The sequence below is a fragment of the Brachybacterium sp. SYSU DS0246 genome, from assembly GCF_059391765.1.
In genome coordinates, this window is record NZ_JBZXYT010000011.1 from 1 (window position 1) to 57241 (window position 57241).

The following is a 57241-nucleotide window of genomic DNA, read 5'->3' on the forward strand; positions in this document are numbered from 1 at the left end:
AGATGATCATCGGAGACCCGAACGTCCACACGTGCAGCAGGATGATCGTGCCCAGCGCCGTATCGGGATTGGACACCCAGCCGGGCAGGTTCTCGAATCCCAGCATCTCCCCGATCTGATTGACCAGACCGCTGGCGCCGAACATCTGGCGCCACAGGATCGCGATCGCGACCGAGCCGCCCAGCAGGGACGGCAGATAGAACACCGAGCGATAGAACGCCAGCGCCTTCATGCCCTGGTTCAGCACCACCGCCAGCAGCAGCGCCGCCAGCAGCTGCAAAGGCGTACCCACGAACACGTAGATGAACGTGACCACCAGCGAGTTGTGCAGCCGCGAATCACCGATCATCTCCTTGATGTTCGCCAGCCCCACGAACTCCGGCGGAGCCAGCAAGCTGTAATCGGTGAATGCCAGGGCGAACGAGGCGATCATCGGGATCAGCGTGATCCCGAGGAACCCCAGCAACCACGGCAGCATGAACACCATCGCCGGCTTGTTGTCGGGGTGCTTCTCCTTGACACCACCCTTCTGGCGGCGCCGCGACGCCAGCTGCGTCAGCTCTCCCACAGCGCTCATGAACTACTTCCCTTCTCGGATTCTTCGGTGCCGCCGGCCCGGCGGGGAGTTCTCCCCACCGGGACCGGCGACGTGCGGCCGGGCTCAGGTCGAACCACGATGAGCCGGATCAGCCGATGGCCGCGTCGAGCTCGTCGAGCAGGCGCTGCCCGCCCTCCTCGGCGGTGATCGTGCCGAACAGCACGTCCTCCCCGACCCGCTTGAGGATCGCCTCGAACTCGCCGCCGCCCTGCGGGGTGAGCTCGGGAGACGGTCCGAGCTCGCTCTCGATGGACTCCAGGAAGTCCACGGCCTTGAGGTTCGCCTCGTCGAGGTCGGGCACGATGGCCTCGCGCACCGTGAGGTTGCCGGGGACCCCGCGCTCGACGGAGAGGATCTTCCCGGCCTCGGGCGAGTTCACGAGGAAGTCCACGAAGGCGACGGCCGCCTCGGGGTTCTGGGACGCCTGGGAGACCGCCCAGTACATCGAGGCCTTGTACCACAGCTGCGCATCGGCGGCGGAGCCCGTCACCGATGGCGGTCGCAGCACCTGGACGCCGCCGGGGATGACAGCATCGTGGGCGACGACCTGATTGGACCAGGCCACCGTCATGGCGACGCGCCCGGTGGAGAACAGGGTCTGGTCCAGGGTCTGGTTGGCGTCCTCGACCGACGTGCTCGCGTCGGGCCCGGCCCCGGAGTCCTGGATCCGCAGTGCGTACTCGAGCAGCGAGGTCGCCACCGAGGCGTCGAAGCCGGGCCCGCCGTCCTTGTACTGGTCCTGGCCCTGCTGGCGCGCCCAGACCTGGAACATGCCCTGGACGGGGCCCAGCTGGGAGACGCCCCAGGTGCCGTCGGGCGTGGCCTCGGAGATCTGGACGGCGGTGTCGATGAGGTCGTCCCAGGTCCAGGTGGTGTCGTCGGGGATCTCGACCCCGGCCTCCTCGAACATGGCGGGGCTGATGAGGAACGTGAACGAGTTCAGCCCGGCGTTGATCGCGACCAGGCCCTTGCCCTCGACCTCACCGACCTCGACCGATCCCTCGGCGAACTCGTCGGTGGCCAGGCCCGCCTCGGCGAGGTCCAGCAGCTGGTCGCGGCCGCCGTACTCGCTGAGGTACTTCTCGTCCATCTGGACGATGTCGGGGAAGTCGCCGCCGGCGGCCTGGGTGGCCAGCTTGTCCCAGTAGCCGCCCCACTCCCCCGGCTCCGGCGTGATCGTCACGGAGTCGTCGACCTCCTTGTAGGCCTCGACCACGTTGGCGGTGTTCTCGTCGCGGGTGGGGTTCCCCCACCAGGCCAGGCGGAGTGCGGCGGCGCCGTCGGAGCCGCTGGACCCGCCGGAGGCGTTGGGGCCGCAGGCGGCGAGCCCGGCCAGACCGGGAGCGGCGAGGCCGAGCGCGAGGGCTGAGCGTCGGGTGTACATGAGATCTCCTTTGATCGTCGAGAGCGCCGCCGGGGCGGCTGGGTACGGAATTCTGGAGCCGCCCCGAGCGAGAGGCGGCGGGTCGGGACGACCGCCGTGGTCGCCGTCGACCGGAACGGCCTCCGGGTCCCGGGTCCTGGCTCCCGGTGCTGGGTCCTGACTCCTGTGTCGTGGGTCCTGGTTCCCGGGTGCTGGGCGCTGCGTGGCTCGCGGCGCCGGGATCCCGGTGATGGAGCTCTTTCATGATGAGACGTGGCGTGAACGGTGCCGGCTCCGTGGCCGGTGCCTGCACCGGATCGTGTGGTGGCCGTCACGGAGAACGACCACCTAAGGAAAGCGCTTGACCGTCGGCTTGTCAACCCGACTCCCGAGGGGCCCCGACGCAGGATTTCCCACCGTTGCCCAACCGTTGCCTTGCGCGACTCGGCGGGCTCTTGTGTGTCCCGCACCACATGATTAGTCTGAGCCCACAACTAACCCTGAAACGACTCAGTCCGTCTCCCGCCCATTATGCCCTGCCCCCACCCCGCAGGCGGGCCGGGATCGCCCGCTCCTCAGCTCCGTCAGCCCCGTGCTGACGGGCCCGCCCCTTGTCGAAGGATCAATGATGATCTCCCGCCGAAGCACGCTCGGACTGCTCGCCGCAGCCGGCACCTTTCCTGCTCTGTCCACGCTCGCCGCCTGCGGCCCGAACGCCGCCGACGAGGGCGACGAGAACTCCGTGCGGATCTACTGGTGGGGCGGTGAGCTCCGGGACGGCATGACCCGGGAGGCCCTCGACCTCTTCTCCGAGTCCCACCCGGACATCAGCGTCTCCCCCGAGTACAGCGAATGGACCGGCTATTGGGACAAGCTCGCCACGCAGACCGCCGGCGGCGACTCGCCCGATGTCATGCAGATGGACGAGGCCTACATCGACTCCTACGGCACCCGCGGGTCCCTCCTCGACCTCGAGAGCGTCTCGGACGTGCTGGATCTCAGCGCCATGGACGAGGACATGCTCGAGACCGGGCGCCTGGCCGACGGCACCCTCGTCGGTGCACCGCTGGGCATAGGGATCTTCGCCGTCGGGGTGAACCCCACGATCCTCGAGCAGGCCGGGGTCGAGATGCCGGACGACACCACCTGGACCTGGGACGAGTTCGCGCAGATCGCCACGTCGGTCACCGACTGGGCGCAGGGCGCCGGCGAGGACGTCGTCGGCTTCGACTTCTTCGGGACCTCCGCCGCGGAGCTCGCCGCCTGGGCCCGCCAGAGCGGTGAGCAGCTGTTCCCGCGCGAGGACGAGATACTGATCAGCAAGGACACGATCGTCGCCTACCTCGAATACGCGCTGGGCCTGGTCGAGAGCGGCGCCGTCCTCGCCCCCGGCGAGCAGCTGGAGGATTTCAACGCCGGCGTGGAGCAGGGCCGGTTCGGCAACAACCGCTCGGCCTTCCACCTCCAGTTCCATACCCAGGTCCAGACGTTCCAGGCCTCCTCGGGCTCCCCGCTGCAGCTGCTGCGGCTGCCCGCCCGCAGCAGCGGTGACCACCAGATGGTCAACAAGGCCTCGATGTACTGGTCGATCTCCGCCGACACCGCCAACCCGGACGGCTCGGCGACGCTCGTGGACTTCCTGCTGCGCGATCCCGAGGCGGCCAAGATCCTCAAGATCGAGCGCGGGGTGACGGCCTTCCCCGACCTGCAGGAGGAGATCGAGCCCGCCCTCGATGAGAACGAGATGGTCTCGCTCGACTTCGCCCGCGACATGCAGGCCGAGGTAGTACGGCCACCACTGGTGACACCCGCCTCGGGAGTCGGCTTCGGCGACGAGTTCAGCAGGCTCAGCGAGGAGTCGCTGTTCGGCAGCCGCCCGCCGGAGGACGTCGCCGACGAGATCCTCACCCAGCTCGAGAGCATGCAGCCCGAGACCTGAGGCAGCCCGGGCTCTGAGGCAGCCCGCATGCAGGAGGAACCATGACGTTGACCAGACGCACCGCGATGACCACGGTGCCCCTCGGCGCCCTCGCCCTGAGCGGTCTGGCCGCCTGCGGCCCCAACAGCGGCGGTGGAGGCTCGGGCGAGGACGGCGGCGACTCGCTGCGCTTCTCCTGGTGGGGGAATCCGGAGCGCGCCGAGACCACCCAAGCCGTGATCGACCTGTTCATCGAGCGCAACCCCGACGTCACCATCAGCGGTGAGCCCGCGGACCTCGCCAGCTACTTCGACCGGCTCGCGACGTCGGTCGCCGCCGGGGACGAGCCCGACGTGATCACGATGGGCGGCGCCTACCCCGCCGAGTACGTCGCCCGCGACGTCCTGCTGGACCTCAGCACCGTCGAAGACACCCTCGACCTCTCCGAGATGGACGACGTGGCTCTGACCAACGGTCAGGTCGACGGCACCCAGTACGCCGTGACCACGGGCATCAACGCCCCCGGGATGATCGTCAATCCTGCCGTGCTGGAGGCCGCCGGCGTCGAGATGCCCGATACGGAGACCTGGACCTGGGAGGACTACCGCGAGATCGCCACGGCCGTGAGCGAGGGCAGCCCCGAGGGCACCTTCGGATCCGGCACGGTGTTCACGCACGACTCGGTGGACCTATGGGCGCGTCAGCACGGGGAGATCCTCTACACCGAGGACGGGCAGATCGGTGTGAGTGCCGAGACCGTGGAGGCGTTCTTCGAGTACTCGACATCGCTGATCGATTCCGGGGCGAGCCCGAGCGCCGAGCAGATCGTGGAGCTCACCGACGTCGGGCCCGAGCAGACCCTCATGGGCCGCGGGCTCGCCGGCTTCGCCCTCGACTGGTCCAGCTCTCTGACCGCCCTGGCCACGGCCTCCGGCGCCGCTCTGGAGATCGTCAAGATCCCCGGCGAGTCGCAGGAGCCGGGCGCCTGGCTGCAGTCCTCCCAGTTCTACACGATCTCCGCTCGCACGGCGTCCCCTGACCTCGCCGCGAAGTTCGTCAGTTTCCTGGTCAGCGACCTGGACGCCGCGAAGCTCATCCTCACCGATCGCGGGGTCCCGGCCATCGAATCGGTGCGCCAGGCGATCCTCGAGGAGCTCTCCGAGACCGCACAGCGCGAGGTCGAGTACATCTCCGCACTCGGCGAGATGGACCTGAAACAGACCTGGATCGGTCCCGCGGGGTCCACCGCGGTCGAGGAGATCACCCCGCGCCACCAGAACGCCGTGCTGTTCGGCGACGCGACGCCCGCCGACGCCGCGGAAGCGTGGCACCAGGAGGCCGTGGCCGCCGTGGAAGCATGACCCCGCCCTCTGCCAGCATCCCGTCCGCTACCAACACCCCACCCGCCGCCAGCACCCCGCCCGCCGCGAGCACCCCCTCCGAGAGGCCGTTATGGGGAGGTCCAAGTGGCCCTGCAGAGGGGGTGCTCGCCCGACGCCCCGGGCCGCCACGGCGACGGGGTGCGCCCGGCCCCGGGTCGCCGCCACGGCGACGGGGTGCGCCCGGCCCCGGGTCGCCGCCGGCCACGCGCCGTTAAACTCCGCGACACACCGGAGCGCTAACGTGCCCTGACACGACAGGCCGGGCGGACGGAGACGGGCATGAACTTCACCGAGTGGTCCCTCCGCCTCATGGATTTCCTCGGCGGGCCGGGGCTGGCCCTGGTCATCGCCGCCGAAGCACTGTTCCCCCCGGTCCCCGGCGAGATCCTGCTGCCGTTCTCCGGCGTCAGCGCCGCGGCGAACGGGCAGAGCTTCCTGGTGCCGCTGTTCTGGACCACGCTGGGCTCCGTCCTCGGCGGGCTGGGGGTGTACACCGTCGGTCGGGCACTGGGCCTGGCCCGCACCCAGGCCCTCGTCCGCCGGATCCCGCTGATGGAGACCAAGGACGTCGACGTCGCGATGCGGTTCTTCGAGCGATGGGGATTCCCGGCGGTGGCGATCGCCCGCTTCGTGCCGATGGTGCGCACCTTCATCTCCATCCCGGCGGGGATCGAGAAGATGCCGGTCTCCCTGTTCGCCCTGGCCACCGGCCTCGGCTCGGGCATCTGGAACGCCGCGTTCGTGATCGCCGGGTACTTCTTCGGCCAGGCCGGCGGGGAGGCGCTCGAAGCGTTCGTGCGGATCTACTCCTCGATCCTCGCGGGCATCGGGATCCTGGCGCTGATCGGTTTCATCATCCAGCGGGTGAGGGGCTCGCGCGAAGTCACCGACGGCGAGGAGAAGGCCTTCGGCGAGGGCGGGGACCGGGCCGAAAAGACAGCCCTCGACGAGGGTGAGGTCCGAGCCGAGGAGCCGGCTGGCGACGAGGGCGACGGCCGGCGCCGGACACAGAGCGAGGACGCGCCTGTCGCCGGGGCCGACGGCACGGGCGGCGCCAGGGTCGACGGTACGGGCGACACCGGCCCCGACGGCACGGGCGGTGCCGGGCCCGACTCAGCGGCCCGGCCCGGCTCAGCGGCCGGGCCCGGCTCGGGTGCCGGTCGCCACAGCGGTGCCGACCCTGAGCGCGCGCGGCCTACATTGGAGAGATGAGCACCTCGCACGACCCCGTCGAGGACGGTCGCACCGGGGCCGGCGCCCCCGTCGGCCGGGCCGGACCCGCAGGGGACGTCGGCCGCTGGTTCTCCACCGCCGCCGCTCCCGTCGGCCGCTCCCCCGCCCCGGCCCCTTCCCGGCGCCACGGACGTCGGGCCGCCTGGGGACCGATGGCCAGCGCGCAGTACGGGCTCGAGAGTCCGACGGCGGACATCGAGGCGGGTCTCGACCTGCTGCGCGGAGCGCCGGTGGCGGTGCTGACCGGTGCGGGGATGTCCACCGGTTCGGGACTGCCGGACTACCGCGGCCGCGACGCCGTACCCCGCTCACCGATGACGTATCAGGAGTTCATGGGCCATGACCTGGCCCGCCGCCGCTACTGGGCGCGCTCCACCGTCGGCTGGGAGCAGTTCGCCCGTGCCCGGCCCGGCCCCGCGCATCACCTGCTGGCCGCCCTCGCCGGCCCCGCGTTCCCCACCACCGGGGTAATCACCCAGAACGTCGATGGGCTCCACCAGGCGGCCGGCTCCCATCCGGTGATCGACCTGCACGGTCGCCTGGACCGGGTGCGCTGCCAGCAGTGCGACACCCTCACCTCCCGCGCGACGCTGCACTCACGGATGCTGGTGATGAATCCGGAGCTGGCGGCGCGGCTGCCGGAGCTGGCGGCCGACGCCGCCCAGGCGCCCGACGGGGACGCCGAGGTGGACCGCACCAGCAGGTTCCGCTATCCGGGCTGCCCGTTGTGCGGCGGGATCCTCAAGCCCGACGTGGTGTTCTTCGGCGAGTCCGCGCGGCCCGAGGTGGTCGCGGCGGCGTTCGCAGCGCTCGAGGCGGCCGACGCGCTGCTGGTGCTCGGCTCGAGCCTCTCGGTGCAGTCGGGACTGCGTTTCGTGCGCGCCGCCGGCCGACAGGGAAAGCCGGTGGTCATCCTCAACGACGGCCCCACCCGAGCGGACCCCGACGCCACGGTGCGCCTGCACGGGCGGATCGAGGAGGTGCTCGCCGTGTGGGCGCGAGCGACCGGGGCCGGGTCCGGTTCCTGACAGGTCGGCCCGGGGTCAGCGGCCCTGCCCGGCGTCAGCCGCCCTGCGCAGGGTCAGCGGCCCCGCGGGCTCCAGGCCGAATAGCCGCCCTCGAGGTGCCGCAGGCGCCCTTCGCGCCCGTGCCAGGATCCGCGCAGCCGTTCCAGGGCCCGGGCTGAGCGTGACCCGGCCTGGCAGTACAGGACGGTCTCGGTACCCAGCGTGCCGTCGGGAAGCGCGTCCGCGCCATGCTCGAGGATCTCCCCGACCGGCACGTGCACGGCCCCCTCGATGGTGCCGGCGGCGACCTCCCAGTCCTCGCGCACATCGATCAGCGTGATCCCCGCGCTCCGGGCGAGCAGCTCCCGCAGAGCGGAGGCATCGAGGGTCTCCTCCGGCCCCGGACCGCCGCTGTGGCACGCGGGGTCCGCGGCGGCCGGGACCTGCACCCGGGTGGCCGGGGTGCGATCCGGGTCCGGCTCCAGGCGCAGCGTGCGCGAGCTGCTGGTGGCCTCGTCCCACAGCAGCAGTCGCCCCACCAGGGGGTCGCCGGTGCCGGTGACCAGCTGGATCACCTGGGCGGCCATGATCGTCCCCAGCAGTCCGGGCAGGGAGCCCAGCACGCCCGCCTCGGCGCAGGAGGGTGCGTCCCCGGGGGCCGGGGGTTCGGGGAACAGGTCGCGGTAGTGGGCGCCGCGGCCGGGCCAGAACACGCTGGCCTGTCCCTGGCCGCGCAGCACGGCCGCCCACACCATCGGCACCCCGGTGATCTCGCTGGCATCGGCGACCACGTAGCGGGTGGCGAAGTTGTCCGAGCCGTCCACGACCACGTCGTAGCGCCCGACGAGGTCGACAGCACCCTCCGGGCTGAGCCGCTGGTGGTGCGCCTCGACGGCGACCTCGGGGTTCAGCCGCTGGGCGGCGCGGGCGGCCGATGCGACCTTCGGGGTGCCGACGTCCTCAGTGCCGTGGATGACCTGGCGATGGAGGTTGGAGACGTCGACGTCGTCGTCATCGACGATGCCGATCGTGCCGATCCCGGCTCCGGCGAGATAGCTCAGCGCCGGGCTGCCCAGGCCGCCGGCCCCGATCAGCAGCACCCGCGCCGCGCGCAGGCGGCGCTGGCCCAGGGTGCCGATCTGGTCGAGGGTGATCTGGCGCCGGTAGCGCTCGATCTGCTCCGCCGTCAGCTCGGGGCCGGGTTCGGCGAGCGGTGGGAGCCTCTGGCCGTGGGATACGGCGGCCGACGGGCTGCGGTCGGGGACGGCCCTCACCATGACTCGGCCATCCGTCCGGTCGCGGCGGGCGCCCCGGCCGCGCCGACCGCCTCGCCGTTCCCGGCATCGCCGGCGTCGGTCTCGATGAGCCCCTCGAAGCTGGAGGAGGCCAGCGCCAGGCGGCGCTGCGGGATCCGTCCGGCCCCGGCGGCGGCGCGACCCGCGCGCACGGCCCAGTCCATCGCCCGGGCCATGGCCTCGGGGTCCTGGGCGCGGGTGACGGCGCTGGCCACGAGCACGGCGTCGCATCCCAGCTCCATGGCCAGCGCCGCGTCCGAGGCGGTGCCGATCCCGGCGTCGAGCACGATCGGAACGCTGGCCTGGGCGGTGATCAGCTCGATGTTGTGCGGGTTCAGGATGCCCAGTCCCGTCCCGATCGGTGAGCCGAGCGGCATCACCGCGGCGGCGCCGGCGTCGGCGAGGTGACGGGCCAGCACGGGATCGTCGGTGGTGTAGGGCAGCACGGTGAAGCCGCGCCGGACCAGCTCGGCGGTCGCCTCGACCAGTTCGATGCCGTCGGGCAGCAGGGTGTCCTCGTCGGCGATGACCTCGAGCTTGATCCAGTTCGTCTCCAGCGCTTCACGGGCGAGCTCCGCGGTGAGGATGGCGTCGCGGGCGCTGAAGCAGCCGGCGGTGTTGGGCAGCACCTTGATCCCGAGCCGCTCGAGCAGCGTGAACACCGAGTTGCCGGTGGCCGCGGAGAAGCGGCGCATCGCGACGGTGGTCAGCGCGGTGCCGGAGGCGACCAGGGCGCGTTCGAGCGCGGCGAGGTCGGTGGCCCCGCCGGTGCCCATGATCAGGCGCGATGTCAGGGGCGTGCCGGCGATGGTGAAGGAGTCGTCGGCGAGGTCGGGACGTGCGGAGGGGCGGGTCATGGGTCAGCCTCCCTGCACGGCGGTGACGAACTCGCAGCGCGCGCCATCGGGCACGGGCGTCGTGGCCCAGCGGGTGCGGGGCACGACGGTGTCGTCCAGGGCGACGGCGACGCCGAGCGGACTGCCGTCGCTCGCGCGGCCGTCCTCGCCGATCTCCTGGCCGAGGCGGGAGCTGACCAGGTCGCGGACGGTGCTTCCCGGCGGGAGTGCGACCTCGTCGCCGTTGACGGTCAGGGACAGATTCATGGGTTCTCCTGGGCGGATGAGGCGGTGGCGCTGGGTACGGGGGATGGCGGGAGGGACGCCGTCGGCGGTGGGATGGTGAAGCGTTCGGGCCGGACCGCGTCGAGCAGCTGCGAGCGGGGCGCGGCGGGGTCCTCGAGCAGCTCGGCGGTGCGCTGGGCGGCCCAGGCGGACAGCAGGATCCCGTGGCGGTGGTAGCCGGTCGAGACGATCACGCGGTCATCGCCGGGCACGGGGCCCAGCAGCGGGAGGTCATCGGGGGTGCCGGGGCGTGCCCGGGTGGTGACCTCGACCAGTTCGGTCTCCCGCACGGACGGGGCGATCTCGATCGCGTCCTGGAGCAGCTGGTGGACGCCGCCGGTGGAGGTGCCGGCGAGGTCGTCCTCGCGGCTGGTGGCACCGATGACCAGGTGGCGATCGGCGCGCGGGACCAGGTAGACGGATCGTCCCCGCACGGTGGCGCGCACGGTGCGGGCCACCAGGTTGTCCTCGCCCGGGGCCAGCAGCGAGGTCGGCACGCGCACGCGCAGGATGTCGCCGTGGACGGGGCGCAGGGCGAGGTCGAGGCGGCGGTGCGGGCCCGCGATCTCTCCCGCACCGAGCCCTGCGGCCAGCACGATCCTCTCGGCGTCGATCTCCTCGAGCGAGGTGAGGCGGCGACGGTGGATGGGAACGGCGGGGCCGTCCCCGGGTCCGCCCGCTCCGGCCAGGATGTCCTGGACGGCGGCGGCCAGGCGCCGCGGGTCGACCTGGTGGTCGTGCTCGATCAGCTGCGCGCCGGCGATGCCGCGGGCCAGGGCGGGCTCGAGACGGCGCAGCTCCCGGGGCGGGAGCTCGCGGACGGCCGCTCCGGTGGAGCGCTGGATCTCGGCCAGGTCGCGCAGCGCGGCGGCGTCGGCGTGGTCCCGCCCGATGACCACGGTCGAATCGTCCCGGTAGCCGGGGTCCACGCTGGTGCGCGCGGCGAGGCGGCTCGCGAGATCGCGGTGCGCCTGGGAGGCCTCGCGCATTATGGCCCACAGCGGGCCCTGCCCGACCTGGATCTCCGCGGCGGGGGCGAGCATCCCGGCGGCCGCGAACGTGGCCCCGTCGGCGACCCCCTCGGCGTGGATCTCCACGCGGTGACCACGCGCTCGCAGCTCGGCGGCGGTGAGCAGGCCGACGATGCCCGCGCCGATGACGGCGACATGCATGGCACGCATCCTGAGATTCCTCCTGACGGCGGCATGATCCGCATCCAGTGCTGGTGGTCGGCGCGCTGCGCCCTCTCAGCCCGGCGTCTCGGGCTCCCACGGAACCCCTCGAGTCTACGCGCCGGCGCAGACGCCGACGAGCCGGCGGGCCAGTGCCTGCGGCACGGTGCCGGCGGCACGGCGCCGGCAGGCCGGAGATTCCGGGTCCCGGTCACGCTCTGTGCCAGGCTGTGCCCATGAACGCTCACTCGTCGGCGACCAGCGAGGCCGGTGCCCGGCGCCGCGAAGCCCTGCGCGCCTCCCGCCTGTACGTCTGCGTCGATCTCTCGCGCGGGCTCGAGGGCCTGCTGGCTTTCGCCGAGGCCGCCTTCCGCGGCGGGGTGGACATCCTGCAGGTGCGGGACAAGGCGGCCGAGGCCCGCGCCGAGGTCGAGGCCCTGCGGGCGCTGCGGCCGATCGCCGACGCGCACGGCACGCTGCTGGCGGCCAATGACCGGGCCGACGTCGCCGCGCTGGCCGGCGCGGACATCCTCCACCTCGGCCAGGGCGACCTGAGCACGCTGGATGCCCGTGCGCTGCTGGGCCGGGACGTCCTGATCGGCCGCTCGACCCGCACCACGGAGCAGATGGAGGCGGCCGACGCCGATGCGGGCCTGGACTACTTCTGCACCGGTCCGGTGTGGGCGACGCCGACGAAGCCGGACCGCGCCCCCGTCGGCCTCGACCTGCCGCGCGCCGCCGCCCGGCGGACGGGGGAGGCGAAGCCGTTCTTCGCCATCGGCGGAGTCGACGCGGAGCGTGTCCCCGAGCTGCTCGCCGTCGGCGCCGAGCGGATCGTGGTGGTCCGCGCCGTGACCGAGGCCGACGATCCCGAGGCAGCGGCCCGGACGCTGCGGGACGCCCTCACGAGCTGACCGGCGCTGAGACGTCCTCACGAGCTGAGGGGTCCCGCGGAAGCCTCTGACCAGCGGGATGGGCCGCGCGCGGGGGCCGGCGAATCCTGCGGGAGGCGCTCAGGAGACGACGGCCGCGGCGAGTGCGACCAGGTCGCCCGCGTCGACGGGCCGGAACTCCAGCGGCGGGTCCTCGGCGGCCGGGTCCAGCGCCTCCATCGTGAGCACCTCGCTGCCGGTGACATACACGCTGACCTGCTGCACGCTGTCGTCGTCGGTGTGCACGGTGGTCAGCACGCTCTGGGCACGGGTGTCGGCGAGCCGGGCGGCGAGCGGGTGTCCCGAGGCGAGCTCGGTGCGGCGCACGGTGACCGGGGCGCCGCCCTGGCCGGCGACGGAGCTCGGGTCGATCAGCGTGGCGATCCGGGCGGGGACCTGCTCGACCCGCAACGGCGTGAAGTGGTGGATGCCCGACGGGGTCACTTCCTCCTCGAGCACACCAGTTTCATGGACGTAGTAGTACGCGCGGCTGACCAGCGGGCCGCTCTCGGACTGCACCGTGCGCTCCGCGGTGGCGAATCGCGCGGCGGTGCGGCGCAGCAGCTGGCAGCCGCGGAGCTCGGTGCCGGCCACCCATCGCAGCCGCCCGGTCGCCCCGTCCCGGGCAGCATTCACCCGCCCGTCGGCGATCAGCGAGCGCAGTCCGACGTCGGCCGCGACGGCGGCCTGGTCGGGGCGCTGGTCGAGCCAGGGCATGGCGGTGAACTGGGGCTGCTGGTGCCCGTCGAGACCGGCCAGCTGCTCATCGCTCAGCGACAGCAGCCGGCGGGGCTCGCCGCCGTCGGCCTGGTCCAGGACGTGGTGCGCGGCGGAGCTGTCCGGCGCCGAGGAGCCCGCGCGCGGCGACGGATCGGTCTGGTCGGTCGGGCGCTCGCTCATGGCCGCGACACTACCGCCCGTCACCCCTGGCCGCGCCGGCGCCGTGCGCGGACAATGAGCGGTGACCCCGTCGTCGTGGCGGACAGAGCGAAGGAGAGCAGCCGCATGAGCGCCGACCATCCCGTGTGCGACCTCAACGCCGATCTCGGTGAGGGCTTCGGCGCGTGGTCGATGGGTGATGACGCGGCCATGCTCGAGGTGGTGACCACGGCGAACATCGCCTGCGGAGGGCACGCCGGGGATCCGGGGACGATGCGCGCCGCCTGCCGGGCCGCCGCCGAGCACGGGGTCGCGATCACCGCGCACGTCGCCTACCCGGACCTGGCCGGTTTCGGCCGGAGATTCCTGGACATCGCCCCGGCCGACCTCACCGATCTGCTGATCGTCCAGGTCGGCGCGCTGGAGGCGATGGCCCGCGCCGAGGGCACCGCGGTGCGGGGCGTGAAGCCCCACGGCGCTCTGTACAACACCCTGGCTCGCCACGAGGGCCAGGCCGGCGCCGTGATCCAGGCGCTGCGCGACCTCGGGGACCTCCCGCTGGTCGCCGCGCCCGGCGCCGTGGTGGTGGAGAGGGCACGGGAGGCCGGGATCGAGGTGGTGCTTGAGGGCTTCACCGACCGCGCCTACCTGGGCGATGGCACCCTGATGCCGCGCAGTCGCCCGGGCGCTGTGCTCACCGACCCGGAGGCGGTCGCCGAGCAGGCACTGTCGATCGCCTCCGAGGGACGGGTGCGCACGGCCGACGGCAGCGGGCTCGACCTGCCGTGCCGCTCCCTGTGCCTGCACGGGGACACTCCCGGGGCGGTCGCGCTGGCCCGCACCGTCCGGGACCGGCTCGAGGCGGCGGGCGTGCACCTGGAGGCGGCGCTGTGACCGGCGCCGCCGCACCCGAGGCGGGATGGCTGCTGGCCCCACCGCTGCGCGTGCACCGGGCCGGGGAGACCGCGATCCTGGCCGAGTACCCCGACACCCGTGCCGTGCTGGCCGCCGCGGCCGCGGTGCGCGAGCTGGCTCCCCCTGCCCTGATCGAGCTGGTCCCGGCGGAGCGGACCCTGCTGCTTGGAGGCTCCGTCGCACGGGACCTGCGGGAGCTGACGGAGCTGCTTCAGCACCTGCGCGCGGCTCCGGGCGAATCGGCCGGGGACACGGAGCACCGGATCGGCGTCGTCTACGACGGGGAGGATCTCGTCGAGACCGCCGAACTGCTGGGCATGAGCACCGAGACGCTGATCCATACCCACACCGCGACCACCTGGACCGCGGCCTTCGGCGGCTTCGCCCCCGGTTTCGCCTATCTCGTGGCCGACGAGGCGGGGGATCCCGACGGAGCAGGACGCACTGCCGGGGCAGGACGCACCGCCGGGCCTCCGTGGGAGGTGCCGCGCCGCACCGAACCGCGGGCCACCGTGCCGGCCGGCGCCGTCGGCCTCGCCTCCCGCTACTGCGGGATCTACCCGCGCCCCTCCCCCGGCGGCTGGCAGCTCATCGGCCGCACCGACGTCGACCTCTTCGATCCCAGCCGTGAGCCGCCCGCCCTGCTGACGCCCGGCACCCGGGTGCGGTTCACCGCGCAGCGGCCGACGGCGCGGACCGCCCGGCCGGCCACGACCCTCGCACGCGCCGGGCGCGAGGCCGCGGCCGCACCCGCCCGGCTCACCCGACGGCGAGGCGCGACCGGGACGCCGAACACCGAGGGCACCCCGGCGCTGGAGGTCCTCTCCCCCGGTCCGCTCACCCTCCTCCAGGACGACGGCCGGCCCGGTCGCGGCGCGATCGGCGTGAGCCCGTCGGGAGCGTTCGACCGCGGCGCCCTGGTCCAGGCGAACCTCGCGGTGGGCAACCCCGCCCACGCCACCGTGCTCGAGACGCTGATGGGACCGCTGCGGCTGCGGGCGTCGGCCGCCACGGTGATCGCGGTGGCCGGGGCCCCGGCCCGCCTCACGGTGCGGCGGGACGACCCCGAGGCCGCCCCGCTCGACCTCACCGCCGGAGAGGGACGCGGCGCCCCGATCGCCCTGGACCGCGGCGACGAGGTCGAGCTCGGGCCGGCGGCGGCCGGACTGCGCCTGGTCATGGCCGTCCGGGGCGGGATCCGCGCGGTGCGACGGTCCGAGCGCTCCGGCGAGACCGGCGCCTCGGCGGAGCAGCCCGACGGGACCGTCGGCCGGGCCGGCGACGCGAGCAGGGCCGCGGCGGCGACCCCGACCGGCGGGGCGGTGCTCGGGTCGCGCTCGCGCGACACCCTCTCCGGTCTCGGCCCCGAGCCGCTGGCCGCCGGGGGCCTCCTGCTGGCCGGTCCCGTGCGCGGGCTCGATGCAGTCCCCGGCCAGATCGCGCTGCTGGTGATCGATGCTCCCGCCGGCGGGGACGCCCTGCCCGCCCCCTCACCGCTCGAGATCCCGATCCATCCCGGCCCGCGCGATGACCTGCTCGGCCCATCGGCCCTGGAGGCGCTGCTCGCCACGGAGTGGACGGTGCGCCCGGACTCGGATCGCATCGGCGTGCGCCTGGACGGCACTCCCCTGCCCGTGCCCGACGGCGCGGCGAGTCTGCCCAGCGAGGCGATGGTCCTCGGGGCGATCCAGGTGCCGCCCTCGGGGCTGCCGGTCGTGTTCGGCCCGGATCACCCCACCACCGGCGGCTACCCCGTGATCGCGGTGGCCACCCGCACCGGGCTCGATCTCCTGGCGCAGGCCGCGCCCGGCGTGACCGTGCGCTTCGTACGCGCAGAGTGACGCCGACAGTGACACGCCGACAGTGACACGATGGGGCCATGCCGCGTCTGCTGCCCGATCCCGCCTACTTCGCCTCCCTGCCCAAGGTCATCAGTTCGGGGGCGGTGATCCTGCGTGACGAGGACGACCGGTTCGTGGTCGAGAAGCCCAACTATCGCGATCACTGGCTGCTGCCCGGCGGCGGCGTGGACCCCGGCGAGGATGCCCGCCAGTGCGCGCAGCGGGAGGTGCTCGAGGAGCTCGGGCTCGACCTCGAGGTGGGCCGGCTGCTCGCGGCGAACTGGTCCCCGGCGAACCCGGCGCGCAGCGCCCCGATGGCGGTCCACTTCGTCTTCGACGCCGGGGTGGTCCCCCGCGCCGAGCTGGAGGCGAACATCGTGCCGCAGGCCTCCGAGCTCGACGACTGGGCACTGATCGACGAGGCCGACGCCGACATCCTCTCCCCCTGGGGAGGGGCCCGCGCGCGCCGCGCCCTGGCTGTCCTGCGCGGCGAGGCCCAGCCCGACCTGTTCTGACGGACCGGTCTGGTCCGAGGCGCTGACCTGATCCAGTGCCGAGCCGGACGCGCCGTGGCAGGCCTGACCGGCCTGCCCGGGCGCGCTCAGCTGCCGGTGACCGCCCGGCGGATCTCCGAGATCGGCATCTTCGGGGTGCGGTCCGCATTCAGCAGCCCGTTGGTCTCCTGCATGGTGTCGGTCAGCTGCGTGTAGCAGGAGCCGGACAGGAAGCTGCTGGCCCGGATCCCGTCGTACAGCGCGGTGATCCGTTCGATCCAGTCCTCGCCGTCGGTGGCGCGGGTGTAGCCCCATCCGTCGGCCCGCCGGGTCCCGTCCTGATAGTTCACGCCGCCGAACTCGGTGAGCATGACCGGCTGCCCGTGGTCCTCGGCGCCGCCGACGAGCTGGAACCGGCCGGACGGCGCGATCCCCTCGACGGCGCGCGTGCGGGCGGCCTCGTCGGCATAGGTGCGGGCCAGGGCGGCGCCGTCGCCCTCGTAGTCGTGGATCGTGAGGATGTCGGTGTTCTGCTGCTGCCAGCCGTCGTTGCAGACCACGGGGCGGCTGGGGTCCAGTGCACGCGTGAGATCGGTCAGCGCCCGGGCGTAGGCCTGCTGGGCCGGGTCGTCGGTGACGTGCTGGATGCCCCAGGACTCGTTCAGCGGCACCCAGGTCACGATCGAGGGATGGGAGACGTCCCGCTCGACGGCCGCCATCCACTCGGAGGTCAGCCGCTGGACGGCGAGGGCAGAGAACTCGTACGCCCCCGGCGCCTCGCCCCAGACCAGCAGACCGAGCCGGTCGGCCCAGTACAGGAAGCGCGGGTCCTCGATCTTCTGATGCATGCGGGCCGCGTTGAACCCGAGCGCCTTGATCAGCTCCACCTCGCGGCGGTGAGCCAGCGGCTCGGGCGCCGCCAGGTGGGACTCCGGCCAGAAGGCCTGGTCCAGCACGCTTCGGACGTCGTAGGGCTGGCCGTTCAGCAGGAACGCCCCACCGCCCACGGCGGTCGAACGCATCCCGAAGTAGCTGGTGACCAGGTCCAGCGGGCGGGAGCGGCCATCCAGCAGGGTGACCTCGGCGTCGACCAGACGGGGCTTCTCGGGCGACCACGTCAGCTCGTCCTGCGCCTGGCCGTTGCGCTGGCGGGCGACGGGGACCGTGAGCTCGAGCGTGGGGCGGGCATTCGTGGCCTCGACCTCGATCGTGCCGAGGTCCTCCTCGCGCTCGAGAAAGCGCAGCGTCACCCGCAGGCGGGACCCGGCCGGCGGGGCGCCGCGGAACCGGACCGTCAGGGACTGGGTCGTGGGGGTCGCCGGGCTCCAGCGCAGGTCGCGCACGGAGACGTCGGGGACAGCCTCGAGCCACACCGTCTGCCAGATGCCGGTGGTGCGGCGATACCAGATGGCGTGCGCCTCCTCGTGCCAGTCCTGCTTGCCGCGCGGCTGGGTCACATCCAGCGGATCGTCGGCGGCGCGGACGACCAGCAGGTGCTCGCCCTCCGGCGCGAGCAGCTCTGTGACGTCGAAGCTGAACGGCGTGTGGCCGCCTTCGTGCTCGCCGACGAACTGCCCGTCGATCCAGACCGAGGCGCGGTAGTCGACAGCGCCGAAGTGCAGCAGCAGACGGGGCGCGTCGTCACCGGAGCCGGCCTCGGCCAGCTGCGTGGCTCCGATGGTCCGTGAGTACCACACGACCGGATGGAAGCCGGGCTCGGCGATCCCCGAGGCCTCGGACTCCGGCGGGAAGGGGACCTGGATCTCGCGCGGCCGGTCGAAGCCGCGGCTCCAGCCCTCGGCGAGGCCGACGTCCGCGTCGTCATGGCGGAAGGACCAGGTCCCGGTGAGGTCGGCCCACTGTTCCCGCAGCAGCTGCGGCCTCGGGTAGGAGCCGTCCTGGCGGCTGGCCGGCGTCGGCGCGGGGCGGGCGGCTCCGTCGGCGGGGCCGGCAGTGGTTGCGGTGCCCGCAGGGTCGACGGGGCCGGCGGGGTCTGCGGAGGCGTCAGCGGTGCTCATGCCCGCCGAATTTACAGCGCTGGAAACTCCCGGTCAATCGGGATCCGGGAACGTCGCGGTCCGGGTACCGTTGGACGGATGAGCCGGGTCACGCTGCAGGACGTCGCCGACCACGCGGGCGTCTCGATGAAGACGGTCTCCAATGTGGTGCGCGGGTATCAGCACGTCAGCGACCCCATGCGCACTCGGGTGCAGGCCTCGATCGATGCGCTGGGTTACCGCCCGAACGTCTCCGGGCGCAGCCTGGCCACGGGCCGGTCGAACATGCTGGCCTTCGCCTTCGCCGACCTGCGCCGGCCCTACTTCGCCGAGCTCGCCCACGTCATCTCCCGGGTCTGCGCGGCTCGTGGCTACCACCTGCTGTTCGAGGAGACCGGCGGCACGGCCGACGGCGAGCGCTCCGCAGTGCGCGGGCGTGAGGCCGGGGTGGTCGACGGCGTGATCATCCACCCCCAGGACCTCACCCCGGCCGAGCTCGACGAGCTGCGCGGGGACACTGCGGTCGTCTTCCTCGGCGAGGCCGAGCGCCCGCGTCATTCCGACCAGGTCGCCATCGACAACGTCCGCGCAGCGGCCGAGGCGGTTGCGCACCTGGTCGCCCTCGGCCGCCGCCGCATCGGCTTCCTCGGGCACGAGCCCGCTGCGCTGTCGCAGACCTCGCTGCTGCGCCTGCAGGGCTACCGCGACGGGCTGGAAGCGGCCGGCCTGGCCGCCGAGGACTCACTCCTGGTCCCCCGCGGGGTCGGGGACGCCCAGGGGGCTGAGGCGGCCTTCGGACGAGCGCTGGATACGGGCCTGGAGATCGATGCACTGCTGTGCCGCGACGATCTCGCCGCTCTCGGTGCCCTGCGGGCCATGCGCCTGCGCGGGCTCGAGGCCCCGAACGACATCGCCGTGATCGGGTGGGATGCGATCGGTCTGGCGGCGAGCCTGGCCCCCAGTCTCACGTCCGTGGCGCCGGACACCGTGGCCCTCGCCGAGAGCACGCTGGAGCTGCTGCTCGAGCGGATCGAAGGGCACGACGGGTCCGGCCGGCACCGCACGGTCGGCCACCGGCTGCTGGTCGGAGAGAGCGCCCCCTACCCGGACGGGTCGGTCGACGAGCCGAGCACGGACGACTGACAGCGGGCGAGCCTCAGGCCTCGCCGGGCTGGATGCTGCCGAGCAGCTCGATGATCACGGCGCGCAGCGAGGCGGGCAGGCCGACGGTCTCCAGCTCGGCGATCCGCTCCGCCACCGGCGCGTCCCGGGAGACGATCTCCCAGGCGCGCAGCTTCTCGGGGTTGCCGGCCTGGGCCTGCTCGAGCACCTCGCGCACCACGCGGCGGGCATCGAGGCCGATGCGCGGGGGCCCGGCCAGCTCCAGCACCGCACCGTCTGCTGCCTGCACCGGGAGATCGACGCTGAAGCGGCCCGGCGAGCGCTCTGCGACGTCCTGCCCGGTTACCGGTTCGCCCAGCACGGTGATCCGCCAGGTGCGCTGCTGCGGGACGACGCCCGCCTCGCCCTCGACCGGAGCGATCCGGAGGGTGGAGGTGGCGGCCTCCCAGCTCAGCCGGGTGCGGGCGACGTCGTGCTCGGCGCCTTCGCGGTCCTCGACGAGCTCGAAGGTCCCGTCGGCCGTGGGGTTCAGGAGCAGCTCGAGCGTGTCGGGGTTCTGGGTGACGTCGAGCTGGTCCTCGGCCGCGAGCGGGAGGATGCCGCCGGGGCGGAGCAGGGCGGGGATGGTCTCCAGTGGCCGGTGGAGGTCCGCGATCCGGTCCCCCGCGTAGGCGGCGGAGGTGAAGATGTCGATCCACTGGCCGGGCGGGAGCCAGGTGCGCGCGCTGCCGTGCAGGCTGGCCGGATCGCGGGGCGAGACGATCGGGGCGATGATCAGCTCCGAGCCGAAGGCGTAGGCGTTCGGGGCGCGGTAGGCCTCGTCGCGACGGGGGTGGAGGTGGTACAGCGGCCGCACCAGCGGGGTGCCGTCGGCCGCCCGGTGGTTCATGGAGTGCAGGTAGGGCACCAGGCGGTGCCGCAGTCGCAGGGCCTCGCCCATCGCGGCCCGGTGGCCGGCCGGGAAGGTCCACGGCTCCTTGCGGATGAAAGGGTTGTTGGCCGAGTGCAGGCGCATGATCGGCGAGAACACGCCGAACTGCACCCACCGCGTGGCCAGCTCGTCATCGCGGATGCCGCGGGTGTGGCCGCCGATGTCGTGGCTCCACCAGCCGTAGCCGATGTTCGCGGCGGTGGCGGTGAACTCGGGCTGGAAGGCCAGCGAGTCCCAGGAGACCACGGCGTCGCCCGAGAAGCCGACGGCGTAGCGATGGCTGCCGGGGCCGGCGTAGCGGGAGAAGGTCATCCCGGCGCCGCCGTCGCGGGCCGAGTCCAGCTGATGGAAGTGGTTCAGCAGCCACAGCGGGTCCACCCCGGGCAGGCGGCTGGTGCTGCCCTGCTGCCAGTCGATCCACCAGAAGTCCACGCCCTGCTCCTCGAGGGGGTGGTGGAGGTGTTCGAAGTAGGCGCGCAGGAAGTCGCGGTCGGTGGGATCGAAGGGGATGGTCTGCTCGGTCTCCGGATCGATCCCCAGCTCGCGGGCCATCTCGGGGTAGGCGTCCTCGAAGGCGCGCACGCCGTCGGCCGGATGCAGGTTCAGCGTGGTGCGCATGCCGCGCCGGTGCAGCTGCTCGAGGAAGCCCGCCGGGTCCGGGAACAGCGAGGGCTCCCAGGAGTAGCCGGTCCAGCCGCTGCCGAAGCGGGAGGGGACGGACTCGACCCGGTGCCAGTCCATGTCGATCACCGCGACCGAGAACGGGATCCGCTCCGTCTCGAAGCGGTCCATCAGCTCGAGGTAGCTCTCCGCGCTGTAGGGGTGGTAGCGGCTCCACCAGTTGCCCAGTGCCCAGCGCGGCAGCAGCGAGGGGCGCCCGGAGACGGCGTAGAACGCCGCCAGCGCGGCGTCGTAGTCGCGGCCGTAGGCGAAGATCGTGAGGTCACAGCGACCCGGGGCGCGGGTGCCGATCCATCCGTCGGCCTCGAACAGGAACGAGTCGCTGTCATCGAGCATGGTGATGCCGTCGCGGGCGAGGATGCCGGGCTCCAGCGGCATCCGCCCGTCGACGTCGTCGAGGGTTCGGCCGGTGCCGCCGAGGTCGCGCGGCTCCTGCCCGTAGGTCCACCGGTTCGCATCCGGGCCCAGGGTCTCCACGCTCAGCCCCGCCGCGGAGAAGCGCTGCCCGTCGTAGCGCAGCTGAGCACGGCCGGTGCTGATCTCGACCCCGGCGCCGCTGCGGACCACCGAGAACTCCGGCACCTCCAGGCGCCGGCGGATCGCGAACGTGGAGGCACGGTCCTCAAACCCGCCGTCCTCGCTCCACTCCACCCGGAACAGCCCGTCGGCCAGGACGCTGATCCGCCAGTTCTCCCCCGTGACCACGGCCTCGGGGTGGGCCACCGGGTCAGTGCCGGGAAAGGGACGGACGACGGGCAGGGACGCGGCATCGTGCCGGGAGGGGGTCATGCTGGCTCCTGGTAGGTCTGCGACGGGGAGGGCGGGCGACCGTGGCCGCGGCCCCGGGATATCGGGGGTCAGGACTTCACGGCGCCCTGGGTGATGCCGCTGATCACCCAGCGCTGGGCGATGAGGTACACGATGACCGTCGGCGCCATCGCCATCAAGTAGGACGCGAAGGCGACGTTGTAGTTGGTGCCGAAGTCGCTCTGGAAGATGTTCTGGACCACGGGCAGCGTCTGCAGGCGCGGGTTCGAGGTGATCAGCGAGGCCAGCATGAAGTCGTTCCAGGAGGCCAGGAAGGCGAAGATGCCGACGGTCGCGTTCATCGGGCCCAGCAGCGGCAGGATGATCCGCCAGAAGATCTGCCAGGTCGAGGCGCCGTCGATGCGGGCGCTCTCCTCGAGCTCGCCCGGGATCGAGCGCAGATAGGCCGAGTAGAGCAGCACGGAGAAGGAGAGCTGGAACATCGCGTGCAGGATCGCCACCCCGACGGGGTTGTCCAGACCCAGCTGAGCGGTGAGCTTGATCTGCGGCAGTGCCACCACCGGGAACGGCAGGAACATCGCGGCCAGCAGGTAGATGAACGACCAGCGGAAGAACCGCCGGTGCCAGTTGCGCACGATCGAGTAGGAGGCCAGCGAGCTCAGCAGCAGCGTCAGCGCCACCGTCAGCACGCACACGAGCACCGAGACGCCGAAGGCGACGGGGAAGTGCGTCAGCTTCCAGGCCTCGGCGAAGCTCCCCGGATTGACGGGGCTGGGCAGGGAGAGGGCGTTGCCGTCGGCCGACTGCGGGCTGGTCTTGAAGGCCATCGCCACCGTGACGTACAGCGGGATGATCACGGTCAGCGCGGCGAGCGCGAGCAGGATCGTCAGCGGCCAGTTCGCCCGGCCGCCCTGGTGGCGCAGGAGACCGGTGCGGCCGGGTCCGGAGGGCGTGCTGCCGGCCGGGGCGCCGGTCGGGGCGCCGGCGAGGGACGGAGCGGCCGGGCCGGTGCCGGTGGAGGCGGTGTCGAGAGTGCTCATGCGAGTCGGAGGTTCCTTCCTCGTACAACGACCAGCTGCACGACGGAGATGAGGACCGTGATCACGAAGAAGATCGTCGCGTTGGCCATCTGGTAGGCGTACTCACCGCCGGTGAAGCCGGAGAAGATGCTCATGGCCACGCTGCGGGTGGAGGTTCCCGGCCCGCCGCCGGTGAGGCCGACGATGACGTCGTAGGCGCCCAGGTAGCCCTTCACCCCGAGGATCGTGTTGATCAGCACGAAGCCGCTGATCAACGGCAGCGTGATCGCCCACAGCTGCTTCCAGGTGGAGGCGCCGTCCAGGGAGCTGGCCTCGTAGAGGTCATCCGGGATGGAGGTGAGCCCGGCGGTGTAGATCAGCAGGGCCCCGGGGACCGTCTGCCAGGCGGTGACGATCACGATCGAGAGCCACGCGAGGTCGGGGTTGCCCAGGATGCTCTCCTGGAGCGGCCCGATGCCGAGCGCGGTCGCCAGCGCCGGGACGGTGTTGGAGAACAGATAGTTGAACACGTAGGCCACGACGATGCCGGAGACCACCATCGGGATCACGAAGATCGTGCGCAGCCCGGCCGCGAACCGCACCCGCTTGGTCAGCGCGATCGCCAGCGCGAGGGCGATGGTCTGCGTGACCACCACGGTGACCAGCGCGAAGCCGAGCGTGAACGAGTAGGAGCTGAGGATGGAGGGATCGGAGAACAGGGCCTGGTAGTTCGCCAGCCCCAGCAGCTTCCACTCGCCGAAGCCGACGTAGTCGGTGAAGCTGTAGAAGATGCCCACGCTCGCCGGGACCACGACGAACCCGGTGAAGGCGAGCAGGGCGGGGACGAGGAACAGGTAGTGGATCAGATCGGTGCGCGGCCCGTGGCGGCGCGAGCCGCGGCCGGCACTGGTGCCGCGGGTGGCGCGGGTGGCGGACGTGGTGTCGGTGGTGGTCATGTTCGCTCCTGGATCGACGTGTGCCATGGCGCTCAGACCGTCGCGTCCCGGCCGGCCACGCGGCGCCAGTCGGCATCGAGCTGGCGCAGCATCGTGGTGAAGTCCCCACTGCGGATCGCCGCCTGGAGGTAGTTGCCCAGCGGGATCGAGGTGGGCACGAAGGTGCCGGCCCCCTGGTAGAACGCGGCCTCGTCGACGTAGGCCTGCAGGCCCTCCAGCCGCTCATCGGTCTGCGGCGGCGCGTCCTTCGTGGTCGAGTAGGCGAGGTTGTCGCGGTTGTAGGCGTCGATGATCTCGGGCTGCATGAGGAACTCGACGAGCTCGCGCGCGGTCTCGACGTCCTGCGCCTCCTCGGGGATCCACAGCCCCAGGTCGACATTCACGCGCGCCTGCCGGTCGGCCGGGTCGTTGGTCACCGGCAGCGCGAAGGTGCCGATGTCGAGCGTCTCGTCGATCAGCGCGATCTGGCCCAGTGCCCACGGCCCCTGGAGGTACATCGCCGCCTCGCCCTTGCCGAAGGCGAGGTTGCCGTCGGCGTAGGACCGGGTGGCGTGGTCGGGGTTGAAGAACGAGGAGATGGTCTTCGCGCGCTCCATGGGCACGGCGAAGTCCTTCTCGAAGGAGACCTCCGAGTCGGGGCCGACGTCCTCGCCGATCTCGGTCATCTTCGCGAAGAACTCCGCGGGATCGACGAGGCTGCCCACGGAGTAGTCGAACAGGCCCTGCCACAGGGTCCAGGTGTCGCGGTCGGTGGCGTAGATCGGGGTGATCTCGGCCTTCTGCAGCTCGGTGCACACGTCGACGAACTCGTCCCAGGTCTCCGGCACCGGCAGGTCGTGCTCGGCGAAGATCGTCTTGTTGTAGATGACACCGGCCGCGGCCAGGGAGTACGGCAGCACGCTGGTGCGGCCGGGGTAGTCGGCGTACTGGGTGGCGAGCACGCCGATGCTGTCGCGGATCCGAGCGGCCGACGGCAGATCCGAGAGGTCGCGCAGCACGCCGCGCTCGATGTACCGGGCGAGCTCGAGGTTGGTGTTGAAGCAGCCGACATCCGCCGGGTCCCCGCGCACGAACTGCGGGGCGATCGCCGTGGTGGAGTCGTGGACGACGGAGGTGCCCGGATGGGCGCTCTCGAACTGAGTCAGCAGGTCACCGAAGTACCCGATGACCTCCTGCTTCTGCATGAAGAAGCGCAGGCTGCCTCCGCTCGCGGCTCCACTGGAGCAGCCGGCCAGGGCGAGCGCGCCCACGCCGAGGCCTCCTGCGGCGCCGGCGAGGAATCCTCGCCGGGCCACCTGCTCTGGTCCACCACGTGTTCTCGTTCGCACTATCGAGCCTCCTCGGGCGCACCGTCACGCGTCGTCGTCGCGCGTGCTCGCGCCGACGTCGGGCAATCCTCCTCGGCCGCGGGCACCGGCCGGTCGAGGAGACCGGGCAGTGCGTCCGCGACCGCGGTTGCCACGCCCGGCCAAGTTTGCAGCGCTGTAAACCGGCTGTCAAACGTTCTTCCCACGTGAGCATGACGTGATGTGAGACACGCGACGCTGCCGACGGTGGCCGCCTCGCGCCCGGACACGCCGCGGGCGGACTTTCGCAACGGATCCGAGACCTTCGAGGCTTTTTATCACAGTGACCAGGAGTCTTGCGGGGCCGGCTGTGCGCGATCGGCCGCGCGGGGCCCCGAGAGGGGGTTGCGCCCGGTGGGGCGTGCGCCATCATGGCTCGGGAACCGCCCAGCCATCCCGGAGATGACGATGAGCCCCACGCCCGCCTCGCCCGACGCCTCCCCCGTCGGCGCCGCCCGCCCCCTGACCAGGTCGCAGCGCCTGGATCGCCTGCCCTTCACCCGCAAGCACGGGCGGATGCTGGGCGCCTCCGGCATCGGCTGGGCGCTGGATGCGATGGACGTCGGCCTCATCTCCTTCGTCATCGCCGCCCTCAGCGTCCACTGGGAGCTGAGCAAGGGGGACGGCTCGCTGATCGCCTCGGCGGGGTTCGCGGGCATGGCCATCGGGGCGAGCCTGGGCGGGCTGCTCGCCGACCGCCTCGGCCGGCGCAGCGTCTTCGCCCTCACCCTGCTCGTGTACGGGCTGGCCACGGGCGTCTCCGCCCTGGCGATGGGCGTCGGCGTGCTGATCCTGCTGCGCTTCGTGGTGGGTCTGGGACTGGGGGCCGAGCTGCCTGTCGCCTCGACCCTGATGAGCGAGTTCGCCCCGGCCCGCATCCGCGGACGCGTGGTCGTGTGGCTCGAGGCGTTCTGGGCCCTGGGGTGGATCCTGGCCGCGGTGATCGGGACGTTCGTGGCCGCCTCCGGGCCGACGGGCTGGCGCTGGGCGCTGGCCATCGGTCTGGTGCCGGCGCTGTACTCGGTGGTGGTGCGCCTGGGGATGCCGGAGTCGGTGCGCTTCCTGGAGAAGCAGGGCCGTCACGACGAGGCCGAGACCATCGTGCGCGGGTTCGAGGACTCGGCCGGACTCGCCGCCCCGGTGGCCGCCGAGCAGGAATCCTCCGGGTCCTCGCAGCAGGACTCTCCGGAGTCGCCCGCAGCGCCCGCCGCGCGGGTCACCACCGAACCGCCACCCGCCGACCCCCTCAGCTCCGAGACCGCCGGGGGGATCTGGTCGCCGCTGCTGCGCCGCCGTACCGCCGGGCTGTGGGCGGTGTGGTTCTGCATCAACCTCTCGTACTACGGGGCCTTCATCTGGATCCCCACGCTGCTGGTCGATCGCGGCTTCACCCTGACCCAGTCGTTCACCTTCACGCTGATCATCACCCTCGCCCAGCTGCCCGGCTACGCCGTCTCCGCGTGGCTGATCGAGGTGATCGGGCGCCGCTGGACACTGACGCTGTTCCTGGCCGGCTCCGCCCTCTCCGCCACCGCCTACGGCCTGGCGGACACCGAGGTGCTGATCATCGTGGCCGGCTGCTGCCTGAGCTTCTTCAACCTCGGAGCCTGGGGCGCGCTGTACGCGATCGGCCCGGAGCTCTACCCCACGGCCGTGCGGGGCACGGGCACCGGCGCGGCGGCCGGCTTCGGTCGCATCGCCTCGCTGCTGGCACCGTTCATGGTGCCGCTGCTGCTGGCCACCGGCGGGCAGGTGCTGGCCTTCGCCGTCTTCGCGGTGGCCTTCGCCCTGGCGGCGGGCGCCGCGTTCACCCTGCCCGAGCAGCGGGGGCGGGCGCTGGCGGAGTGACGGCCCGGCCTCGGGGCGCGTGACCTGGCGGACTGCGCCGAGGTTCGCGGGGCGGACTTCGTCGACCATGGCGACGGCCGACTACTGGCCTGACTTGATGCACGGTGATGTCGCTGGCGAGCTATCAACCCGTTGACCTGGAGGTTTGTGGGTCGAGGTGGGTGATTCGGGATACTAACGGGGTGGCGTTCGTGCGGAAGGTGAGGACCGGGTCCGGAGCGACTGCGGTGCAGGTCGTCCAGAAGCGGCACGGGAAGCTGGAGATCATCCAGCACCTCGGCTCCGGTCATAGTCCGGTCGAGGTCGCACTGCTGGTCCAGCGGGGCCGCGAGATCCTCCAGGGCGAGCAGGAAGCCCTCGAACTGGGCGTGGATTCCGGAGCGGATACCACGCTGGCCCGCCCCGCAGAGCAACAGCCCCAACTCATCCCGACTGCTGCACCACCAGCAGAGACGTCTGCTGCGGGAAGTCACGGTGGTGTTCGCGTCGTGGGAACCACCAGCGATGTGCTCTGGTCCACGTTGAGAGCTGCGTACTCGCGCCTGGGCTTCGGGGTCGTCGAGGACGAGGTGTTCGAGCAGGTCGTGCTGGCACGCTTGGTGGAGCCGACCTCGAAGCTCGATTCGATCCGTGTGCTCGAGGGGCTGGGTGTGGATCCACCGCATCACGCGACGATCTATCGCCACCTCCGCCAGGCCCAGGAACGCCGCTATCGCGACCAGATCGCCACGAAGTGCTTCGAACACACCGCCACCAGCGGCGACATCTCTCTGGTCCTCTACGACGTCACCACGCTCTACTTCGAGGCAGAGTACGAAGATCAGTTGCGCAAGGTCGGCTACTCCAAGGAGCGCCGGGTGGATCCGCAGATCGTGGTCGGGCTGCTGGTGGACCGCAACGGATTCCCGTTGGAGATCGGCTGCTTCGAGGGCAACCATGCGGAGACCCGCACGATCGTGCCGATCATCAAGCAGTTCCAGGCCCGTCACAACCTCGCCGACATGGTCGTTGTCGCTGATGCGGGGATGCTCTCCACCGCCAACCTGACCGCGCTGGACGAAGCGGGTCTGAGATTCATCGTCGGCTCGAGACAGGTCAAAGCCCCCGGTGACCTCGCCAATCACTTCCACTGGAACGGGGACGCCTTCGAGGATGGACAGCTGATCGACACCATCACGCCCCGCCACGGCAACGCCAAAACGGAGCAGAAGCGGCGCCGGCGGGAACCGGTCTGGAATGCCGAGGAGCATCCCGGGCATTGGCGCGCGGTCTGGGCCTTCTCGAAGAAGCGCGCTACCCGGGATGGGCACACGCTGACCGCGCAGGAGAACCGTGCCCGCGCGGTCATCGACGGGGACGCGGCGGTGAAGTCGACCCGGTTCGTCAAGACCACCGCCGCGGGCCGGGCCCTCGACGAGGGGTCCCTCGAACGAGCTCGTGGCCTGGTCGGGCTGAAGGGCTACGTCACCAACACCCCCGCCGATGTCATGCCGCCGGCTGAGGTGCTCTCGAGCTATCACGACCTCTGGCAGGTCGAGCAATCGTTCCGGATGAGCAAGAGCGACCTGCAGGCCAGGCCCATGTTCCATCGGCAACGCGACTCGATCGAAGCGCACCTGACCATTGTGTTCACTGCCCTGGCGATCGCGCGATTCATGCAGAACGCGACCGGGCTGAGCCTGAAACGGATCATCACCACGCTGCGCCCGATCCAGTCCGCGCTGCTGCAAGCCGGCGATCACACCCAACTGATCCCGCCCCAGATCCCCGAGGACGCCGCCACGATCATCGAGCAGATCACCGGGCAACCGGGACACTAAGCAAATGCATCAACTCAGGGGAGTGACGGCCCGGCCTCGGGGCGCGTGACCTGGCGGACTGCGCCGAGGTTCGCGGGGCGGACTTCGTCGACCATGGCGACGGCCGACTACTGGCGACATAGCGGGTGCCGTGGCGTATATGGCCACGGCACCCGCTCACACGCCAGTACCCGAGGACGCCGTCGCTCCGGTGATGGCGGCACGCTCCCGCCGCGGTGCCATCGCGACCGCGGACGCATCGGCCTTCCGGCACACGGGTACGACGGGCCTCACCCCGTAGCCTCGTGCCATGGCAAAAGTCTTCGACTCCATCGACGAGGGTCTCCGGGGCTGGATCGCCGAGCAGCCGATGTGGTTCGTCGCCACCGCCCCTCTCGGCGCCGAAGGGCACGTGAACGTCTCGCCCCGCGGCCATGATTCTTTCTCCGTGCTGGGCCCGCACCGCGTCGCCTGGGTCGACTACACCGGCAGCGGCGTCGAGACCATCGCGCACCTCCGCGAGAACGGGCGCGTGTGCCTGATGTTCCTCTCCTTCGAGGCACGGCCACGCATCGTGCGCCTGCACGGCAACGGCCGTGTCTTCGTCCCGGGAGACACGGAGTTCGACGAGGTCGTGGCACTCCACCCCGCGCATCCCAGCACGCGGGCCGTCATCACGGTCGACGTCACGCGGATCAGCGACTCATGCGGCTGGGGCGTGCCGGTCATGGAGATGAGCGGCGAGCGCGACCTGCTCCGGCTGCAGGCCGAGAAGAAGGGTGAGGACGGCATGGAGCGCTACCGCGCCGAGAAGAACATCCACAGTATCGACGGCCTACCCGGCCTGCCCGGCCCGCCCGGCCTGCCTCAGTGACGCCTCGACCTCGGCGCGCGTGACCTGGCGGACTGCGCCGAGGTTCGCGGGGCGGACGTCGTCGACCATGGGGCCGCCCGACTACTGGCGACATAGCGGGTGTCGTGGCGTATATGGCCACGGCACCCGCTCACACGCCAGTACCCGGTTGTCGGGTCAGGACTTGTCGAGCGACCCGTCGTAGGCGCAGATCGCGTCGACCTTCGCCGCCGAGGAGGAGTTGGGGTCGAACTCGAGGTCCAGCCACACCTTGACCAGTTCCTTGGCGAGCTCGAGGCCCACCACGCGCTCGCCCATGCACAGCACCTGCGCATCGTTGGAGAGCACGGAGCGCTGGACGGAGTAGAGGTCGTCCGCGGTCACGGCACGGATGCCGGGGACCTTGTTCGCGGAGATCGCCACGCCCAGGCCCGTGCCGCAGATCAGCAGCGCCCGGTCGGCCTCGCCGGCGGCGATCTTCTCCGCGGCCTCGATGGCGACGTTGGGGTAGTAGGTGCCGTCCTCCCGGCCGGTGACGCCGACGTCGATCACGGAGTCGACGCGGGAGTCGGATTCGAGCAGTTCCTTCAGTGCACTCTTGTGGCCGAATCCGGCGTTGTCGGATCCGGTGATGATCTTCCAGCCCATGGCTGCTCCTTCGGGTGATGGATGAGGATGGCTGACGGAGATGGTGTCGGTCTATGCAGTTGTCGGCGGGCCGGCGGGGCTGCGGCCCGGGACCAGCCCTGCCGGACCGTCGCCGGGCGACCGGACGGTCAGGCCGAGAGCAGTTCGCTGAGGCGGGTCACGATCCGTGCGAAGGAGATCGCGCCCGGGTCGGGCGTGCCCTTGGACTTCTCGCCGTGGGTGCGTGCTCGGCCCAGGTGGGCGACGAGATCCGCGGTGGATTCGGCGGCCGCTGTGGCGTTCTCGGCGGCGGCGGTGACCGCCTCGGCGGCGGGTCCGTCGGCCGACTCCAGGGTCTCACGGAACGGCACCGCCGCGTCGACCATGGTCTTGTCCCCGGGCTTGGCCCCGCCCAGGCGCTCGACCGCCTCGACGGCCTGGGCCAGGGCAGAGGGGATCTGCTCGTCGCTGACGGCCTCGTCGTCGCGGAAACCGCCGCCGACGCTGGTCAGCACCGCGCCCCAGAGGGCACCGGAGGTCCCGCCGGCCTCGGCGGACCAGGCGGCTCCGGCCTGGACCAGCACGGTGCGGGCGCCGGCACCGCGCTCGAGCGCGCGGGAGGCGGCGGCGTGGGCACCGCGCGCGCCGAGGACCATTCCCTGGCCGTGGTCACCGTCGCCGGCGATCGAGTCCAGCTGGCCCAGCTCCGGCTCCAGCTCCTCGAGCAGGCTCTGGAGGTCGGCGAGGATCTCGGTGATGCGGCGGGCGCTGTCACGCGAGGCGTCGGTGGCCTCGGGGATCGGGTCCTCGCCGGGGGTGTAGAGCTCGCCGCGCTCCTGGCCGGCCGGCCCTTCGACCGTGCCGCCGCGACGGAACGCCGGGGTGTCGGCGGGGGCGAGCCAGTGCTGCTCGAGCTCGTCGTCCAGCCGCATCACCGTGAGCGAGAGGCCCGCCATGTCGAGGCTGGTGACGTGCTCGCCGACCTCGGGACGCACGAGCGTGAGGCCCTTGTCCTGCAGCAGCGCCGAGACGTGCTTCCACACCACGAACATCTCTTCGTACTTCACGGTGCCCAGTCCGTTCAGGACCACGGCGGCCCGCTGCGAGTCGAGCTCGGGCGTCTCCTTCAGCACGCCCTCGACCAGCACCTCGGCGAGCTCGGCGGCGCTGGGCATCGGCTTCTCGTCGATCCCGGGCTCCCCGTGGATGCCCAGGCCGATGGCCATCTTGCCCTCGGGCACGTGGAAGAGGGCATCCTCGGCCCCGGGCAGCGTGCAGCCGTCGAAGGCCACACCCAGGGAGCGGGTGGCGTCGTTGGCCTTCCAGGCCAGGCGCTCGGCCTCGTCGAGGTCGGCCCCGGCCTGGATGGCGGCGCCGGCCACCTTGAACACGACCAGGTCACCGGCGATGCCGCGGCGGTCGCGGTGGTTGTCCTCGGAGTTGGAGGCGATGTCATCACTGACCTTGACGATGCGCACGTCGATGCCTTCGGCGCGCAGCTTCTCGGCGGCGACCCCGAAGTGGAGCACGTCGCCGGCGTAGTTGCCGAAGCCGAGGATCACGCCGCCGCCGTTGTCGGAGTTGCGGGCGACGGAGTAGACCTGGTCGGCCGACGGGGAGGAGAAGATGTTGCCGCACGGGGCGCCGTGGGCGAAGCCGGGACCCACCCAGCCGGCGAAGGCCGGGTAGTGACCGGATCCGCCGCCGACGACCAGCGCCGGGGCGCCCTCCGGAGTGGCCAGTGCGCGCACCACCCCGCCGTGCACCTGCAGCAGTTCGTCGGGGTGGGCGGCCACGAGGCCTTCCACGGCGTCGGCGGGGAACGACTTCGGGTCATCGAAGAGGTAAGTCATCGTCGAACTCTCTCTGCAGGGATATGAGGGGCGGGTACAGGGCCAGCCTGCCTGATGGGCGGTGCGCCGACCAGATGGGCCCGGGTCGTCGGCCGACCGCGGCCGACACGGCGCCCGTGCCGGGCGATCAGCCCGGGGGGACGGGCGGACCGTCGACGTCGGCCACTGCGTCGGTGCCGCCGAGCGGGACAGGACGGAACGCCTCGCACGCAAGATCCTATAGGAAAGTGTGTGCCGGGAGGCAACCAGGCTCCGTTCGACCCTTCAGACATCGGTGGGCCGGCTCTCAGCGGGCCGCCGCCGGCGTGGCGGCCTCGTCGGAGGACCGGTCCTCACCATGAAGGCTCGGCTGATGGACCTTGAGGAAGTAGGTCATCACGAAGGCGCAGGCGTACAGCAGCACGAACGCCCAGACCACGCCGACGTTCCCGCCCCACGGGCGGACCAGGGCGACCACGGCCGAGCCGAGGAACGTCGCCCCGCCGGCGGCCGTGGTGTACATGGCCATCGCCGCGCCGGTGTGCTTGGGGGCGATGGCGGGCATGATCGCCCCGAGCGGCACGAAGCCGGCCAGCAGGATGCCGAACACGGTGCCCGCGGCGACCGCGACGACGAAGCCCCAGTCGGAGCCGGCGGGGACCCAGTGCGGCACGTACCACCACAGCAGCAGGCCGATCGAGGAGCCGACGATGCCGAACCAGCGCACCGTCCTCGTCCAGCCCCAGCTGTCGCCGAGCGCACCGAAGGCTGCGTTGAACAGGATGTTGCCGGCGTAGACGACGCTGGTCATGACCAGCCACTGCGACATGCTCCAGCCCAGCCCGCCGTCGGCGATGGAGCCGGCGATGACGCTCGGCAGGATGATGAACATCCCGAACTCGGGGGCGGTGTTGATCAGGCGCGTCAGGAAGCCCATGGCGATGCGCTTGTTGGTGAAGGTCAGCCGCAGGCCGGAGAGGATCACGGAGCCTCTGCTCTCGCCCGCGGGGGCCAGGCGCATGCTGCCGTGGCGTTCGCGCACCCCGAACCAGGCGATGAGGAAGCCGATCGTGACGATCCCGGTGGAGGCGAGCATCGCCCAGTACTGCCCGAGGAACCCGCCGCCGAAGCCGTCGATCAGGAACACGGCGACCAGCGAGCCCAGGGTGGGCAGGCCGCCGGTGAACATGACGTAGAACCAGCCGACGGCCGCTCCGTTGCGCGCCTTGTTCACCACGGCGTTGATCCACACCAGGAACGCGAAGGCGAACAGCGGGAACCCGAACCCGCGCAGGAAGTAGGACAGCGCCACCAGCGGCACCGACTCCAGTTGCAGCGAGCCGAGGAAGGCCAGCTCGAACACGACCCACACCCCGAAGCCCAGCGCCATCACGCGGCGCGGGCCCCAGAGATCGGACAGGGCGCCGGCCAGGTAGGAGCCGACGAGCACGGCCAGGCTGTAGGCGGCGATGATCCGGGCGGCGAGGTCGATCTTCGCATCCCCGCCGCCGAAGGTCTCGGCGATGTGCGGGGAGACGATGTTGGACTCGACGCCGTTGCCGGTCATGAAGATCAGCACGCCGAGGAAGCCCCAGCGCAGTGGGTGCGGGATCCCGATCCGGTCCAGGAAGCCCTCGCGGACTCCCGCCTCGTCGTCGGCGCCGGCTGCGCCTGTCGCCATCGGTGCCGAACTCATACGGACACTCCTTCGTGTGCGGTGGTCGCTCTCGCGGCCGTCACTGCGGTGCCGGGCGTACCGCCCGGCGGTCGACGCGGCGACCCTAGGACGAGCACCGAACATCCGTCAAGCACAAATGTTCCGCCGCACCCTCCTCCTCACTCGGTGTAGGTGAACGGTGCAGTCATCTTGTCGACGTTCTCCTCGGTGATGAGGATGCAGTCCAGCGCCTGCTTCTCCTGCTCCGGCTCGGTGCCGTTGCGCAGCAGATCGTCGGCCATCTCGATGACCTGCTCGGCGAACTGCGCCACGGGCTGGAGCACGGTGTAGGCGAGCTCGCCGTTCTTGATCGCCTCCACGGCGTCCGGCGAGCCGTCGAAGCCGCCCACCACGATGTCCTCGAGGACTCCGGCCTCCTGGAAGGCCGCGATCGCGCCCAACGCCATCTCGTCGTTGCCGGAGATCAGGCCCTTGATATCGGGATTGGCCTGCAGCAGCGACTGCGCCTTGTCGTGCCCCAGGGTCCGGTCCCAGTCCGCGACCTCCTCGCCGACCTTCTCGAGGTCGGGATACTGGCTGATCGTGGTCGTGAAGCCGTTCGAGCGGGTCTGGGCGTTGTTGTCCGAGGGCAGGCCGAACAGCTCGACGTAAGTGCCCTCCCCCCCCATGCGGGTGACCCATTCCTGGGCGCCGAGCGCCGCACCCTGCGCGTTGTTCGAGACCAGCTGCGCCTTGGCGACGCCCTCCTCGTTGATCTCGGCGTTGATGAGGAAGACGGGGATGTCGGCCTGGACGACCTTCTTGATGGTGCCGATCGAGCCGTCCGCATCGGCCGGGTCCATGATCACCGCCACCGACTGGTTCGAGATGGCCGTGTCGACCAGCGTGTTCTCGGTGTTGGTGTCCCCCTTGTGGGCGCCGATGGTGCTGGTGTACCCGAGCTCCTCGGCCTTGGCCGCGGCGACGTCGCCCTCGGTCTTCCAGTACGGGTTGGAGGGGTCGTTGACGATGATCGTGATCAGGCCGCCGTCGGCCGATCCGCCGCCGCCGTCGCTGCCGCCGTCGGACGAACCGCCGCCGGATCCGGTCGAGCATGCCGCCAGGCCGGCCGCCGCGGCGCCGATGCCGAGTGCGGAGAGGAAATGCCTGCGTTCCATGATGTGTTCCTTTCGAGGGGATGCAGCCCGGCCGGGATGCATCGGGGCTCTTGCAGGGTTCTGGTCCCGGGTCTGTGAGGGCCCGGAGGGGGCAGTGCCGGCGGTCGGAGTGGTCAGTGCCGGCGGTCCGGTCCCGGGTCGCCACTGCCTGGCTCCTCGGCCCGGTCGGGGGCCGGCGTACCGGGCGAGGGGCCGCCGCCGGCTGCCGCGCCATCGACCGCCGCGCCGTCGGTCGCCGCGCCGTCTGCCGCCGCACCGCCTGCCGACGCACCGTCGGTCGTCCCGCCGTCGGCCGGCTTCGCCCCGGAGGCGGCGGGAGCGGGCACGGGCGTGCCGCCGGGCGGGGTCGTCGTCGGGGACTGCTTGGCCCTGCGCGGCCGCCCGTACTGCAGGGAGTTCAGCAGCACGGCGACGATGATCACGGCGCCGACGAACACCGTCTGCCAGTACTCGGAGACGCCGACGAGGACGAGCCCGTCGGAGAGGAACCCGATCACGAAGGCGCCCAGCAGGGTGCCGCGCACGGTGCCGCGACCCCCGGAGAGAGCGGCGCCGCCGATGACGACGCCCGCGATCGCGGTCAGCTCGTAGGTGTTGCCGGCGGTGGGGCTGGCACTGGTGAGGGTCGAAGCGAGGATCAGCCCGGCCACGGCGGAGCAGAGCCCGGAGATCACGTACACCCAGATCTTCACCGAGCGCACGGGCACGCCGGAGAGCTGGGAGGCGCGCTCGTTTCCGCCGGTGGCGTACAGCCAGCGCCCGAACGTGGTCCGGGCCAGCACCACGGCGAGGACCAGCGCGATCACCGCCATGATCAGGACGCCGGCGGGGATCCCGAGGATGCGGTTGAACCCGAGCCACTCGAAGCCGGAGTTGCCCAGGCCCTCGGTGCCGGAGAGGTCGTTGATGGTGCGGCCGTTGGTCATCAGCAGCGCGAATCCGCGCACCACGTAGAGCATGCCGAGGGTCGCCACGAACGGGGCGACGTGGAACCGTGCCACGAGCAGGCCGTTGACCAGGCCGATCACTCCGCCGAGGGCGACGGAGATCAGCACCGCCACGGGAACGCTGGGGTAGAGCGTCACCCCGAAGATGTCCAGCGGCACGCCGCGCAGCAGGAAGCCGGCGATCACGGCGGTGAACCCGAGGGTGGAGCCGACGGAGAGGTCGATGCCGCCGGTCAGCACCACCAGCAGCATCCCCAGCGACAGCAGCGCGAAGATTGCGACGTGGGAGGCCATGATCAGCAGGTTGTCGACGGTGAGGTAGTTCGGCGAGAGCAGCGAGAAGACGACGATGATCAGCGCGAGGGCCAGGAAGGCCCGCCCCTCGATGAGGAGCTTGGAGAGGTCGAGCTTCTTCGCACCCTCACCTGCAGTGGTGGAGGTCTCTGCGGTGGTGGTCGCTGCGGTGGAGGTCATCGTGCTGTCCGTTCCTGGGTGCGGGGTCAAGAGGTGACGACTTCGCCGGAGGCGGCCATGACGTCGGACTTCGCGGCGTCGGGTCCGAATTCGGCGGAGATGCGACCGCGTCGCAGCACCACGATGCGGTGGGCGATGCTGAAGCACTCCTCGACCTCGGAAGTTGAGTAGACGACGCCGAGGCCCTCGCGGGCCCGGTCGGCGAGGAGGCCGAAGACCTCGGCCTTCGCCCCGATGTCGATGCCCCGGCTGGGCTCGTCCAGGAGCATCACGCCGGGTCCGGTCGCCAGCGCCTTGCCGATGACGACCTTCTGCTGGTTGCCGCCGGAGAGGGAGCCGATCGGGGTCTGCGGCCCGGGCGCTTTGACGGTGACGTCCCGGATCAGCCCGTCGGCCAGGGCAGTCTCCTTGCGGCGCGAGAGGAAGCCGCGCGTGAGGAACTGCCGGATGCTGGAGAGGGTGAGGTTCTGGCCGACGGACATGGTCTGGACCAGCCCATCGCGCTGGCGATCCTCCGGCACCAGCCCGATCCCCATCGCGATGCGTTCGCCGATCGATTCGGGGCCGAGCTGCTGCCCGCGGTAGAGGATCCGGCCACCGGCGATGCGGCCGCGACCCGCGACGGCTTCCAGCACCTCGGTGCGGCCAGCGCCCATGAGCCCGTAGAGGCAGACGATCTCGCCTTCGCGCACCGTCAGCGACAGTTCGTCGACGACGGCACGCTCGGGGTTCTCGGGGTCGCGGACGGTGAGGTCCTGGATCTCCAGCACGGGATCGCCGAACGCGTGGCCTTCCGGTGGGGAGCCCAGGTCGAAGTGTTCGCCGACCATGTGCTGGACGATCCAGGCCAGGTCGATCTCCTCGCGGTCCCCGCGGGCGGTCATGGTGCCGTCCCGCAACACCACGGCATGGTCGGTGACCTGCAGCGCCTCCTCGAGATGGTGGGAGATGTAGACCAGGGAGACGCCGCGGGCCGTGAGCTCCTCGATGATTCCGAAGAGGATCTCGACCTCCTTGGCCGCCAGGGCCGACGTCGGCTCGTCCATGATGAGGATGCGGGCGTCGATGGACAGGGCCCGGGCGATCTCGACTATTTGCTGCTGGCCGACGCGCAGGTCGCCGACCATGGCCGCGGGACTCACATCCAGTCGCAGGTCGGCCAGGAGTGCGGCGGCCTGTCGCGTCTCCTCGGCGTAGTCGACGCCGCCGGCGCGGGTGATCTCCCGGCCGAGGAAGATGTTGTCGCGCACCGAAAGGTTCGGGGCGAGGCTCAGCTCCTGGTGGATGATCGCGATGCCGTGGTCGCGGGCGTCGTTGGTGGTGGCAAAGGTGACCGGCTGCCCGTCGAGGATGATCGATCCCGAGGTGGGCTGCTCCACGCCCGAGAGGATCTTCATCAGCGTCGACTTCCCCGCGCCGTTCTCCCCGAACAGCGTGGTGACCTGGCCGCGGTGGACGCCGAAGTCCACGCCCTTCAGCGCCCGGGTGCCCCCATAGGTCTTGACGATGTCGCGCGCATGAAGAACCACGTCGTCGGTGTTCACTGGACCTCCAGGGAGACGGGGGTGACGAGCCAGCCCTCGGGGTTGATCGCGGTGAAGGCCCCGGTGACAGTGACCGTCTCGCCCGGCAGCGAGGTCGGGTCCACGGGCTCGAGGACCTGCTTCTTCGCCTCATCGTTCAACGCGGCGCCGGCGTCCTGGTACTCGATCTGGTTGGTGAACTGGCCGAAGCCGTAGGAGCCGGTGGCATCGCGCAGGTCGGTGCCGTTGATGGCCGGGCCGGTCTGGATGCGCACGGTGACGTCCTGGGGCATACCCTCGACGTCGACCTCGTAGATGCCGGCCTCGCCCTCGCCGACGGTGCCGGTGAAGGTCGTGGAGTAGACGGTGTTCCCGGCGGCCTCGACCCCGTGCTCGGAGGCCGCGGCGTCTGGGTCCTCGGCGATCGCGGCGGCCAGCTCGGGAGCCTCCACGGCGCGCTCGGTGATCTGCTCCTGGACCTTCGGGAACTCCTCGGCTCCGAACGTGGCCTTGTCGAACTCCTCCGGTCCGGCGGCCTGGGACTCCTCCCCCTGAGGCACCACTTTCGTGCCCAGGACGACGACGAGCAGGGCGATCAGGGTCAGGGTTGCCGCGACCCAGCGGCCGGTGTGCTTCCTCGGCGATGCCGGGCGCCCGGTGCTGGGTGCCGCGGCGGATGCGGTGCTCATGGTGAGCCTTCCTCTGGTTGCTCCGGCTGGTGGGTGTCCGGCCGGTGGGTGGTCAGCCGGTGGGGCCCGGCCGGTGGGTGTCCGGCCGCCGGATGACCGGCGGGTGCGTGTGCTGCGACGGGCACCGTGCTCCGCTGGCGCCGTGGAGGGTGGTGTGGCTGGTGCGACTGGTGCGGTGGAGAGTGGTGCCGTGTTCCGGCTGGTGCATTGCGGGCCGAGCACGGAGCGGATACGCGTCCGTCAGCGTCGACGGGGTGCCGGATGTGCGTTCGGCCGGCGATGTGGGCGATCAGGTGGGGCGCACCGCCGGATCGGTTGGATAGGAGACGGCGGCTGTGCACGGCAGCGTGCACGGGACGGGAACCGCCGGCTCGGGAGACGGGGCCCAGGTGCGGGACGACGAGGGGCGGCGCCGCACCCGGGGCTGCGCAGGCCGTCCGCAGACGGCTCAGATACCGGGCAGGATGGAGACCTTGACGGAGGCGCCGGCGGAATCGGCGACCTGGTCCAGGGCGGTCTGGACCTCACCGAGGCCGTACTGGTGGGTGCAGATCTCGTCCATGGGCAGCTCGCCGGATTCGATCATCTTGATCGCGGCGGGCCAGCAGTTCGGGCCGAGGTGAGCCCCGAGAACGTCGAGCTCCTTGTCGTCGGAGATGATCGACCAGTCGACCTTCACGTCCTCCTTGAACACCGAGTACTCGACGTAGGTGCCGAGCTTGCGCAGGAGGTTCAGGCCCTGGCCGACCGCGCTGGGGTGACCGGTGCACTCGATGTACACGTCGGCCCCGTAGCCACCGGTCAGACCGCGGATCTCCTCGTAGATGTCCGTCGTGGACGGGTTCAGGGTGAGGTCGGCGCCGCACTTCCTCGCCAGCTCGAGCTTGTGCTCGTCGAAGTCGAGGGCGATGACCGTCGTCGGGTTCTTGTGAGCGGCGCCGATGATGGCGCCGAGCCCGATCGGCCCGCAGCCGGCGACCACGACGACGTCGTCGAAGCTGAGCTGGGCGCGCTCGACGGCGTGCAGCGAGCAGGACAGCGGCTCGGAGAAGGCGGCGTGGTGGGCGGGGATCTCCTTGGAGACCTGGTGGGCGCGGGCCTGCGGCGGGACCAGCATGTACTCGGCCATCGCGCCGTTGAAGTGCTTGAAGCCGAACATGTCGTGCGGACCGCACATCCAGTACCAGCCGCGCTGGCAGTACATGCACTCACCGCACGGCACGATCTGCTCGCAGGCGATGCGGTCACCGAGCTGGACGCCGTGCTGGGCGAGCGCCTCGGCCGAGCCGGAGACGACCTCGCCGACGAGCTCGTGACCGGGCGTGATGCCCGGATCGACCCAGCGATCACGGTTCTCGTCGCCCCAGAACTTGGCGGCCCCGTGGTAGCACTTCAGGTCGCTCGCGCAGACGCCGACGGCCTCGACGCGGATCAGCAGCTCGTCGTCGCCCGGCTCCGGGACCTCGAGCTCCTCGAGGCGGTAGTCCTCCGGGGCGTGCATGACCACGGCCTGCATGGTCCGTGGGATCTCGTGCTGGGGGGTCTCGGTCATCTCGACACATCTCCTTCGATACGTTCCGGGCGCCGTCATGGCGCCTGCCGGATCGGGGTGCGGCTCTGCGGTGTGCCCCGTCTCGGTGTGAGCGTAGGCACCGTCCCGCACATTCGTCAAGCACAAATGTTCCGCCTCGAACCGCGCGGCGCCCGCGGGCATGGTGTGGCGGGGATTGTGTGGCGGGGATTGTGTGGCGGGCATGGGGACGTGCCCCACCTGAATAGCCCGGTGACGGTGGTGATGATTCGGAGTCGACGGCGTCTCGGACGCGCGGGGACGCCTCGGGGCCGGCCGCGACTACGCCGGGTCCGCGTCCCCGTAGTCGGCCAGCACCTGCTCTGCGGTGGGGGCGTCGGTGATCAGCGTCGTGAACAGCCCGGCCTTCGCGCCCGCCCGGATCGAGGCGGCCTTGCCGCGGCCCGCGGCCAGCGCGATCGAGGTGGGGATCTGTCGCAGCTGGTCCAGCGTCGGGCGTACCAGCAGATCGGAGCCGGGATAGACGACCGGCTCGCCGTCGGCGTCGAAGAAGTGCAGGCAGATGTCGCCGACGGCGCTGCGCAGCGAGGGATCATCCCGCGGCACCACCGAGGTCAGCGACTCCCGTTCCAGGTACGGGGCTCCGATGCCGGTGACCAGCACGCTGGCACGCGCCCACAGGTCCATGATCTCCACGAAGCTCGGGTCCGCCTGCAGCGACCGCCACAGGCTCCGGCTCGGAAGGGCCGGGGCGAAGATGAATCGCGGCTGCGCCCCGGTGCGGGTGGCGAGGTTCCGCACCGTCTCATTGGTCTGGAACGCGGGATCGGACTCCTGCTGGCCGCCGACGGTGGGGGCGACGACCACCCCGGCGAGCTGGGGCAGCTCCATCCGGCTGACGGCATGGGTGGTCCGGCCCGAGGAGACCAGCAGGACGTCGTCGCGGCGCAGCGCCAGACGGCGCAGCTCCTCCCCCAGCTGGTCACCGAGACCGCGGTAGTCGCGCTGCGCCTGGTCGCCGGGCGCGATCCGCACCCGTTCGACCCCGAGCAGAGCCCGCAGGCGGCTCTCGAGCTCGGTGACGTCCTCCTCGGGGACGTCGAGCACCTCGAAACGCACCATCCCGATCCGGCGCGCCTCGCTGAGCAGCTTGCTCACGGTGGGCCGGGAGACGCCGAGCTTCTCGGCGACCTCGGCCTGGCGAAGATTCTCGACGTAGTAGGCGGACGCGGCGCGGTGCAGGAGCTGCAGATCCATATGGCTCTCGAGCACGTCCACCTCATTCACCGTCATCGCGTTGTCGTCGACCGCTGCGTCGGCGCCTTCGAGCCGCGGACGGGTCGTCCGTGAGCGCTGATCCTATAGAGTCCGACGGCCCCTCACGCAACCGCCGGACCATCGCCCGACGGGCGCAGCGGCGCCACCCCTCCTGGTCGGCGGCGTGGAAGCTCCCCTCGGCGAGGGGTGCACACGGCTCGGTCCCGGCGCCGACAATGGCAGGATGGGCACACCCCGCCGGACCCGGCGAGGCTGCCGCACACCGAGGTGACGATGAGGAGAGGGCGCGCCGATGGCAGATCGCGCTGAGGCCGTGCTCGGCATCGACGTCGGCACCTCGAGCACCAAGGGCGTGCTGGTGGCCCTCGACGGCACCATCCTGGCGTGCGCGGTACGCGAGCACGCGGTGGATCGGCCCGCTCCCGGGCACGTGGAGATGGACGCGGAGATCTGGTGGGACGAGTTCGTCTCCCTGACCGCCGAGCTCACCGGGACCGCGGACGCCCGGATCACGGCGGTCGGCGTCTCCGGGATGGGCCCGTGCGTCCTGCTGACCGATGACGACGGACACCCGGTGCGACCCGCGATCCTCTACGGGGTCGACACCCGCGCGGAGGCGCAGATCGCCGACCTCACCGCACGGTTCGGCGACCAGGAGATCTTCGGGCGCTGCGGCAGCGTGCTCTCGGCGCAGGCCGCCGGCCCCAAGATCCGCTGGGTCGCCGAGCAGGAGCCGGAGCACTTCGCCCGGGCATCCAGACTCTTCATGCCCGCCTCGTACCTGGCGTTCCGCCTGAGCGGGCGATATGTGCTGGACCATGCCAGCGCCAGCATGGTCACCCCGCTGTACGACACGGGGACGCTGGACTGGCACCGGCCCTGGTCGGATCACGTCGCGCCGGGTCTGGAGCTGCCGCCGCTGCAGTGGGCCGGCGAGGCCGCGGGCACCGTCACCGCAGCTGCCGCGAGCGCGGTGCCCGGCCTGTCGCCCGGGATCCCCGTCATCACCGGCACGGTCGATGCCTGGGCGGAGGCGATCAGCGTCGGCGCCACCGCGCCCGGCGACGTGATGCTGATGTACGGCACCACGACGTTCCTGGTCGCGATCACCGACGAGCCCGCTCCCAGCCGCACCCTATGGGTCACCGCCGGCACCTCCGCGGGGACGTTCACCCTCTCCGGCGGGATGGCCAGCTCGGGCGCGATCACCGCCTGGATGCGGGAGCTGACCGGCGAGGCGGACTTCACCACGCTGATCGACGAGGCCGCCACCAGCGGCGTCGGCGCGAACGGCCTGCTGATGCTGCCCTACTTCGCCGGGGAGCGATCGCCCATGCACGACCCGTCGGCCCGCGGCGTGATCGCCGGGCTCACGCTGTCGCACACGCGCGGAGACCTCTACCGGGCGGCGCTCGAGGCGGCGGCGTACGGGGTGCGCCATCATCTCGAGGCGCTGCGCGAGGCGGGTGTGGTCATCGAGCGGATGGTCGCCGTCGGCGGCGGGATCCGCAACGAGCTGTGGCCGCAGATCGTCTCCGACGTCACCGGGCTGCCGCAGGAGATCCCGCGGCGCACGGTCGGCGCCTCCTACGGCACGGCGATGCTCGCCGCGCAGCTCGCCCACGGCTCCGACACCAGTACCTGGAACGGGATCGATCACGTGTGCGTGCCCGATCCTGACGCCGGTGCCCGGTACGACCAGCTGTACCGGATGTACCGCGAGCTCTACCCCGCGACGCGGGACGTCACGCACGCCCTCTCGGAGATCCAGCAGCACGGGTGAGCGCGCGGTGCCGCAGCAGGCCGCGGCAGCCGCCGACCGTCCACCGGCGGCTCGCCTTCTCGGCCGCCGCGTCGGGATCCGTTGTCGACCCGCGCCCCCGGTGCTAGCGTCGAGAGCGCGAGCCGAAGGGGGCTGTCATGAGCATCGAGACCATAGACCTCGCAGACCTGCCGAGCGGCAACTTCGAGGGCCGGGATCACGGCGCCTCCATCTCGATCATCGTCGAGCGTGATCTCGGCCGGGGGCTCGGTCCCCGGCTGCACCGCCACCCCTACGACGAGACCTTCGTGGTCCAGGCCGGGTCAGCCGTGTTCACGGTGGCCGATCGCCAGGTGACGGTGTCCGCCGGGCAGCTGCTGGTCGCGCCCGCGAACACCCCGCACCGCTTCGAGTCGCTCGGCGGCTACAGCGGGATCCACATCCACAGCAGCGATCGGTTCATCACCGAGTGGCTGGAGGAGTAGGAGCGCCCTCCCGCGTACCGTGAGCACCGGCGGGGACGACGCCGTGCGCTGCCGAGCTCCCGCCCGGCCCCCGAAACGAGCGCCCGGGGACCGGGCACCGCGGGCCCCTGGCCGACCGATATCATGGCAGGTCACAGATCCTCGCCGGCCCTCGAGCCGGTGCGCGCGGCGAAGGAGGTCACATGGATCCCGGGGTCCAGGAGCTCCTCGACATGCTCGTGCGGGAGGGCGTCGAGGTCGAGCGCGGTCTCCTCATCCCCAGCGAGCGCCGGCTCGCCGAGCTCAGCGGCATGTCCCGCGCCCGGGTGCGGGAGCAGCTCTCCGGCCTGCAGATGCTGGGCATCCTGCAGAAGGTCCAGGGATCGGGCAATGTGCTGGTCTCCCCCGGCACCCCGGGGGCGGGCTCCGGGAACGGCTTCGAGATGATGCTGCGGGCCGGGCTCGTGACCGCCTCGCACATCAACGAGGCTCGCGAGACGCTCGAAGTGGCGATCGCCCCGAAGATCACCGAGCACGTCACCGACGAGCAGATCCAGGGCCTCGAGGACCAGGTGCGCGCCATGGTCGACGCCTCCTCCTCGCGGGACTTCGCCGGCGGCCTGGCAGCGGACCACACCTTCCACACGTCACTGCTGCGGATCTTCGCCAACCCCATCACGACATATGTCGTCGACGGCATGAACCGGGCCCTGCACGACCTGCTGCTCGAACGTCGTCGCATCGCCATCAGCCGGGAGATCGCGCGCAACCACGGCGACCTCCCCCGGAGCTTCGAGACCGATACCGTCCACTTCGAGATCACCCGTGCCCTGCGCTCGCGGCGGAAGGAGGCGGTCACCGCGGCCATGGAGGAGCACTTCGAGCTGTGGCGGCGCATCTGTCGCGGCTCGGAGCTCCCCGTCGGCCGCGCTGCTGCGCGGGAGAGCTGACGCCCTGCTCACCCTCCCCAGCGGCTACCGTAGGGAGCCACCGCTGCACCGCCGGCATACGGAGGCCCCATGCACGCCGAACGCATCACCGAGTCGATCTGCCACCACGCCGAAGGCCCGTACTGGTCGAACAGCTGGGGCGGACTGCGGTGGGTCGACATGCTCGCCGGCGACGTCATGCACCTGGACGAATCCGGCACCGTTCGCCGCATTCCCACCCCGAGCAACGTCGTGGCCTGCGTGCGCCCGGCAGCCAGCGGCGGCGCCGTGCTCGCCCTGGAGAAGGGCTTCGCCCTCGAGGACGCCGACGGAGCGATCGATCCCCTGCCCCCGCTGTGGGAGGAGGACGTGCGCATGAATGAGGGCGCCGTCGCCCCCGACGGCTCCTTCCTGTGCGGCTCCATGGCCTACGACGCCCGCGAGGGAGCGGCGGCCATGTGGCGCCTGCTGCCCGACGGCACCACCAGCCGGATGCTGACGGGACTGACGATCTCCAACGGCCTGGCCTTCTCGGCCGACGGCAGCTGCGCCTACTACGTCGACACCCCCACCGGGCGGGTCGACCTGTTCGACTGGTCCGACGACGCGGGCCTGACCGGCCGCCGGACCTTCGCGGACCTCACCGGCCAGGACGGCCACCCCGACGGGCTCACGCTCGACGCCGAGGGCAGGGTCTGGGTGGCGATGAACGGTGCCGGCACGGTGCTGGGTCTCGACGAGCACGGCGGCATCGCCGAGCGCGTCACGGTCGATGCCCGCCAGACCACCGCCTGCACCTTCGGCGGTGCGGATCGCGGCACGCTGTACATCACCACCAGCCGGGAGAACGTCCCCGACGGCGAGGACCTCCAGGCGGGCTCGCTCTTCGCGGTCCGGCCCGGGGTGCGCGGCGCCGAGGATCGCCTCTTCGGGCAGTGAGCCGGCGCCGCCGACGGCACCGGGGCACCCGCCCTCTCAGACGGTCGAGGCGGGGCGTCCGGTCTCCCCGTCGGCCGCGTGGGCCGGGATCTCCCCGGTGGTCACCGTCTCGACCGTGTCGTCGAACTCGCGCATGGCCAGCGCCGGCGGCTGCGGGGTCACCAGGCTGACGAGGATCGCCAGGATCAGGCAGATCAGGAAGCCGGGGATGATCTCGTAGAGGTGCTCGTCGCCGAACAGGCCCCAGGCGACATCGGGCGTGAACCAGCCCCAGATGAACGCGACGGCGGCGCCGGAGACCATGCCGACCGCGGCGCCGGCCATGGTCAGGCGACGCCAGAACAGGGCCAGCAGCACGATCGGGCCGAAGGCCGCGCCGAACCCGGCCCAGGCGAAGGAGACCAGTTCCAGCACGGAGCTGTCCGGGGCGAGGGCGAGCAGCATCGCGACCACGGAGACGGCGAGCACGCCGATGCGGCCGCCCCACAGCGCGCCTTTGTCCCCGAGCTTCGCGCCGAAACCGCCGACGAGATCCTCGACGAGGGCGGAGCTGGTCACGATCAGCTGCGAGGAGATGGTGGACATGATCGCCGCCAGCACCGCGGCCAGCAGCACACCGGCCACGATCGGGTGGAACAGGATCTGGGAGAGGTCGAGGAAGACGGATTCGCCGTTGGTCTCGTCGGTGAGGACCGCGTCGGCGTTCTGCTGGAAGTAGGCCAGGCCCGCGAGCGCGGTGAACACGGCCCCGATCACGCAGATGATCATCCAGACCATTCCCACGCCCAGCCCGTAGCGGGCGTCGCGGGAGGAGCGCAGCGCCATGAAGCGCACGATGATGTGGGGCTGGCCGAAGTAGCCCAGGCCCCAGGCCAGAGCGGAGATGATGCCGAGGGCGGAGCCGCCGGCGGTCAGGCTGGCGAAGTCGGCGTCGACCTCGCGCACCGACTCGAACATGGCCACCGGCCCGCCGACGGCGAACATGGCGGTGATCGGCACGATCAGCAGCGAGACCAGCATGACCAGTCCCTGGACGACGTCGGTGTAGGTCGCGCCGAGGAACCCGCCGAACAGCGTGTACAGCACCGTCACGCCGCCGACGATGAGCATGCCGGTCACGTACGGGCCGCCGAACATCGACTGGAAGAACACGCCGCCGGCGACCATGCCGGAGGAGACGTAGAAGGTGAAGAAGACCAGGATGATCAGGCCCGCGGCGATCCTCAGGATGTTCGTGCGGTCGTGCAGCCGGTTGCCGAAGAAGCTGGGCACGGTGATCGCGTTGCCGGCGATCTGCGTGTACTGCCGCAGCCTGGGGGCGACGAAGAACCAGTTCAGTCCGGCGCCGATGGTGAGGCCGATGGCGATCCACGCCTCGACCAGCCCGCCCATGTAGAGCGCTCCGGGCAGACCCAGCAGCAGCCAGCCGGACATGTCCGAGGCGCCGGCGGACAGAGCGGCGACGAACGGGTGGAGCTGGCGCCCGCCGAGCATGTAGTCCTCACCGCCGCGGGTCTTGCGGAAGGCGTAGAGGCCGATGCCGATCATCGCGGCGAAGTAGACGGCCAGGGCGACAAGTCTGAAGGCGAGATCCATGAGGAGGCTCCGATCTCAGAGTGGGGTCTCAGGGGAAGCGGGGGTGCGATGGGTGGCGCTGAGCCTACGCGCGGGTAGCCGGATCCTCATCCCGATCACGAGCTGGCGCGGCAGTCGTAGCCGGATCGTCACTGGGCACGGGCGCCACCTATCTCACATCCCGCCCCCTCCCGCAAACGGCCGCAGGGCCAGTCCCGGCGCGCACCCACCCCGTGCACGGAACGTCTCGCGTGGAGCACCCCATGCACGGAACACCTCGCGTACCTCACCCCGTGCACGGAACGCCTCGCGTGGAGCACCCCCTCCAGCGGACCGGTATCCATGTCGGATTCCGGCCCCTGGGAGGGGGTGCTCCACGCGGCGCGCGGTCACAGCCGCGCGGCCGCGCATCGGCGCGCGGTCACAGCCGCGCAGCCGCGCAGCCGTGCAGCCGCGCAGCGGCGTCAGCCGAACAGCGCCTCGGTGTCGTCGTCGACCCAGTCGAAGGTGCGCTCGACGGCCTTGTTCCACAGGCGTAGGTACCGGTCGCGGGTCTCGGAGTCCATGTCGGGCTCCCAGCGCTTGTCCTCGGCCCAGTTGTCGATGACGTCCTGCTCGCCGTCCCAGAAGCCCACCGCGATGCCGGCGGCGTAGGCGGCGCCGAGCGCGGTGGTCTCGATGACCTTCGGGCGCACGACGGGCACCCCGAGGATGTCGGCCTGGAACTGCATGAGGGTCTCGTTCATGACCATGCCGCCGTCGACCTTGAGCTCGGTGAGGTCGACCCCGGAGTCCGCGTTCATGGCGTCGAGCACCTCGGCGGACTGGAACGCGGTCGACTCCAGCGCGGCGCGGGCGATGTGGTTCTTGTTGATGAACCGGGTCATGCCGACGATGGTGCCGCGGGCGTCGGGCTTCCAGTGCGGGGCGAACAGGCCGGAGAAGGCGGGCACGATGAAGCAGCCGCCGTTGTTGTCGACCTTCTTGGCGAGGTCCTCGATCTCCGGGGCCTCCTTGATGATGCCCAGGTTGTCTCGCACCCATTGCACCAGCGAGCCGGTCACCGCGATGGAGCCCTCCAGGGCATAGACCGGCTTGTTCTCGCCGATCTTGTAGGCCACCGTCGTCAGCAGCCCGTTCTCGCTGCGCACCAGCTCCTCGCCGGTGTTGATCAGCATGAAGTTGCCGGTGCCGTAGGTGTTCTTGGCCTGGCCGATCTCGAAGCAGGCCTGGCCGAAGGTGGCCGCCTGCTGGTCGCCGAGGATGCCGGCGATCGGGGTGTCGATGAGCAGGTCGTTCTTGCGGCCGTGACCGTACACCTCGGAGGAGGACTTGATCTCCGGGAGCATGGAGAGCGGGATGCCCATGTCCGCCGCGATGTCCTCGTTCCAGTCGAGGGTGTCGATGTTCATGAGCATCGTGCGGGAGGCGTTGGTGACGTCGGTGACGTGCACGCCGCCGTTGAGGCCTCCGGTGAGGTTCCACAGCACCCAGGCGTCGGTGTTGCCGAACAGCAGGTCGCCGGCCTCGGCGCGCTCACGGGCACCCTCGACGTTGTCGAGGATCCACTTGATCTTGGGGCCGGAGAAGTAGGTCGCCAACGGCAGGCCCACGCGCTCTTTGTACTTGTCGGGACCCTCGTCCCCGGCGAGCTCGTTGCAGATGCGCTGGGTGCGGGTGTCCTGCCAGACGATCGCGTTGTAGACGGGCTCACCGGTGTTCTTGTCCCAGACCACGGCGGTCTCGCGCTGGTTGGTGATGCCGACGGCCGCCAGCTGGTGGCGGTTGATGTCGGCCCCGGTCAGCGCCTGGCCCACGACGGTGCGGGTGTTGCGCCAGATCTCCACCGGGTCGTGCTCGACCCAGCCGGACTTGGGGAAGATCTGCTCATGCTCCTTCTGGCCGGTGGCGACGATCTGGCCGCCGTGGTCGAAGACGATCGCGCGGGTCGAGGTGGTGCCCTGGTCGATCGAGAGGATGTACTGCTGCTGGTCGTTCATCGGGACTCCTTCGTGTGATGAGCGGGTTCTTCTGAAAAGGGTGACGCGGTGCGTCGTAGGCGGGGAGGAGGCTCGGGCCGGACATCGAGGCCCGGATCTCGGGACTCAGGTTTCGAGGTCCGGGGTATCGAGGCCCGGGATATCGAGGCTCAGAACGCCATGCTGACGACGCCGGCGAGGATGCCGCCGAGCAGCGGGCCGACGATCGGCACCCAGGAGTAGGCCCAGTCGCTGCCGCCCTTGTGCGGGATGGGCAGGATCGCATGGGCCAGGCGGGGGCCGAGGTCACGGGCCGGGTTGATGGCGTAGCCGGTGGGACCGCCGAGCGAGGCGCCGATGCTGACCACGAGCAGGGCCACGGCCAGGGGGCCGAGTTCGTTCGGGGTGTTGCCGAACATGATGATGATGAACACCAGCACGAACGTCCCGATGATCTCGGTGACGACGTTCCAGCCGTAGGAGCGGATCTCCGGGCCGGTCGAGAAGGTGCCCAGGATCGTGCCCGGGTCGGTCTCGGCGTCGTAGTGGGTCTTGTAGGCGAGCCAGCAGACGACGGCCCCGAGGAAACCACCGATTAGCTCGGCGGCGAAGTAGGCGATGGTGTTGGCGACGGTGATCGGGATCCCGTCGGCGTATTCACCGGCTCCGCTAGAGAGCAGTCCGACGGTGACCGCGGGGTTCAGGTGCGCGCCGGTCTTGTACGCGGTCCAGACACCGGCGAAAACCGCCAGGCCCCAGCCGAAGTTGATCAGCAGCCAGCCGCCGCCGTTGCCCTTGGTCTTGCCCAGGATCACGTTGGCGACGACACCACCGCCCAGCAGGGTGAGCATCGCCGTGCCGGCGATCTCGTAGAGAAAAATGGTTGCCATGGGTCCTCCTCATCGAGCGACCCCGCTGCGGTGCGGGGCCGGTGGCATCCGTCGGGGTGCAGGCAGAGGCCTGCGGAAACCCCGACCGGCGCCGGCCGAGGCTCGGCCGGCGCCCGTGACTGCGGTCAGGTCCGGGGCGGCACCTCCGTCGTCTCGGCCAGGCGCGCCGAGACGAGCTCGTCGCTGGTGGCGCGCTCGCCCTCGAGGCGGGCGGCGATGAACTCCCGGTAGGAGTCGATCTCGCGGCGGCGGGCGTCCTCGTCCCAGCCGAGGTCCGGGCCGACGAGGGCGGCGATCTCCTCGGCGGCGTCGGTCCCGCGGTCGGGCGTCTCGTAGTCCAGGCGGGTGCGGCGCTGGAGGATGTCGGCGAGGTGGCGGGCGCCTTCGGCGCGGACCGCGTAGAGCACCTCGGCACGGAGGTAGCGGGCGGCGTGCTCGAGCGGCTCCCCGAGGGAGGGGTCCTCGTCGATCAGCGCGAGCACGTCGGGCAGCAGGGCGCCGTAGCGGGACAGCAGGCGCTCCATGCGCACCTCGTCGAACCCGTAGCGGGCGGCGAGGCGGTCCTTCTCGCGCTGCAGGGCGGTGAACCCCTGGGCCCCGATCACGGGGAGGGAGCGGGTGAGGCTCTTGCGGTCGGGCTCGGAGTCCTTCAGGGCGAAGTCGACGACGTCCTCGGCCATCACTCGGTAGGTGGTGTACTTGCCGCCGGCGATCGCCGATAGGCCCGGCTCGATCTCCATCACGGTGTGCTCGCGGGAGACCTTCGTGGAGCCGGAGTCGTTGCCCTTCTTGACCGGCTGGAGAAGCGGGCGCAGGCCGGAGTAGACGCCGATGACGTCCTCGCGGGTGAGGTCGTTGGCGAGCACGGCGTTGGCGTGCTCGATCACGTAGTCGATGTCCTCGGCGGTGGCGCCGACGGTGCGCGGGTCCTGGGTCCACGGGGTGTCGGTCGTGCCGATCACCCAGTACTCGTCCCAGGGGATGATGAACAGGACGGACTTCTCGGTCTGGGTGATGATGCCGGTGTCCGGGGCGGCGGGGATGCGGTCGCGGGCGACGGTGATGTGGATGCCCTTGGAGGCGAGCACCTCGAGACCGGCGTCGGCCCCGGCGAGCTCCTGCTGCTCCTGGGTCCAGACGCCGCCGGCGAGGATGGTCTCGCGGGCGTGGACCTCGAACTCCTCGCCGGTCTCCTGATCGCGCATGCGAGCACCGGTGACGCGGCCGCGCTCGTCGTGGAGGTAGTCGATGACGGCGGTGTAGTTGGCGACCGAGGCGTCCAGCTGCGCGGCGGAGCGCACCAGCATCATCACGAAGCGGGCGTCGTCGACCTCGGCGTCGTAGTACTCCAGCGCTCCCACGGCCTTCTCGCCGTCCAGGGCGGGGAAGACCTCGAGCATCTTCTCGTGCAGGAGGTGGCGGTGCATGGGGACGGCGCGCTTGCGGCCGACGGACTGCATGGCGTCGTAGAGCATCACGCCGGAGCCGATGAAGGCGCGGTCGACGACCTTCTTGAAGAAGGGGAAGACGAACTTGATGGGCCGCACCAGATGCGGGGCGGTGTGCTCCAGCAGCAGGTCGCGCTCGCGCAGGGCCTCGGCGACCAGCTTGAAGTCGAGCATCTGGAGGTAGCGCAGGCCGCCGTGCATGAGCTTGGAGGAGCGCGAGGAGGTGCCATTGGCCCAGTCGCGCGACTCGACCAGGCCCACGCTCAGGCCACGGGTCGCGGCGTCGAAGGCGGCGCCGGCGCCGTTGACGCCACCGCCGACCACGAGGATGTCCAGCGGGTTCTCCGGTGTCGCGGCGCGCAGGCGCGCCAGGTGCTCCGTCCTGTTCTCCGGGGTGAGGGCGGACCGATGCAGGTCGGACACGTGACGCTCCTTCGCGAATGACGACTTCTGTGACGACTCCGCTCATCGTCGAACCTCCGTGCAGCGTCGCGCAAGTGTGGTGCACGAACGTGCAAGACTGCCCGTATGACGCCGGGAACACGCCTCGAGACGGCCTTCGATGCTGCACGGATGTACTACGAGGAGGGCCAGACCATGGAGGCGGTGGCCGGCGCGCTGTCCGTCTCGCGCTCGACCGTCTCGCGACTGCTGCGCGATGCCCGCGAGGCGGGACTGGTGCAGATCTCCCTGCGCCCACCCAGCGATCACCGGGTCGAGGCGCTGCGGCGCCGGATCGCCCAGCTGTACGGGGTGACGGCGCACGTGATCGCTGCCGGCCCGGCCGACGGGGAGCGAGAACGCCTCGAAGCCGTCGCGGAGGCAGGGGCCGGGTACCTCGACGACATGCTGGAGCCGGGCATGACGATCGGCATGGCCTGGGGCACCACCATCGCTGCACTGGTGGGCGCCGTGGGCCCGCGCCCGGTGCCGGGGCTGCGGATCGTTCAGCTCAACGGGGCCATCAACACCGAGGGCTCCGGGCTCACCTACGTCTCCACGGTGCTCTCGCAGGCGGCGACGCTGTGGGACGCGACCGTCCACCACTTCCCGGTCCCCGCGTTCTTCGACTACACCGCCACCCGCGACGCCATGTGGCGCGAACGTTCCGTCCAGCGCGTGCTGGAGACGCAGCGCCAGTGCACCCTGGCCGTCTTCAGCGTCGGCGCCTTCGACGCCGAGGTCCCCAGCCACGTCTACACCAACAACTACCTGACCAGCGAGGACCTCCGTTCCCTGCGGGCCGACGGCGCCATCGGGGATGTGTGCACGGTGTTCCTGCGGGCCGACGGCTCCTTCCGCGGCATCGACATGAACGCCCGGGGTTCGGGGCCCGACCCCGTCCAGCTGGCCCGCATCCCCCGCCGGCTATTGCTCGCGGCCGGGACGCGCAAGGCCCTGCCGCTGCGGGCCGCGCTGCGCGCCGGCGTCGCCACGGACGTCGTGGTCGACGAGGTCACCGCCGCGAGCCTGCTGTCCCTGCGGTAGCGCGTCGACCGTCAGCTGCGCTCATCGGCACCCGTCGGACCCGCCGACGTTCGGTGGAGGACGCGGAAGCGTTCGCAGACCACGGGCATGTCGGGCGCGAAGCCGCGCGAGGAGTGCTCACGCCAGAACGTCTCGTGGATCCTCCGCCAGCTTCCCAGGGTGCGGTCGTCCTCGCCCTCGGAGTGGGCATGGTCGTCGCTGACCTGATCGAAGGGCACGATGTCGATCGCGGTCACCTCGAGCACCGCGCGCGGAACGCCGGCACCGTCGAGGATGATCGAGAGATCGCCGACCGCGGGGATCGGCTCCCCCTCTTCCTCGTAGTCCCACAGCGAGGAGGCGGTTGCCGTCTTCGTCCCCTCGAGCACCAGTGCGAGCAGACCGTCGGCGTGCTCCGGAGTCGCGCCGAACGCCCAGGCCTCGGGCATCCCGGCCGGTAAGGACGGGCGCGCAGCGCGGGCCTCCGCCCAGAACTCGGCGTAGTCGGGAGCGACGGCAGGTTCGACGCATGTGACGGCGGGTTCGTTCGCGGCGGCTGGGGCGGGAGGTTCGTCGACGGGGGTCACGCGCCGAGAGTATCCCGCCGCTGGACGATCGATGTGACGTGCGAGGCGGCGGGATCAGCCGGCGACGTCGCGGAGGTCGAGGCGGTCGGGGTGGGTGTAGAGGTTCATCCGGCCATCGCCGTCCTCGCTGGCGCGCGTGAAGCCCACCAGGGTCATGCCGAACTCCTCGGCGGTGTCCACGGCCAGCGAACTCGCCGCGGAGACGCAGGCCAGCAAGGGGATCCCGGCCATGTAGGCCTTCTGGGTGATCTCGAAGCTGGCCCGCGAGGAGACCAGGAGGAAGGTGTCCCGCAAGGGCAGGCGATCCTCGAGCAATGCCCAGCCGATGACCTTGTCGACCGCGTTGTGCCGGCCGACGTCCTCGCGCACCACCAGCAGGCTGCCCTCGAGGTCGACGAGAGCCGCGGCGTGGACGCCCCCGGTGCGGGCGAAGACGGTCTGCTCGGCGGACAGCGCGCGGGCGGCACCGAGGATGACGCGCGGGTCGAGCGACCAGTTCTGCATCAGTGTGTACCGGCTCTTCTGGCGCACCGCATCGATGCTCTCGGAGCCGCAGACTCCGCACGCGGACGTGGTGGTGAAGTTCTTCGTGGCCAGGGGCAGCAGCTGCGGGCGCGTGGTGGTGAAGTCCATGACGTTGTAGGTGTTGCGGGCGAAGCCGCTGTCGTCCTCGACCACGGCGCCGTCGCAGTAGCGGGCCTCGGTGATGTCCTCGCGGTGGGCGATCAGCCCTTCCCCGTGGAGGAAGCCGTGGATCAGCTCGACGTCGTGGCCCGGGGTGCGCATGGTCAGGCTCAGCTGCTGCCCGTTCAGGCGGATGTCCAGCGGCTCCTCGACGGCGACGTGGTCGCTCTTGCGGCCCGCATACAGCGTGCCCTCGCGCACTCGGACCGTGCGGATCCGCGTCCTCTCGGTGACCCTGCCCATGGTGCGAGCGTAGCCCTCTCACCTGCACAGCGGTCGTCGGCCGCGGAACTCGGGGCATCCGCGCGACGAGCGCGGCCATGCGGCGAAGGCGGCTCCCGGCCAGGACAGTCACACGGGGAAGGCGGCTACTCGACCCGCGCGACCATGCGGCGAAGACGGTTACCCGGCGAGCCAGACCTCACGCCCCGGGGCCGGAGCCCTCGGCCAGCTCCTTGATCCGTGCCAGTCGGCGGTCCCAGCCGCGGGCGACGACGCCGAGCAGGTCGGACACCTCCCGGATGCGAGCGGGGTGGACGTCGTGGACGCGGCGGCGGGCCTGCCGGGTGACCTCGACCAGCCCCGCCTCATCGAGGATACGCAGGTGCTTGGCGACGGCCTGGCGGGTGAGGTCGAGGTCGCGCGCGACGGCCCCGGCGTCATCGGGCTGCTCCGCCAGGCGCACGAGGATCCGCCGACGGGTGTGGTCGGCGAGCGCTGAGAACACCTCGTCCGCCCCGTCGGCGAGCAGACCGTCGAGGTCTCCCCGGTGGCGCCCTGCCGTCGCCTCGGACGCCGTGACATGGCGGGGTCCTGTGTGCCCGACGGGGTGACCGGGCGCGGCGGGATCGTCGGCGGCCCGTTGCGGCGCGTTCACGCAGACGCTTCCGCGAGCGTCCGCGCCACGGCGAGCTCCTCGATCCAGCCCTTCGTGTTGTCCTCGAAGCGCTCGCGGCGCACAGCGGCGTCGGAGCTGATCCCCGCGAAGCCTCGCTCGCGCACGGTCAGCTGCACGCCGTTCCCGTCGGGATCGATCGTGAACTCGACGGTGTTCTTCGGGCAGTCCTCGAGTGCTCCGGCCTGGCCGGCGAGCCAGGTGAACACCGCGCGACGCGGCGGCTCGAGCGCCTCGATGCCGAGGGAGAACTCCCCATGGACCGGGTCGACCACCCGGGCGACGTCCCCGTCGGTCTCGATCTCATGCGGGCGATACTCGCCGTCATTGATGAACCATCCGGGCTCGCTGATGATGGCGAACACCGTCTCGGCCGACGCGTCGATGTGGATGCTGCGGATGATCTCGTCGGGCACGTCGTCCGTGGTCAGGCGGACGTCGTCACCCGGAAGGGAGGTGGGGTCGCTGGTCATGGCGGGCTCCTGTGATCGGGGCGCGACCGCCCTGGCCGCGTGCGACCAGCATGGCACGACCTGCCCCGTAGTGCAACCCCCTGGCTGCACTACGGGGGTGCGCGACCGGGCTTCGATCCGCAGCAGGCGCGGACCGGGGCGGCGTGCGAGATCAGGGGTTGGTGACCGCGGCGGCGAGTTTGTTCAGCGACTCCTCCAAGTCCTCCTCCGGAACCCCGGGGAAGATCGGCAGCAGCTTCGGGTCGGTGACCGCGGACCAGTCGTAGGTCAGCGTGACCTCGGTGGTACCGGCGTCGAGGGGCTTGAGCTCGTAGAGCCATTCCCAGCCGGGCACGTCGTCCGGCGACTCCTCGCGAGCGGGCTTCCGCCCGATCATCTTGTTCTCGTCGAAGGCGGTGACGTGGTTGCGCATGCGGTAGTCGCCACCCATGCCCTCGGCATACATGTTCATCGTGAACTGCTCACCGGCCTTGGTCACGCGCTCGGTGTTCTCGGCGGAGCGGACCATGCCGGACCCGTCGACGTCGGGGTGGCGTGCAGGCAGGCTCAGCAGGTCGAAGAGGTCCTTGGCGGGGGCGTCGATGACGCGGCTGACGACGATCTTGTTCTCTTCCGTGGTCATACCGCCACCCTAGGAGACCGCCGGCCGCTGCACGCGGTGTTCGGGAGGATCGTGACCGCCCGGTCCGGCCGTGGGCCGCGCCGCCGCCCACCCGTCCGAGCACAGGCACGGTGGCCGCCTCACCCCGCCTCACCGAGCAGCAGCCGCCGCTTCACAAGGGCGAGGCCACCGCCTCCGCGAGCGGGGTGGCCGGGCGGCCCAGCACCGTGGCGACGTCGTCGCTGACCACGTCGAGCTGCCCTGAGGCGATCGCGGTGTAGGTGCTGATCCAGGCCTCGACCATCCAGTCCGGCACACCGTAGGAGGACCGGGAGGCGTGAGCCTCCTCGAGAGTCTCGTCGACGTAGCGGTACTCCTCCCCCAGCGCGCCGGTCATGATCGCGGCGGCCTCGCCCAGCGACACCGCCGCGGGTCCGGTGAGGGCGAGGGTGCGCCCGGCCCAGCCGGAGGGGTCGCGCAGGATGGCGGCGGCGACCTCGGCGACGTCGGCTCGGGCCACGAAGGCGCAGCGGCCCTCCCCTCCTGGCCCGCGGATGGTGCGGTCCTCGCCGGCGAAGTCGAGCAGGACGTCGGCATAGAAGCTGTCGCGCAGGACGGTCCACGCCATGCCCGATTCCCGCAGGAACTCCTCGGTGGCGCCGTGGTCCCGCGCCAGCGTGAACTCCGCCTCGGCCGAGGCGCCGAGGAAGGACGTGTAGACGACGTGGCCCACGCCGGCATCGGCCGCGGCCCGGATCACGGTGCGGTGCTGCTCGACCCGGTCGGCGGCCTCCCCGGCGGAGACCAGGAACAGTACGTCGACGTCGGCGAAGGCGGTCCGGCACGCGTCGGCATCGGCGTACTCGGCGCGGACCACGTCGGCCCCCGGGATCTCCGGTGCCCGGTGCGGGCTGCGCACCACCAGTCGCAGGCCGGGCCCCAGGTCGCTCAGCTCGCGGGCGACCGCGCCGCCGATCTTGCCGGTCGCTCCAGTGACCGCGATCCTCATCAGACCAGGCCCTTCTCGCTGAGCCAGCCGCTGGCGATGTCCGCCGAGGAGGCCTGGTCCTCCACGCTCTGACGGTTCAGCTCGATCAGGTCCTCGGGGGTCAGCGCCTCGATGACCGAGGTCATGGCGGCCTCGGCGGCCTCGTCGACCTTCTCGCTGACGACGGGGACCACGTTCTGCGGCAGGATCAGCGACTCCGGGTCCTCGAGGACGACGAAATCGTTCGCCACGATGGCGGGATCGGAGGTGTACAGATCCGCCAGCTGCACGTCCCCGTCCGTCAGTGCCTGCACGGTCAGCGGGCCGCCGGAGTCCTCGACCGGGACCACCGTG

At 71.3% G+C, this 57241-nt stretch carries 49 protein-coding genes and 1 riboswitch (1 of these 50 cut by a window edge); of the genes, 17 read left to right on the top strand and 32 right to left on the bottom strand.

Annotated elements, in window-relative coordinates; genetic code table 11:
• The coding region (locus tag AC5020_RS07020; RefSeq protein WP_464987723.1) for a carbohydrate ABC transporter permease at positions 1-577 on the bottom strand (577 nt) is incomplete at its 3' end.
• A 109-nt stretch (positions 578-686) separates the two neighbouring features.
• Positions 687-1982, bottom strand: coding sequence for an ABC transporter substrate-binding protein (locus AC5020_RS07025; RefSeq protein ID WP_464987724.1), 1296 nt, complete (start codon positions 1980-1982; stop codon positions 687-689).
• Between the two features lie 607 nt (positions 1983-2589).
• Between AC5020_RS07025 and AC5020_RS07030 the strand changes: the two genes are divergently transcribed.
• The 4 genes from AC5020_RS07030 (at position 2590) to AC5020_RS07045 (ending at position 7522) form a co-directional block, all read left to right on the top strand.
• Positions 2590-3900 carry an ABC transporter substrate-binding protein gene (locus AC5020_RS07030; RefSeq protein ID WP_464987725.1) on the top strand — a complete coding sequence of 437 codons (1311 nt, stop codon included), beginning with the start codon at positions 2590-2592 and terminating at the stop codon, positions 3898-3900.
• A 41-nt stretch (positions 3901-3941) separates the two neighbouring features.
• Entirely contained in the window at positions 3942-5240 is a 1299-nt protein-coding gene (locus tag AC5020_RS07035; protein ID WP_464987726.1) for an ABC transporter substrate-binding protein, read from the top strand.
• Positions 5241-5540: 300 nt separating this feature from the next.
• On the top strand, positions 5541-6473 hold the full coding sequence (locus tag AC5020_RS07040) for a DedA family protein (RefSeq protein WP_464987727.1): 933 nt from the start codon (positions 5541-5543) through the stop codon (positions 6471-6473).
• Positions 6470-7522, top strand: a complete 1053-nt coding sequence (locus AC5020_RS07045) for an NAD-dependent protein deacetylase (protein WP_464987728.1) — start codon at positions 6470-6472, stop codon at positions 7520-7522. The genes AC5020_RS07040 and AC5020_RS07045 overlap by 4 nt, the downstream gene beginning before the upstream one ends.
• 53 nt (positions 7523-7575) lie before the next feature.
• Here AC5020_RS07045 and AC5020_RS07050 read toward each other — a convergent pair whose 3' ends face one another.
• From AC5020_RS07050 to thiO, 4 genes are all read right to left on the bottom strand, one after another.
• Positions 7576-8778: a ThiF family adenylyltransferase gene (locus AC5020_RS07050; protein WP_464987729.1), complete on the bottom strand. Its 1203-nt coding sequence runs from the start codon at positions 8776-8778 to the stop codon at positions 7576-7578.
• Entirely contained in the window at positions 8772-9653 is an 882-nt protein-coding gene (locus AC5020_RS07055) for a thiazole synthase (RefSeq protein ID WP_464987730.1), read from the bottom strand. Before AC5020_RS07055 ends, AC5020_RS07050 begins: the two co-directional genes overlap by 7 nt.
• Before the next feature lie 3 nt (positions 9654-9656).
• On the bottom strand, positions 9657-9899 hold the full coding sequence (gene thiS, locus AC5020_RS07060; RefSeq protein ID WP_377020241.1) for a sulfur carrier protein ThiS: 243 nt from the start codon (positions 9897-9899) through the stop codon (positions 9657-9659).
• Positions 9896-11098, bottom strand: a complete 1203-nt coding sequence (thiO, locus tag AC5020_RS07065) for a glycine oxidase ThiO (protein WP_464987731.1) — start codon at positions 11096-11098, stop codon at positions 9896-9898. Before thiO ends, thiS begins: the two co-directional genes overlap by 4 nt.
• Positions 11093-11199: riboswitch (TPP riboswitch) on the bottom strand. Its footprint overlaps the gene before it by 6 nt.
• 126 nt (positions 11200-11325) lie before the next feature.
• Between thiO and thiE the strand changes: the two genes are divergently transcribed.
• Positions 11326-12003: a thiamine phosphate synthase gene (gene thiE / locus AC5020_RS07070; protein WP_464987732.1), complete on the top strand. Its 678-nt coding sequence runs from the start codon at positions 11326-11328 to the stop codon at positions 12001-12003.
• Positions 12004-12102: 99 nt separating this feature from the next.
• Here thiE and AC5020_RS07075 read toward each other — a convergent pair whose 3' ends face one another.
• On the bottom strand, positions 12103-12921 hold the full coding sequence (locus AC5020_RS07075; RefSeq protein WP_464987733.1) for a hypothetical protein: 819 nt from the start codon (positions 12919-12921) through the stop codon (positions 12103-12105).
• A gap of 105 nt (positions 12922-13026) precedes the next feature.
• On the opposite strand from AC5020_RS07075, the gene AC5020_RS07080 reads away from it, so the two are divergent.
• The 3 genes from AC5020_RS07080 to AC5020_RS07090 are packed head-to-tail and all read left to right on the top strand — an operon-like array spanning position 13027 to position 16171.
• Entirely contained in the window at positions 13027-13794 is a 768-nt protein-coding gene (locus AC5020_RS07080) for a LamB/YcsF family protein (RefSeq protein ID WP_464987734.1), read from the top strand.
• On the top strand, positions 13791-15656 hold the full coding sequence (locus AC5020_RS07085; RefSeq protein ID WP_464987735.1) for a 5-oxoprolinase subunit B/C family protein: 1866 nt from the start codon (positions 13791-13793) through the stop codon (positions 15654-15656). The genes AC5020_RS07080 and AC5020_RS07085 overlap by 4 nt, the downstream gene beginning before the upstream one ends.
• 38 nt (positions 15657-15694) lie before the next feature.
• Positions 15695-16171: an NUDIX domain-containing protein gene (locus AC5020_RS07090; RefSeq protein WP_464987736.1), complete on the top strand. Its 477-nt coding sequence runs from the start codon at positions 15695-15697 to the stop codon at positions 16169-16171.
• An 86-nt stretch (positions 16172-16257) separates the two neighbouring features.
• Here the strand turns inward: AC5020_RS07090 and AC5020_RS07095 are convergent, their stop codons facing one another.
• Positions 16258-18168, bottom strand: a complete 1911-nt coding sequence (locus AC5020_RS07095; RefSeq protein WP_464987737.1) for a glycoside hydrolase family 2 protein — start codon at positions 18166-18168, stop codon at positions 16258-16260.
• Between the two features lie 78 nt (positions 18169-18246).
• Between AC5020_RS07095 and AC5020_RS07100 the strand changes: the two genes are divergently transcribed.
• Positions 18247-19290, top strand: a complete 1044-nt coding sequence (locus tag AC5020_RS07100; RefSeq protein ID WP_464987738.1) for a LacI family DNA-binding transcriptional regulator — start codon at positions 18247-18249, stop codon at positions 19288-19290.
• Positions 19291-19303: 13 nt separating this feature from the next.
• Here AC5020_RS07100 and AC5020_RS07105 read toward each other — a convergent pair whose 3' ends face one another.
• The 4 genes from AC5020_RS07105 to AC5020_RS07120 all read right to left on the bottom strand — a co-directional run bounded on the left by AC5020_RS07105 (position 19304) and on the right by AC5020_RS07120 (position 24874).
• A complete protein-coding gene (locus AC5020_RS07105) occupies positions 19304-21670 on the bottom strand; it encodes a glycoside hydrolase family 31 protein (RefSeq protein WP_464987739.1) in 2367 nt (788 codons plus the stop codon).
• Between the two features lie 68 nt (positions 21671-21738).
• Entirely contained in the window at positions 21739-22689 is a 951-nt protein-coding gene (locus tag AC5020_RS07110; protein WP_464987740.1) for a carbohydrate ABC transporter permease, read from the bottom strand.
• Entirely contained in the window at positions 22686-23624 is a 939-nt protein-coding gene (locus AC5020_RS07115) for a carbohydrate ABC transporter permease (RefSeq protein WP_464987741.1), read from the bottom strand. The genes AC5020_RS07110 and AC5020_RS07115 overlap by 4 nt, the downstream gene beginning before the upstream one ends.
• Before the next feature lie 32 nt (positions 23625-23656).
• Positions 23657-24874 (bottom strand): ABC transporter substrate-binding protein, encoded by a 1218-nt coding sequence (locus AC5020_RS07120; protein ID WP_377020229.1) that lies wholly within the window; start codon positions 24872-24874, stop codon positions 23657-23659.
• A 504-nt stretch (positions 24875-25378) separates the two neighbouring features.
• Here AC5020_RS07120 and AC5020_RS07125 point away from each other — a divergent pair.
• The 3 genes from AC5020_RS07125 to AC5020_RS07135 all read left to right on the top strand — a co-directional run bounded on the left by AC5020_RS07125 (position 25379) and on the right by AC5020_RS07135 (position 29491).
• Positions 25379-26818: an MFS transporter gene (locus AC5020_RS07125; RefSeq protein ID WP_464987742.1), complete on the top strand. Its 1440-nt coding sequence runs from the start codon at positions 25379-25381 to the stop codon at positions 26816-26818.
• 182 nt (positions 26819-27000) lie between these two features.
• The gene (locus AC5020_RS07130; RefSeq protein ID WP_464987743.1) at positions 27001-28638 is read left to right on the top strand and encodes an IS1634 family transposase; all 1638 of its coding nucleotides are present in this window, start codon (positions 27001-27003) and stop codon (positions 28636-28638) included.
• 289 nt (positions 28639-28927) lie between these two features.
• The gene (locus AC5020_RS07135; RefSeq protein WP_464987744.1) at positions 28928-29491 is read left to right on the top strand and encodes a pyridoxamine 5'-phosphate oxidase family protein; all 564 of its coding nucleotides are present in this window, start codon (positions 28928-28930) and stop codon (positions 29489-29491) included.
• Positions 29492-29647: 156 nt separating this feature from the next.
• Here AC5020_RS07135 and AC5020_RS07140 read toward each other — a convergent pair whose 3' ends face one another.
• The 9 genes from AC5020_RS07140 to AC5020_RS07180 form a co-directional block, all read right to left on the bottom strand.
• A complete protein-coding gene (locus tag AC5020_RS07140) occupies positions 29648-30118 on the bottom strand; it encodes a ribose-5-phosphate isomerase (RefSeq protein WP_377020226.1) in 471 nt (156 codons plus the stop codon).
• Positions 30119-30246: 128 nt separating this feature from the next.
• Positions 30247-31950 (bottom strand): dihydroxyacetone kinase family protein, encoded by a 1704-nt coding sequence (locus AC5020_RS07145; RefSeq protein ID WP_464987745.1) that lies wholly within the window; start codon positions 31948-31950, stop codon positions 30247-30249.
• A 286-nt stretch (positions 31951-32236) separates the two neighbouring features.
• On the bottom strand, positions 32237-33625 hold the full coding sequence (locus AC5020_RS07150) for an RbtT/DalT/CsbX family MFS transporter (protein WP_464987746.1): 1389 nt from the start codon (positions 33623-33625) through the stop codon (positions 32237-32239).
• Between the two features lie 140 nt (positions 33626-33765).
• Positions 33766-34764, bottom strand: coding sequence for a D-ribose ABC transporter substrate-binding protein (locus tag AC5020_RS07155; RefSeq protein WP_464987747.1), 999 nt, complete (start codon positions 34762-34764; stop codon positions 33766-33768).
• A gap of 113 nt (positions 34765-34877) precedes the next feature.
• Positions 34878-36185: an ABC transporter permease gene (locus AC5020_RS07160; protein ID WP_464987748.1), complete on the bottom strand. Its 1308-nt coding sequence runs from the start codon at positions 36183-36185 to the stop codon at positions 34878-34880.
• 26 nt (positions 36186-36211) lie between these two features.
• The gene (locus AC5020_RS07165) at positions 36212-37729 is read right to left on the bottom strand and encodes a sugar ABC transporter ATP-binding protein (RefSeq protein ID WP_377793589.1); all 1518 of its coding nucleotides are present in this window, start codon (positions 37727-37729) and stop codon (positions 36212-36214) included.
• Positions 37726-38397 carry a DUF2291 family protein gene (locus tag AC5020_RS07170; protein WP_377020220.1) on the bottom strand — a complete coding sequence of 224 codons (672 nt, stop codon included), beginning with the start codon at positions 38395-38397 and terminating at the stop codon, positions 37726-37728. The genes AC5020_RS07165 and AC5020_RS07170 overlap by 4 nt, the downstream gene beginning before the upstream one ends.
• Positions 38398-38845: 448 nt before the next feature.
• The gene (locus tag AC5020_RS07175; RefSeq protein WP_464987749.1) at positions 38846-39949 is read right to left on the bottom strand and encodes a zinc-binding dehydrogenase; all 1104 of its coding nucleotides are present in this window, start codon (positions 39947-39949) and stop codon (positions 38846-38848) included.
• A 300-nt stretch (positions 39950-40249) separates the two neighbouring features.
• Positions 40250-41200: a sugar-binding transcriptional regulator gene (locus AC5020_RS07180; protein ID WP_377793586.1), complete on the bottom strand. Its 951-nt coding sequence runs from the start codon at positions 41198-41200 to the stop codon at positions 40250-40252.
• Between the two features lie 298 nt (positions 41201-41498).
• On the opposite strand from AC5020_RS07180, the gene AC5020_RS07185 reads away from it, so the two are divergent.
• The 4 genes from AC5020_RS07185 (at position 41499) to AC5020_RS07200 (ending at position 45300) form a co-directional block, all read left to right on the top strand.
• A complete protein-coding gene (locus tag AC5020_RS07185) occupies positions 41499-42989 on the top strand; it encodes an FGGY-family carbohydrate kinase (protein WP_464987750.1) in 1491 nt (496 codons plus the stop codon).
• Positions 42990-43126: 137 nt separating this feature from the next.
• On the top strand, positions 43127-43453 hold the full coding sequence (locus tag AC5020_RS07190) for a cupin domain-containing protein (protein ID WP_377793583.1): 327 nt from the start codon (positions 43127-43129) through the stop codon (positions 43451-43453).
• Between the two features lie 182 nt (positions 43454-43635).
• Entirely contained in the window at positions 43636-44382 is a 747-nt protein-coding gene (locus AC5020_RS07195; protein ID WP_464987751.1) for a FadR/GntR family transcriptional regulator, read from the top strand.
• A 69-nt stretch (positions 44383-44451) separates the two neighbouring features.
• Positions 44452-45300 (top strand): SMP-30/gluconolactonase/LRE family protein, encoded by an 849-nt coding sequence (locus AC5020_RS07200; RefSeq protein WP_377793580.1) that lies wholly within the window; start codon positions 44452-44454, stop codon positions 45298-45300.
• 36 nt (positions 45301-45336) lie between these two features.
• Here the strand turns inward: AC5020_RS07200 and putP are convergent, their stop codons facing one another.
• The 4 genes from putP to AC5020_RS07220 form a co-directional block, all read right to left on the bottom strand.
• Positions 45337-46896, bottom strand: coding sequence for a sodium/proline symporter PutP (putP, locus tag AC5020_RS07205; RefSeq protein WP_377020212.1), 1560 nt, complete (start codon positions 46894-46896; stop codon positions 45337-45339).
• A 443-nt stretch (positions 46897-47339) separates the two neighbouring features.
• Positions 47340-48875, bottom strand: coding sequence for a glycerol kinase GlpK (gene glpK, locus AC5020_RS07210; protein WP_377020211.1), 1536 nt, complete (start codon positions 48873-48875; stop codon positions 47340-47342).
• Positions 48876-49024: 149 nt separating this feature from the next.
• The gene (locus tag AC5020_RS07215; protein ID WP_377020210.1) at positions 49025-49744 is read right to left on the bottom strand and encodes an MIP/aquaporin family protein; all 720 of its coding nucleotides are present in this window, start codon (positions 49742-49744) and stop codon (positions 49025-49027) included.
• A gap of 125 nt (positions 49745-49869) precedes the next feature.
• Positions 49870-51615 (bottom strand): glycerol-3-phosphate dehydrogenase/oxidase, encoded by a 1746-nt coding sequence (locus tag AC5020_RS07220; RefSeq protein ID WP_464987752.1) that lies wholly within the window; start codon positions 51613-51615, stop codon positions 49870-49872.
• A 105-nt stretch (positions 51616-51720) separates the two neighbouring features.
• Here AC5020_RS07220 and AC5020_RS07225 point away from each other — a divergent pair, with 105 nt between their 5' ends.
• Entirely contained in the window at positions 51721-52680 is a 960-nt protein-coding gene (locus tag AC5020_RS07225) for a sugar-binding transcriptional regulator (protein WP_464987753.1), read from the top strand.
• Between the two features lie 11 nt (positions 52681-52691).
• Here AC5020_RS07225 and AC5020_RS07230 read toward each other — a convergent pair whose 3' ends face one another.
• The 7 genes from AC5020_RS07230 to AC5020_RS07260 form a co-directional block, all read right to left on the bottom strand.
• Positions 52692-53108: an ASCH domain-containing protein gene (locus AC5020_RS07230; RefSeq protein WP_377793815.1), complete on the bottom strand. Its 417-nt coding sequence runs from the start codon at positions 53106-53108 to the stop codon at positions 52692-52694.
• Between the two features lie 192 nt (positions 53109-53300).
• The gene (fdhD, locus tag AC5020_RS07235; protein WP_464987755.1) at positions 53301-54173 is read right to left on the bottom strand and encodes a formate dehydrogenase accessory sulfurtransferase FdhD; all 873 of its coding nucleotides are present in this window, start codon (positions 54171-54173) and stop codon (positions 53301-53303) included.
• Positions 54174-54351: 178 nt separating this feature from the next.
• Complete coding sequence (locus AC5020_RS07240) at positions 54352-54807, bottom strand: ArsR/SmtB family transcription factor (protein WP_464987756.1); 456 nt, start codon at positions 54805-54807, stop codon at positions 54352-54354.
• Entirely contained in the window at positions 54804-55298 is a 495-nt protein-coding gene (locus tag AC5020_RS07245) for an SRPBCC domain-containing protein (RefSeq protein ID WP_464987757.1), read from the bottom strand. The genes AC5020_RS07240 and AC5020_RS07245 overlap by 4 nt, the downstream gene beginning before the upstream one ends.
• A gap of 151 nt (positions 55299-55449) precedes the next feature.
• Entirely contained in the window at positions 55450-55920 is a 471-nt protein-coding gene (locus tag AC5020_RS07250; protein WP_464987758.1) for an SRPBCC family protein, read from the bottom strand.
• Positions 55921-56071: 151 nt separating this feature from the next.
• Positions 56072-56908 (bottom strand): SDR family oxidoreductase, encoded by an 837-nt coding sequence (locus AC5020_RS07255; RefSeq protein ID WP_464987759.1) that lies wholly within the window; start codon positions 56906-56908, stop codon positions 56072-56074.
• Positions 56908-57241: the 3' end of an ABC transporter substrate-binding protein gene (locus AC5020_RS07260; RefSeq protein ID WP_464987760.1), read on the bottom strand. 617 nt of this gene lie beyond the right edge of the window; 334 of the gene's 951 nt are visible here — the last part of the coding sequence; its start codon lies off the right edge, out of view; its stop codon occupies positions 56908-56910. The genes AC5020_RS07255 and AC5020_RS07260 overlap by 1 nt, the downstream gene beginning before the upstream one ends.

Bases quoted from the DNA above. Each gene is read 5' to 3' on its own strand.
- thiO (WP_464987731.1), bottom strand. From the start codon at position 11,098: ATGCGTGCCATGCATGTCGCCGTCATCGGCGCGGGCATCGTCGGCCTG.
- AC5020_RS07030 (WP_464987725.1), top strand. From the start codon at position 2,590: ATGATCTCCCGCCGAAGCACGCTCGGACTGCTCGCCGCAGCCGGCACC.
- AC5020_RS07145 (WP_464987745.1), bottom strand. From the start codon at position 31,950: ATGACTTACCTCTTCGATGACCCGAAGTCGTTCCCCGCCGACGCCGTG.
- AC5020_RS07100 (WP_464987738.1), top strand. From the start codon at position 18,247: ATGAGCCGGGTCACGCTGCAGGACGTCGCCGACCACGCGGGCGTCTCG.
- AC5020_RS07080 (WP_464987734.1), top strand. From the start codon at position 13,027: ATGAGCGCCGACCATCCCGTGTGCGACCTCAACGCCGATCTCGGTGAG.
- AC5020_RS07105 (WP_464987739.1), bottom strand. From the start codon at position 21,670: ATGACCCCCTCCCGGCACGATGCCGCGTCCCTGCCCGTCGTCCGTCCC.
- AC5020_RS07245 (WP_464987757.1), bottom strand. From the start codon at position 55,298: ATGACCAGCGACCCCACCTCCCTTCCGGGTGACGACGTCCGCCTGACC.
- AC5020_RS07125 (WP_464987742.1), top strand. From the start codon at position 25,379: ATGAGCCCCACGCCCGCCTCGCCCGACGCCTCCCCCGTCGGCGCCGCC.
- AC5020_RS07190 (WP_377793583.1), top strand. From the start codon at position 43,127: ATGAGCATCGAGACCATAGACCTCGCAGACCTGCCGAGCGGCAACTTC.
- AC5020_RS07195 (WP_464987751.1), top strand. From the start codon at position 43,636: ATGGATCCCGGGGTCCAGGAGCTCCTCGACATGCTCGTGCGGGAGGGC.
- AC5020_RS07200 (WP_377793580.1), top strand. From the start codon at position 44,452: ATGCACGCCGAACGCATCACCGAGTCGATCTGCCACCACGCCGAAGGC.
- AC5020_RS07075 (WP_464987733.1), bottom strand. From the start codon at position 12,921: ATGAGCGAGCGCCCGACCGACCAGACCGATCCGTCGCCGCGCGCGGGC.
- AC5020_RS07225 (WP_464987753.1), top strand. From the start codon at position 51,721: ATGACGCCGGGAACACGCCTCGAGACGGCCTTCGATGCTGCACGGATG.
- AC5020_RS07045 (WP_464987728.1), top strand. From the start codon at position 6,470: ATGAGCACCTCGCACGACCCCGTCGAGGACGGTCGCACCGGGGCCGGC.
- putP (WP_377020212.1), bottom strand. From the start codon at position 46,896: ATGGATCTCGCCTTCAGACTTGTCGCCCTGGCCGTCTACTTCGCCGCG.
- AC5020_RS07135 (WP_464987744.1), top strand. From the start codon at position 28,928: ATGGCAAAAGTCTTCGACTCCATCGACGAGGGTCTCCGGGGCTGGATC.
- AC5020_RS07215 (WP_377020210.1), bottom strand. From the start codon at position 49,744: ATGGCAACCATTTTTCTCTACGAGATCGCCGGCACGGCGATGCTCACC.
- AC5020_RS07175 (WP_464987749.1), bottom strand. From the start codon at position 39,949: ATGACCGAGACCCCCCAGCACGAGATCCCACGGACCATGCAGGCCGTG.
- AC5020_RS07035 (WP_464987726.1), top strand. From the start codon at position 3,942: ATGACGTTGACCAGACGCACCGCGATGACCACGGTGCCCCTCGGCGCC.
- AC5020_RS07090 (WP_464987736.1), top strand. From the start codon at position 15,695: ATGCCGCGTCTGCTGCCCGATCCCGCCTACTTCGCCTCCCTGCCCAAG.
- AC5020_RS07255 (WP_464987759.1), bottom strand. From the start codon at position 56,908: ATGAGGATCGCGGTCACTGGAGCGACCGGCAAGATCGGCGGCGCGGTC.
- AC5020_RS07250 (WP_464987758.1), bottom strand. From the start codon at position 55,920: ATGACCACGGAAGAGAACAAGATCGTCGTCAGCCGCGTCATCGACGCC.
- AC5020_RS07115 (WP_464987741.1), bottom strand. From the start codon at position 23,624: ATGACCACCACCGACACCACGTCCGCCACCCGCGCCACCCGCGGCACC.
- AC5020_RS07025 (WP_464987724.1), bottom strand. From the start codon at position 1,982: ATGTACACCCGACGCTCAGCCCTCGCGCTCGGCCTCGCCGCTCCCGGT.
- thiS (WP_377020241.1), bottom strand. From the start codon at position 9,899: ATGAATCTGTCCCTGACCGTCAACGGCGACGAGGTCGCACTCCCGCCG.
- AC5020_RS07150 (WP_464987746.1), bottom strand. From the start codon at position 33,625: ATGAGTTCGGCACCGATGGCGACAGGCGCAGCCGGCGCCGACGACGAG.
- fdhD (WP_464987755.1), bottom strand. From the start codon at position 54,173: ATGGGCAGGGTCACCGAGAGGACGCGGATCCGCACGGTCCGAGTGCGC.
- AC5020_RS07155 (WP_464987747.1), bottom strand. From the start codon at position 34,764: ATGGAACGCAGGCATTTCCTCTCCGCACTCGGCATCGGCGCCGCGGCG.
- AC5020_RS07185 (WP_464987750.1), top strand. From the start codon at position 41,499: ATGGCAGATCGCGCTGAGGCCGTGCTCGGCATCGACGTCGGCACCTCG.
- AC5020_RS07230 (WP_377793815.1), bottom strand. From the start codon at position 53,108: ATGCCCGAGGCCTGGGCGTTCGGCGCGACTCCGGAGCACGCCGACGGT.
- AC5020_RS07055 (WP_464987730.1), bottom strand. From the start codon at position 9,653: ATGACCCGCCCCTCCGCACGTCCCGACCTCGCCGACGACTCCTTCACC.
- glpK (WP_377020211.1), bottom strand. From the start codon at position 48,875: ATGAACGACCAGCAGCAGTACATCCTCTCGATCGACCAGGGCACCACC.
- AC5020_RS07050 (WP_464987729.1), bottom strand. From the start codon at position 8,778: ATGGTGAGGGCCGTCCCCGACCGCAGCCCGTCGGCCGCCGTATCCCAC.
- AC5020_RS07140 (WP_377020226.1), bottom strand. From the start codon at position 30,118: ATGGGCTGGAAGATCATCACCGGATCCGACAACGCCGGATTCGGCCAC.
- AC5020_RS07095 (WP_464987737.1), bottom strand. From the start codon at position 18,168: ATGAGCACCGCTGACGCCTCCGCAGACCCCGCCGGCCCCGTCGACCCT.
- AC5020_RS07040 (WP_464987727.1), top strand. From the start codon at position 5,541: ATGAACTTCACCGAGTGGTCCCTCCGCCTCATGGATTTCCTCGGCGGG.
- AC5020_RS07170 (WP_377020220.1), bottom strand. From the start codon at position 38,397: ATGAGCACCGCATCCGCCGCGGCACCCAGCACCGGGCGCCCGGCATCG.
- AC5020_RS07110 (WP_464987740.1), bottom strand. From the start codon at position 22,689: ATGAGCACTCTCGACACCGCCTCCACCGGCACCGGCCCGGCCGCTCCG.
- thiE (WP_464987732.1), top strand. From the start codon at position 11,326: ATGAACGCTCACTCGTCGGCGACCAGCGAGGCCGGTGCCCGGCGCCGC.
- AC5020_RS07160 (WP_464987748.1), bottom strand. From the start codon at position 36,185: ATGACCTCCACCGCAGCGACCACCACCGCAGAGACCTCCACCACTGCA.